This window comes from Chryseobacterium salviniae (assembly GCF_035819015.1).
In the GTDB taxonomy this organism is placed as follows: domain Bacteria; phylum Bacteroidota; class Bacteroidia; order Flavobacteriales; family Weeksellaceae; genus Chryseobacterium; species Chryseobacterium salviniae.
Window position 1 is genome coordinate 1 of sequence record NZ_JAYLAA010000046.1, and the last position, 57,671, is coordinate 57,671.

Here is a 57,671-nt window from a genome sequence, read left to right on the forward strand (position 1 = left end):
GCGGCAAAGACACAGCCGAAACCCCATTACTGGAAAAAGCAAGTAGCGAGAGCCGGAAGAAGCTCCCCCGATAAAATAAAAGCGGAGGGCTGGAGAATGGGAGGAGGTTTGTGAGGGTGTGAGTTCTCAAACAGAAAAGGCTCTACATAATGTAAAGCCTTTCTATTTGTTATAATGATAGATTATTATTCTTCAATTTTTTCTTTCTGTTTTTTGTCAGGGAAGATAACGGATAAAATGACTGAGATTATCAAAACTCCTCCAACAATTCCTAAGGAAACAGGAGACGGAATATGAACCCATGGTGCAATAAGCATCTTCACTCCGATAAAAGACAGAATTACTGCCAATCCGTAAGGTAGTTTGCTGAACATATGGATAAAATTCGCCAACAGGAAATAGAGTGATCTCAAACCTAAAATTGCAAATATATTGGATGTATAAAGGATAAACGGATCATTCGAGATGGCAAATATTGCCGGAATGGAATCTACGGCAAAAAGCACATCGGTAAATTCGATAACGGCAACAACTACCAAAAGCGGAGTTGCCATTTTCACACCGTTCTGGACGGTAAAGAATTTATCGCCTACGTAATTATCAGAAACCTTCCAGAATCTTTTAATTAGTCTAGCTCCTGCTGTATTGCTGTAATCTTCTTCTTCGCCATCGTCTCCGTCGCCCCAGGATTTGATTCCTGCATAAACCAGGAATAATCCGAATAAGGTCATTACGATATTAATTTTCACCGGGTGCCCGAAGATATTCATCTCAGGAAGGTACGTAAGGTTGATTAATCCCACACCGGCAAAAATGAAAATTGCCCTGAAGATGAGCGCCCCGATAATTCCCCAAAAAAGTACTTTATGGTGAAGGTATTTCGGAACTTTGAAAAATCCGAACACCAGGATGAATACAAACAGGTTATCCACCGAAAGTGCCTTTTCAATCCAGTAAGCAGCCTGATACTGCGTGAATTTTTCTATGGCGAGCTCATGGCTTCCGGGACCTAAATCTGAATTGTACACCCAGTACACAACTCCCGAAAACACCATAGACAGCGAGATCCAGACAATTGACCAGATGGTGGCTTCTTTGGAAGAAACTTCATGACTTTTTTTGTTGAAAACTCCCAAGTCCAGGAGTAACATGATAACTACCGTTACCGCAAATCCCCAAACCAGACCGGGATGAAGATCTAAAATGCTAGTATTTTGTCCCACTTTTTAATGTGTGTTGTTAAATGATAAAAAGCAATAGCTGTACGAATACAAATATTGCTGTTTAATTTTATTATATTTTTTCGAATTTATATTCATTAGGTTTTGGCCAAGCCTAGGTTAATAAGCGGGCTTCAGCCCGCTCCCGTTGAATTCAAATTACAGATATTTTTGCTTTACCGTTTCAATGGTTTCCTGCAGTTTTTTGTCTTTTGTAGGATCTCCGATAGCATTGAATTTCCACTCATTGTTTCGTTTATAGAAAACGCCCATCACCATAGCAACATGGCCTTTGAAAGAAATATCATTAGCGATATCGTATTTTGCAAAAACTTCTCTCACATTGGTAGGAGTTCCTTCATAAATCCTGATTGACGCAAAAGGAATTGTCCCGAAGTCCTGACCTTTGTAGCTGTTCAGAACAAGGGCAACATGTTCTACATTTGCATCAAGATTACTGAAATCTATGGTAATCACTTCGTTATCCAGTCCGTCATCACCATTTACGTCTCCTGTAAGGTCGTCTCCGCTATGTCTTACCGCACCGTTTTTAGATTTAAGGTTTCCGAAATAAATTACTTCCGTAGCATTTTTGTTGGAATCGTATAAAATACAGCTCCCATCCAGGTCTACTGCCTCGCGTGAAGTTCCGCCGAAGAAACTTTTTTTCTCAATTGCACCCCAGTTTATCCCTACACATGCTTGTGTAAGTGTGGTTCCGTTTTCCTTGGTAAGGTTTATCCGTTGACCTTTTTGTAAGTTAATAGCCATCTTTTTATGTTTAATTTTGTTTGTATTCTTAAATTGTATTATCAAAAATCATGAATACTTTATAAAATATTCAATATTACGATAATATAATCCTTTGTTTTATGATTTTATTCTAATTATTTAAATTTAAATTCAGCATTGCACGAAGGATGTTGGTCTCTTCGTTGATGTCAAACATTTTGCTCATGACATCCGTATTTTCAAGATTTTTAATATAATCTTTTAAGACTGAAATTACCTGTTCCGGCAATGTCCTTTTTCTTTCTGCCATCGCTTCTTCGAGATCCTCGTTCTTTTTTTTGAGCTGGTTAATAATCACCCCGTGGTTTGACTCGTTGGGAGCCTTGTTTAATTTTTCCATTTTTTTAGGATCTGCTAAATACATTTTTTGTTTTTCAATATCAAAGATGAAAAAATCTTCTGACTGGAAAATTTTAAACAGCTCATATTCATTCCCGGAAACGGCATAACCGCATACGAAACGAACTTTAAAGTTTTGAATATTAAGCCTTCCTAATAATTTTCTTTCAATTTTGTAATCCTGATATTGATAAGCAGGAAACGAGCCGGTTGTAAGCAATTCTTCATCAACTTCCGATCTGTAGAATTCTGCAGCATATTTTTTATAGAAATATAAAACATTGTCCCAACTTACGGTATAGTTATTTTCCGTAAGGTCCTGATATACGTGTTTCAGGTGACGGGAGAAATTTCCGCTGTATATTTTCCGGTCTGTCTCGAAGCCGTCTTCGTGTTTTTCTTCAAACCCTGCGATATATTTTCTGTTGATTTCTATTTCATTGATTACCGCCAGCATATCATTCTCCTTCTGCTTTTTTATTTTCGTCAGAAGTTCAATGAGACTGTCGGTGTACTGAAGGTGAAACAATTCCAGCTTGCTGTAATCCAAACCTTTATTTTCCTGAAAAAGATTATGAATGATATCCGTCTTAATGTAAATGGAAATGATATCAACATTTTCAAAAAAATTAGCAAGAAGCTTAAGTTTCGTTAATCTTCTTTTACTTTGAGATAATATGTTTAAAGCATCATCATTCACCTTTGTATAATGCTACTATCCTCTTACGTTTGCTTTCAGTTCGTGTTCCAGCGTCATCAGATCCTGATCCAGCTTTCTTCTTCCTTCTGCACCCTGTTTCTGAATTTGTTTTACCTCGTTTAATGTATTGATTAATTTCGACGTTGTTTCTCGCAATGTTTCAATAGATACAACAGTTTGTTCGTTGGCTCTGGCAACATTGATTGAGTTCTGGCCGAGACGTTCTGCATTTTTCCTCAAAATTTCTTCTGTTGTGGAAGAAACTTTTTGCTGAATTTCAATATTCTGTTGCTGTCTGTACATGGCAACAGCTAAGGAAAGCTGATTTTTCCAAAGCGGAAGCGTGGTTGTAAGAATAGTCTGTGCTTTTTCGGCAATCGATACGTTATTATTCTGAACAAGCCTGATTTGCGGAAGCGACTGCATCATAATAAGGCGAACCACCTTCAGATCGGCTAATCTTCGGTCTAATCTTGCAATAAAATCTCTTTTATCGGCAATCTGGTAATCCTGATAATTCTGCGGCGCAGCTTCCATTGCAGCAAGTTCTGTCGCTGCTTTTTCCATTCTTAGGTTTCCGGCAATTACCAGTTCTTCAATTTGTTTTATCGCATTGACGTTACTTTCGAAAATCGTCTGCAATACGGCGTTATCCTTTGTTGATGTAATAATTCCTGCATTGACTTTATATGAAATCTGATCGATATTGCTGATGATCTTGTCGTATTTAGCGAACAAATTCTCAATCTGCGTCATTACATTTTTCATGAATGGCAATTTGCTTAAAAAGCTTTTGAATTTATTCTGATTAAGCTCTTCAACATCAACGTAATTCAGCTCAACCAGTAAATTATTGATGAGTTCGCCGACTTCACCTGAATTGGAGCGTCTCACATTTCCTAAGAAGCTGTCACTCTGGTTCGACAAAGTTCTCTGAAGATCTGCCCCGAAATTCACAATGGAACCCGGATTGGTTTCATCAATAGAATTTGCAAGAACTTCGTATTTCTGACGTTCTTCTGATGGCAATTGAGTAAGATTTACATTCCCTTCCCTGTCCACAAGCGGAGCGGGAGGTGTACTTTGTGCCTGAGCCGGCGGAGGATCCATCGGGGTAGGCTCAAATGTTTTTAATGGTTCGATTGATCCCAGCGGATCTATAGGTTGATTAGGTTGGTTATCCATGATACAATTATTGGTACATTTCTACAAATTTTTCAAGGCCTTCTCGCTGTCCGCTCCCAACGGCTTCAAATTTCCATTCGCCGTTTCTGTTGTAGATTCTTCCGAATTCTACTGCTGTTTCGATGGAGAAATCTTCGTCAAGCTCGTATTTTAAAATTTCTTCGTTGGTATCTGTATTGAAAATTCTGATGAAAGAATTTCTCACCTGCCCGAAGTTTTGTCTTCTGGCATCTGCCTCGTGAATCGTTACCACAACAGTGATTTCTTTCACGGCCGGATCAATTTTTGTAAGATCGATTTTAATCTGCTCATCATCTCCTGCACCATCCCCGGTTAAATTATCACCGGAATGAATTACTGCTTTATCAGGAGATTCCAGATTATTGTAAAAAATAAAGTGATTATCAGAAACCAGTTTTTTATCTTCTCCCAACAAAAATAAGGATGCATCGAGGTCAAAAGCCGTTCCCGTAGAGGTATTGTTGATATCCCATCCTAAACCTACGGTGAATTTTGGTGCGTTTATATTTTCTCTTTGTCCTTTCTGTAAGTTAATAGCCATAATAGAGTTCAGTTTGTGTTAAAGTGTTAATATTGTTTTCGTATTCTTTTATTAAATGATAATTGTTGCTGATCGCCAGTTCCAGCAGGTGATCCATCTGTTCTTTTTTTACTTTAGACGAAAGATAGTCAAAATTACCTGAATCCAGGCTTAAAATATATTTTACCACCCTGGTATTGAACTGAAAACTTGGCTTCATCATTACTTCTGCGATATGTTCTGCATTTTTCACTGCATAATAATTAAAATAGTTTTCAATTTTCGGGTCAAGGTCGAAATTCATCAGTTCAGCATAATACATGAACAAAAAATCTGCCTCAACCTGATATTCGTCCAGAATTTTATTGACGGTAAATTCGTGGCTTCCTGTTATTTTGATATCGTCTATAAAAATACAAAGTTTTCCTCTAAGAAAATCCTTATCAAGATAATAAGTATCGTTGGCAATAAGATTTTTACGGTCTTCAAAACTTAAATTCCCGTAATCTGTCGTATAGGTATGGTTCCGGTTGATTTTTGACAGGATGCTTGACCTTTTTCCTTTTTGGAACAGATAAAAATCCAGGTGCTTTTTGAAGTAAAAGCATAAAAAATTGGAAGCGGTGGGAATTGCCATGTACGGACTTGGTAAAACTACAATTTCTTTATCTGTATTTAATATATTCTCATGAGCTGAAATAAATCCATCAAACAGTTCTTTGGCAAATTTTGCAGCGTACGATCTGTCGCCAAACTTGAAATAGCTGTATTCCTCCGGCGAAAAAGTGAATTCTTCCGCAGAATGGATATGGTGTAAGCTGTATCTTTTGTTCATAATTTATATTTTTGGTGAAAGTAAGTGTGCATTGAAACCGAAATCTTTTGCCCCTTTATAATCTGCGATGGGATTGTCTCCGATATGCAGGATCTGGTTTAAATTCAAATCCTGGTTTTTAAGCAGGTTTTTTACTTCCTGAAATATTTTCGGATCGGGTTTCGAGCAGTTGGCTTCGTCAGAATAAATATGGAAATCAATATACTGATCAAGGTTTTTATTCATGAGGAATTTTCTCATGGTTTTTCCTTTGATAAATCCTGTATTGCTCAGGATATTAATTGTTTTTCCCTGATTTTTAATTTCCTCAAAAAACTCATGTAAATTTTCGAAAATGATAATAGGCTGATATTCCAGAAAAAGGGCTTCGCTTTTTTGATAGAACTCATTCAGCTGATCTTTATTGATTTGCTTCAGATCAACTTTCAGCGCATGTAAAATGAGCAGATATATTTCAAAAGTGTCTACATTTCCTCCAATTACCTCATTAATAGAATTGCAAAGGTCATCATAATATTTTATGGCTTTCGCAACTTCATCAATCGGCTTTTTTACTTCAAAAAATGAAGAGAACAGCTCAACTCTTTTTGCTTTAAATTCAGGGTGAGATTTTATTAAGGTAAGCCACAGATCAAAGGAAAAATGTGAATGATTATGGATGTCTATATCTGTTTTCAAAACGGTTTAGTTAAAAGTTTATTTAGCTTGTTTCCTGAAAAAAGATGTCAGTTAAGTTACATTAATTCTTGTCTTCAATTCTTCTTCTGATTTCAATTTAATCCAAAGATAAAATTTTTAAATTAATGGGTAAATATTGTGCGGTGTTTTAAGAAATTTTTATGATTTCTCATAAGGTGGCATAGAAATTATCCTTATGATTTTCAGAATATTTTTATTTCCTACAGATTGTACAGATTTGCGTAAATGTTGGATATTTCTAAACTTCCATCATCACTTCCAACTTCCAGCCTCAAAATCTTCTCAAATACTCAAACTCTACAACCCAAAAACTTTCTATTTTTCCGGCATTACTTTATACGTTGGATCATCCTGAACATTGACTTCAATCACTGCTTCAGCATTTTTCAGCATTTTCCGGCAGTCTTCGCTTAAGTGTTTTAAATGCAACTCTTTATTTCGTTCTGCATATTTTTTAGATAACTTGTCTAAAGCATCGATGGCACTCATGTCCACAATCCTGCTTTCCCTGAAATCAACGATTACCTGATCGGGATCATTGGCAGGATCGAATTTATCTATAAAAGTTGTAACTGAACCAAAGAACAGCGGGCCTGAAATCTGATAGTATTTAATTCCGTTTTCATCCGTATATTTTCTGGCACGGATTCTTCTGGCATTATCCCAGGCAAAAACCAATGCTGAAATAACGACACCTACCAATACGGCAAGCGCAAGATTATGCAATATAATGGTAATTAAAGCAACTGTAATACCCACAAAAATATCAGATTTCGGCATTTTGTTGACAATCCTGATAGAAACCCACTGGAAAGTACTGATAGCAACCATCATCATAACTCCAACCAGTGCAGCCATCGGAATTTTTTCAATAAACGGAGCCCCAACTAAAATAATGATTAAAATAGTAACGGATGCAATAATTCCCGAAAGCCTTGCCCGGGAACCAGCGTTTAGGTTTACCAAAGTCTGGGCAACCATCGCACAGCCTCCCATTCCTCCGAAAAACCCATTGGTTATATTTGCCAGTCCTTGTGCTACGGATTCTTTATTGGCATTTCCTTTTGTATTGGTGATTTCATCCACCATGGATAAGGTGAGAAGAGATTCTATTAGTCCAACTCCTGCCATCACAAGAGCATATGGAAAAATAATCTGTAAAGTTTCGAGTGAAAAAGGAAGATTTGGAATATGAAAGTGCGGAAGATTTCCGCTGATGCTTGCGATATCGGCCACAGTTTTTGTATGAATTCCAAAACCTGCAGCAATTCCGAAGACCACAATAATGGCAACAAGAGAAGCCGGCACCACTTTTGTAATCTTCGGAAAAAGGTAAACGATAGCAATGGTAAGCAAAGTAAGACCCAGCATGATGTATAATGCTGTTCCCTGAAGCCAGCTGCTAATTCCATTTTCATTTACGATCTTAAACTGCTCTACCTGCGCCATAAAAATGATAACGGCAAGACCATTTAAAAACCCATACATTACAGGCTGCGGAATTAGTCTTACAAATTTTCCCCACTTAAAAATTCCAACCAGCATTTGAAATATCCCGGCAAGAACTACGGTGGTCAAAAGATATTCTACGCCATGCGTTTTAATCAAAGCAATGAGAACTACAATGGTAGCGCCCGCTCCACCGGAAACCATTCCGGGACGGCCGCCGAAAACAGCGGTAACCAATCCCATCATAAAGGCTGCATAGAGACCGGTGAGCGGTGAAAGTCCGGCCAGAATTGCAAAAGAAAGTGACTCTGGAATCATGGTCATAGCGACCGTAAAACCGGCAAGCAATTCGTTTTTATAATTTATTTTCTGTGAGAAATCGAATAAAGCAGCGGTATTTTTCATTTGGCAGCAAAGGTAGTTACTACAAAACCTCTATCCAATAGCATGCTATGATTGATTCTGATAAAAATTAAATTTATCTATCGTTGATTTTCTTTTAAGAAATGGTTTAGAATGAAGTTTTGCAAATTTGTTTCATAGTTTTGCTTCATCAAAATTAAAATCATGATTAAAGGATTATATGAAACACATATCCAGGTAAGTGATCTTGAAAATGCCACTAATTTTTACACGAAAGTTTTAGGTTTAAAATTTGCTCACAAGGATGAAAACCGCCGGATCGCTTTTTTATGGGTAGGAAAAGATAAAGAATTCATGTTGGGACTTTGGGAACAGAAAGAAGACCTGCAAACCCGGCATTTTGCTTTTACCGCTGACAAAGAAGATATTCTGAATTATTCTGCTGAATTTCTCAAGAATAAAGATTTAACCCCCTACAACTTTCTGAAAAACGGAAATGAAAAACCCATGGTTTTTGCCTGGATGCCGGCTTTAGCCATTTATTTTAATGATCCCGATGGAAACCAGCTGGAACTGATCTCTATTCTGGAAGGCGACGGAAAACCGGAGCTGGGCGTTCTTTCCTACGAAGAATGGCTGGAAAAGGCTTCATAATAAAAAGCGATCCCGGCTTTGCTTTCGCAAAGCTGGGATCTATAAAGACAGGTATTAGTTTATCGGGCAAAAATCTCTTTCAGCTGGGAAACAATATTGGTGTTTCCGGATACGGTAATATCTCCGATTTTATCGGCAATTTTCTCCATATATTCCATTTCTTTCAGCTTCCAGAGCACTTCATTTTCTTCCATAAGCTTGGCGGTGTTCAGCAAACTTCTTGTGGAAGCCGTTTCTTCACGTCTCATGATGGTATTGGCCTGGGCTTTCTTTTCAGCAATGAGAACCTGGTTCATGATTTCTTTCATTTCACCTGTTAAAATCACATCCCGGATTCCCGCATCAGCGGCTTTTAAACCTAAACCTTCAGCTTTATTCCCAAGATTCTGAAGAATTTCTTTTCCTACCGAATCTTTTTTCACCAGCAGTTCATCGAGGGTTAATGCGCCCACAAATTCTCTTAGCGCCAACTGCATAAGAATATACAATTGCTTATCATATTCTTTATTTTCCATTAAGGCTTTTACAATATTTTCCACCTGGAAACGCACGTAAAAATTAATTCTTAACATCGCTTTGTCCTTCGTAAGCAATTCCTGACCTGCAATTTCCATTTGCTGCATTCTGGTGTCAATGGCTTTTACCTCTACAGAAGTTTCATTATTCCAGAAATAGTATGTTCCTGCTTCTAAAACACGATCCAGCTTTCCATCGATCAGCAAAAGGCCTTTATACTGATTGGTGATAACAAATTTTCTTACAAAGCTCTTGAGCTTTACATTTTCCAGGATTGTTTTAGAAATATTTTCGGTAACTTCCACTTTCATTAAATCAATTTTCTGGAATTCTCTGTTGAAAACACCTTTCCAGAAAGCGTACTGTCCTACGTTCAATACTTCTTTGAAAATCCCGTTTTCATAAACAAGAACAATTTCACCGTCTTTTACCTCAACAACTTCCAGCATGGCTTTTAATCCCTCGTTTTTCAGCAAAAGGTTAAGATCAACATTGGTTTTAAACAAAGTTTTCATATCATAAATCTCTACAGATTTATTCCCGAACATCCAGAAACTTCCTTCTTTCAGGATGTCGATCAGGTTTCTATTTTTGAAAACGAGGCCTCTCTCGTATGCTTTAATGTGTACATTTTTTATCATGATTTTATTTTTAATAGTTATTATTTAATAAAAGGAAATCCGTGATCTCTTCTTCCGAAAAAATGCGGAAGCAAAGCGTTTAACAAAAAAATCCACTGACTTCAAACTCAATTTTCAGATTCATCCTGAAATTCAGATCTTGGGCGTGTCCCTCGCAGCAGCATTTCCCTGCAGCCCGGGTTGCTACGTTCACTTCTATCTTTTTGCAAACAAAAAGGATATCCGTTACCATCGCTCACGCAAAAGACCGTCATTTCAGCATTGGTCTGAAGATAATAAGCTCTTCAATACCGTTTCAATTTTAGAAAACTTCTTTTCTTACAGGCTTTTTCAGAGTGCTGATTCAACAACCGAAAACATCCCGGATTTTCCAGTGCGGATATTTTTGATGAGAATACCCGAAACTCGCGAAAAAATAGATTTTGAGTCTATTTTAACCTACATTAAAAGTGTAGAGCGTATACCAATTCCGCCATACCAATCTCAATTGGCAGTGGGACTCGAACCCACACGTTAAATAATGCTATTACTCTAACCGGACTGAGTTATATTCCCTTGTAGGAAATAGAAGGATTCGAACCTCCGACCCATAGCGCATGGTAGAAGTTTTTGGAAACTCCTGAAACCTTCAGGTCAAGCTGAACAGAAAGAAATCATGTTTCTCAACAAAACCTTCTGCAATAGTGATATACCGAAACACTCAACAAGACCTGCCTGATATTTTGACTAAAATCTGTCTTTCAAAATTTTAGTTTGTTTTATTTGATGATGCAAAGTAAAATTCTTATTACGCAGTGTTTTTGCGTACAAAAAATTATTTTCATTTAATGTACATTATTGCTGTAAGCACCAGTGTAAAATCTTAGCAATATTTTTCGCATCATCTACTCCTCTGTGGTGGGTTCCTTCAAGTTTTAGGTTCAGCTCGCCTAAAGCTCTTGCCATCCCTACGCTTTTTCGCACAGTAGGATGCAGTTCCCCGAATAAGGTCTTTACATTGATATGATCATCACTTAACGGATAATCCACACAAAACCTTCTCGACTGGCTCTGAAGCATATTCAGATCGTAATTCCCGTAACTTGCCCAGGTAAGCTCTTCAGAATCGTATTCTGCTCTGAGAATATCCAACGCATCTTCCAGTAAAACTCCTTCATCCTCCAGCATTTGCTGCGTAATAGAAGTTAGTTCCGTACAGAAAGGACTCACTTTCGAGTATTGAGGTTTCACTAAAATTCCCTCATTTTTGGAAATCTTTCCGGTTTTTGCATTCATAAGGCAAACCCCGATTTCTATGATTTCACTTTCCTGACCTCTTGGCGGCCGGTCTTCCCAACATGTGGCTTCGAGGTCTATAATTAATATATTGTCTGTTGTTTTCATTTGTTTAAAAAATTTAATTGTTAATGGATAGAAGATGGATGTGGAAAAATGGAAGTTTTGCGGTGCGCAATTTACTTCCAGCTTAGATTCACCTCAAAATTTCTCTCAAAACTCTGGCTGCATTGTAAGCATCATCCGCTCCGTTGTGATGGTTGCCTTCAAAATCCATATTCAGGGCTTTCAACGCTCTTTTCAGGCCCATCATTTTATATAATCCGTTGTAGGCTTTGAAACGGTGCATGATGTTGATATAATTTCCGGAAAAAGGATTTTCGATACCGAGATAATCACACTGCTCCATGATCTGTTCTTTATCAAAGTCTCCAAAGCCAGCCCAGGTAAGTTGAGCTGAATGATATTCATCCCTTATTTTTTCGCAGGCTTCTTCAAAATAAATTCCTTTTTCTTCGATCAGTTTAGGCGTTATTCCAGTAAGATCCGTACAAAATTTGTTGATTTTAGATCTTTCCGGAATGACATAGATGCTCTGTTTTTTGGAAATTGCTTTGTTAGTTCTGTCTAATTCACAAATTCCTATTTCTATAATATCGGGTTTCTGTCCGGCAGGAATTCTGTCGTTTTCCCAACAGGTAGCCTCCAGATCAATGATTATGATTTCATTGGTTGTTTTCATAATTTTGATTTTTAGGATGGAAGCAGGCAGGTGGAAGTTTTACAGCATGAAAATGCTTCCAACCTCTTGCTTCTGCATCCCAACTTTCTAATTTCTCGGTGCAAATGGCGGTGTCCACTTTTTCTTCTTCATAAGTTCTATCTTTTGATGAGTCCGCTGTGAAAATATATTGGGTTTCATTATTTTAATTTTTATCTTTTTTCTATTTAAACCTAACAGGTTTTGAAAACCTGTTAGGTTTCTGAAAGCTTTAAAATAAGTGTAGAAAGTTAAAAAATTACAATCTCTATACATCTCGCTTCCTGCTTTATCACACCATCATATCTGCACAATTTGAGCTTGCGAATGCATGAGGTTTTGCTTTAAATACATATCCCATTCCGAGAATATATCCCATCGCATCTTTCAAAGCAACGTTGGATTTGAAATCCGGATCGGTATTAATGTCTGCGTGTACCTCCATTTCCACTCCGTAAGCATCCAGCACTGCACAGATTGTATAAGCAATTTCTACGGATTTGTTCACCTCTTTCAGCATGCGCTCTTTGATACTGATAGTCTGTATCTCTCTTTCTTTTCTGATAAAGGTAAACGCTCCTTTTCCCTCACGAATAAAGACGACTGCCGTAGCATAATTAATAGCATCCCCGTAAACATGGGAGTCTGATCCCACACATACTTTCAGCCGGTGTCCATTTGCCTGTTCGCGGATGATGGCTTCTTCTACCAGCTCTGTGATAGATTTTTGGAAAATTTTTCCGTTCATGTTATGCCATACTTGTTGTTGCGTTTCCATTTTTTCTACATGTTTTTTGTTTTGTTTTTGTTTAAATATTTGTTTTAACGCAAAATGCGCAATTTTTTTTTCCCCTATCTGTTTTTAAGTTCACAAAATAAAGTTTCGCCGATTCTAACGATCAATTATAAATTGAGGCAAAGGCGTTTCACTCAGCTAAGAAAACAGAGTTTTTTCAATACAAATCTTCGTTGATTCATCAGGACTCGAACCTGAACAACAAGAGTCAAAGCCTTGTGTGCTGACCAATTACACCATGAATCAGTTTCATTAGTAATGAGTAATTTTTTTAAGCATAATTCATTACTTATTGAACATTACTTATTACTTATATCCTGCGGAACAGACAGGAATCGAACCTGTACCTTTAGTTTTTCAGACTAACGTGCAGACCTGCTACACCACTCTTCCAAGTTCATGATTAGTAAACATGAAATTCTTTCTTGTGAAGAAGAACAAAGCCTGTCTTAATTTTTTGTTGATAAGAACTTCTGCGCTTTGACAGACTTTATTTCTTCGGAACTCATCTCATTTTAGTTATTTGAGATGGCTATGGGGTTGTTCATAACCATTTTTATTCTTTTTTTATCTGAATTCACGAATGCTTCGCATTTCAAACCCACTCAGCTTACGCAACGGTTTTGCAGACCGCCCCGACTCTTCCACTTCGGCGAACCATCATTTTTATGAATAATCAATATTGGGTAATGAGCGCTTTTCTCCTATTGTGATTATTCTATAAATTTTCTAAAAATAAAGTCTGTCTTAATTTTTGTTTGATGTAAGAACTCCTTCGCTTTGACAAACTTTATTTGATCTAAAATTTATATCATGTTTAAAACTTTCATTATCACGCTTCAAAACGAGTTGAGAAAAAGCCTGTCTATAGGTTATGTGTTTTTTTAGCTTAAAGATCTTCTGCTCTCGACAAGCCTTTTCTTTTCTCTTTTGAAACAATTTTTAATATGAATAGGCAATTGTCAATTCGCATTGCATGTCAATTTTAAATTCAATTACAAACTAAAATTCACCATTGGCCATTCATTATTTTTTTGCGGTCTATGCGAGAATCGAACTCGCAGTACCCGAGAGACAGTCGGGAAGGTTACCATTACCTCAATAGACCTTGTAAGTAAATTAATTGTCATTTGTGTTACTATCAATTAAAACTTCACTTATCATCTTGATACTTCATTTCTGTAATCCCAGAAGGATTTGAACCTTCAACCCCCGGTTTAAAAGACCGGAGCTCTAACCAATTGAGCTATGAGATTGGTTTTAGTGTGAATGTCAGCGGTCAATTCGCTTTGCTTGTCAATCTAATTCACGTACGAAGTAAAATTCACTATTAACCATTCACATTTTTTGGGTATCTCCGGGAATCGAACCCTGTTCTCCGGTGCCACAAACCGGCGCTTTACCAATAAGCCAGAGAAACCATACATAAAAAAAGCACCTCTTTTCGGGAGGCGCTTTATATTTCAGGACGTGTCAGTATATTAGCTGACCCATTTATATAAGCACCTTTTTATTACAAATTCGTTATCAAGCAGATTCATACAAGCATATCCCTGTCCCATCGGTTTTGCCCAGTGTTGTAAACTTGATATGTTATGTAATTGTTTCATTGTATCTTGTTATTTAAATATTTTTTTGAATACTGAAAACCTGCTGCTTTCAATTTTCGGTTGCAAAGTAAATATGATTTTTTTTAACACGCAAATTTATTTTTAAATTAAATATTTGAAAATCAATAAATTACATTCAATATTTAGAATAGAAAATTTCTGTCCGCAATAGCTTGCAGATGTGTATAATACCTAAATGACTGTCTCTCACCGGTTTATTGATCACGCTTTATTTTCTTATTAATGGTTCATTGTTGATTAAAAAATTTTCACTTTTATGGTTAATTTTTTTTCATTCTAAATAATTTCTCTCCTAAAAACACAAAAAACGCCCCGAAAATCGAGGCGTTGCTATACTATTTGATAAAATTTTTACGGGTTTACAGTAAACAATTTTCAAAGAAAGCATATTTCGCCTCATTCAACATTATCCATTCATATCCAAACGATCCCTTTACCATAGGGCGATCGCATAGATTTAAACTGATATGTGCTCTTTGTATTGTCATAATTTTGTTGCAGCAAAGATAAATGTTTTTTTGAAATTTTAATTTCTAAACATTTTATTCCTCCCTGTTTTATACCTCGAAATATCTTTTAAGATCACCTCATCATCCGGATTGAAGTGCTTTAATTCATTCACGATTTCAGAATGGATAATCACTTTTTCTGCAATGATTTCATATGCAATATTTCTTATCGTCCCCTGAAGCAACGGATCTTTTTTAAATTCATATTTCATAGCTTCCAGATAAATGATTTTTTTATCCGAAGGTATTCTTTGATACAATTCCCTGATTTCTTTTTCAAGATTTTTAGCATCAAAGATGTTCGCAAAATAATTATTCAGGCAATTGAATGCATCTTTATTTTCTTCCCATCCTTTCAGCAAAATTTTCTGGGCTTCTTCGGGCAGTTCCATTTTTTTACGGTAGATCAGTGAGCCTTTTACAATCTGATTGTTATTAACATAATCATCTACCACCATTTGATAATAACTGTTTGCATTTTCAGGATCATTTATTTGCCTGTACAGATCTCCAACTTTTTCTTTGTGTTCAAGTTCTTTATAAAGCTCTATTGCTTTTCTGTATTGTTTTGCCTGTTCATAGCAATAAGCTGCCTGAGATTTGTTATTCAGTTTTTTAAGGTAAATAACTGCTGCTTCATTGTAAAGTCTACCCTCTTCCAGTATCTTTGCTCCACGGTAATGATCGCGAAGAAGGTTGATATATACTTTGGCAGCTTTCTGATAATTGTTTTCACGGATATAACTTTTAGCAAGTTCCTCGTATTTATTTCTGATCTTATCAAAAAGAGAGTTTTCTACATAAAAGTTTCCACCGCCTACATTACCTCTCCTTCCGTTTGTATTGTTTTGTTTTTCTTTATCTTCCAGTCGGGTAATAACAATAAAAATGATAAAAGCCACAATAATAAAGATCACAAGGGTTCCTACAACACTCCAGAAACTCTTATGAAAAAGCTGCGCTAATATGGCGATGATTTTAATGATCACCAGAATAAAAAACGCTGCACTGAACTTGTTGATAAATTTCTGGCTATTCATCTTTGTCTGATTTTAAAATGGTTTTATCTTCGCTGAACAAACGGTACAGCAGCACAACAACACAGATAATAACAATCCACACAAACCAGTTGTAGCCGAACATTTCAATCAGCGGATAGAAGATATAGGCTAACATGCCGACAAGTACAATGATGAGAAAGATTTTGATATCTCCCGGAACATTCTGTCCTCCCACATTTAACGATCTTTTTTTGACGATAAAATTATAAAGCCCTACAACGCCGGTCATGAAGATAATGAGCCAGATGATTTCCGAGAAAGAAATATCATTTTTCACATAAGGTTCTTTCTTTTCAGATGTTGCTCCCATTTTCCCTTCATTTTGAATTGCAGGCGGTTGAGGATATTCTTTTGTACCATAAAGCCGTCCCAATGAATCTTCAATAAGAACCTGTTTCTTTTTCCAGATGCTTTTTACAATTCCTTTGTCTGCAGGTTTTCCCGAACTTATTTTTTGTAATGAATCTGCGATTTTGTTTTTATATTTTTCTTCGTTTTGGGCTAAATATTTTACAATCTTTTTAGTATAAATTGTTTTTAATGAATCTTTGGATTTATCAATTTTGGCATTTATATTCATCAGATCATTGCTGATTTCCTTAGGATCGCGCTTTCCTTGTTTTTTATATTCTTCAATTTTATTTTTATCGCGGGAAATATAAGCACCGACTGCATTACTATATTCTTCAGCAATTTCATTTCTTTTCCTTCCATACATCGAATCAATTTTCATATCAACATCGGTAACTCCGGACTGATAGGCTACGGCAGGTTTCATCAAATCTTTATTACCCTCCGAAATTTTCCCTGATGACACCACAGATTGGTTTTCTACAGGTTTCTCTTTGTTGAGGTGTACAAATAATCTTACCAAACCCATTATAATCAGGACTACCCAAAATACCCAACGGTAATTTTGAGAATATGAAGAGTTTCCACCTCCGAATATATTGCCGCCAAACAATTTTCCAAGCCAGGAATTTCCAAACTTGAATTTCGCAAAGCCATCACCTCTGGAAGTTCCCATCACGTCCAGCGGAATACCCAGTTCAACGGCTCTGTCGGGATATTTTTCAATGTATTTTAAATATTTTTCAACTTCCTTTTTATTGCCTTTCATTACTTTCTGAAGATCGAAAGGAAGGTTTTTCATCCATTCTTCTTCGTTTTGCGGCTTTTGCAGAGCTTCGAGGATCTTTTCATCATCCATTTCTACCGTATAGCTCTCAATGTTCTTAGGAATTTTTACTCCGTTTAATGGTTTGCTGATGGTATTTCCGGATGGTTTCGGAGCCTGAATGATCGAAAGCCAATCAATCTCTTCGTTCAATTTTACCAATCCGAATTCAGGATGCATAATTAAAAACTCAGAATCAATATTTTGCCAGTCTTCCGGAGTTATTTTGGGATAAAAGTCTGTATTTTCAGGAATGAAAAGCGTATGATCAACACACTGAAAATAAGAATTTTTTCCAATTTCTCCAGGAGTCGTGTGCTGAAAAATCAAAAAACATCCGTACAGCACATTCGGTTCGGCGGAAGGAATGGGAAAAGACCGGACTTCATGTAAATCTATGGCTAATAGTTCCATTTCATACAGCCATACGAAAGGCGAAGAACCTTTAATCAAAAGTCCTTTTTTAGGATAATTATTCTTCGGAAAAGGTTTTATTTTAAGTTCCATATTCCAGAATATGTTTTATAAATGCTTCCATGTACTGCGTATACATTTCTTCCATTTCCTTTATTTTGAGTTTATTTTCCTTAGGCAGATAATATTCCGAGCCTCCGAAATCTGTTTCTGTTCCCAAAGCCAAATATCCGTATTCTGTAGAAGGCAGATAAAAAACAGGTATATTTTTGTTACTGCTTTTGAAAGTAAGCATTCCGCGGGAATCGGTGATGATTTCACTTCCGTCTTCAAAGCTGAACACATTTTTATTCTGGCTGGCCATGACTTCAATATCCGCAAAGTTTTTTGCAAAGGCATAAAGATTGTCCCCATGTGCTGTCATTGCATATTTTGAAATCACCAATTCTTCATCGCTGTTTATTCCTATTTTACTGAAATTATTAAAAATTTTAATGCCGCTGTTGTATAACTTTTTAATTTCGGATTCTACTTTTCCATGACTTTTATAAATTAACTGATCATTTACAACATATTCTAATGAAATGGCACCTTCTATATTAATGCAGGGAATCATTTTGCTTTCCTCATTAAATAAATAAAAATATTTTCCGAAATAAATAAGCCTGTGTCCGTTTGGAATATTCTTTCCTGATATATTTAATTCAGAATATTCTCTGGTAATCAGATTTAATGTGGAAATCAGTTTTTTATCGGGTTGATACTGGCATAAAATAAATTCCTGTTGCTTATTTCGTGCTAAGGCAAACTGTCCTTTCGGTTTTACAGAAATATCTTCAATGAGAACTTCACATCCATGCTGGATTTTATGATTATTGTAATGCTCCCTGTTGTAATAATTATCAGATAAATAGGTTCTTAACAATTGTTTTTTATTGCTTAAAATATAGAACTCGCCTTCATACAGAAAAGTGGCAATTTTATTGGCCGGCGTTGGAAACAGAATCGGATAATTTAAAGGAACAGCCGCTTTTTTACCGCCAGACGAAGGGTTGTTTTGTCTGCCTCTTTTTCCCTGCGGCGGATTAGCCCATACCTCCTTCAGCGGAAGCATAATTTTCTGGATATGCTTTCGTGTTCCTTTGTGATGTTTGTAAAAATTCAGTTCTCCCTCTGATGATGTGGTCACCAGAAATTTCAGCCGGTCCCTGTTGTCATGAATAACTTTCTGTAATTTCTGATGCTCTAAATTTTCATGATGGGTAATGAAAAAAACTTCAAGGTCTTTTTCTTTATGATCCTTTTCAAAAAACTTTTCCAATCCTTGGGAAACCTCCAATACCGGACTTACCAGATTGAGATTTTCAATAACATGCTCTACTTTATTCAGGGAAATTTCAAGGCCAGCCTCCCCTAATGTCATAACCTTACATTCCGAATGTGCTTTCGGGTGTTTGATAACTGCAATGGCTGATGCAAAAGCTAATACTTTCGGCGTTCCCCAGTTTTTCAGGGAAGTATCGATAAGAATGATTCTTTCAAAAACATTTTCTTCGGGTGGGATTTCACGCTGAATATACAACGCTTCATTGTTGGCAACACGGTTCATAAAAATTTCATCTTCATTGGCAAATTCAGAGAGAAGCATCCTGTTAAAATCACCTTTATTACTCATATCGGAAATCCCTCCGATGGGTTGTTCCCCGGGTGAAAGATGACGCATCGGGATCTTAAGGCCGCTCCAGATTCTTTTGATCAGGCTTCCTACCTGAAAGGTTTTGGGCTCATCAATTAATTCCTGAATGAAATCTTTTCCGGTTTCCACCGTTGTTTCTTCTTCCAATACCTCATCTTCCAGTTCCGGAACTTCCACAATTCCTTTCATTGCCTGAATGATAGACTCTGTGGTACGAAATTTTTCGCTTATATTGATTAAATTCCCAATGTCATCCACTGCAAAAAGCATTGAACGATAAGTTATTTTTTGGGCACATTCCGCAATTTTATATGGTCTTTTGGCGAATCTTTTCAGTATTAAATCTGCACTTCCCGATGAAGTCCGGTTATGAGAACTTTTAAAAAGTGTCTGAAGCAGATTGATTTTATTTTGTCCTGTTTTATAAATTCGTGGTAATCTGTTGATGTTTTCTAAAAGCGTTATAACCTGGTCTGTATTTCTTAACCTTGAGCTTTTTTCTATCTTTTTTAAATAAAATGAAATACCGTCTAAGTTCAGGTAGCCGTCCTGTGAAGCGTAAAGCACCAATAGCAGCGATCCGAAAGGCGGAAAACCGTATGGCTGCAATTCCTTCAGAACTTCAATAATATAAGGCCTGTAAGCGATTGCACCTACATTCGGGATGGTAATAAGATTGTATTCGTTGTAACCAGACGGATCCGGAACGTCTTCATCCGTCGTCCATTCCCAGAAGTAATTTTCGTAGGATTGGAAGTATTCGTTCAGTTCCATTCTTTTGCTTTTTCAGTAAGGCGAAATGAGCTTGCGGACAATTTCCGGAAATCACTCTTATTAATTACTGTAACACTTGCGTCTTCATTCCACAAAAGCCATTGGTCAAGCGCTGCATTGTATTTTCTCTGAAGTAAAGAGCTCATGTTTTTAAATTCAAAATCAAAACCGGCAGGCAGCAGATGCCCGTTGCTTTCCCAAAACGTTTTCCCGGGAAAGCTTAATAATGGGTTTCCTAAGAATAATGCCTTATCATCAATCATTATCCAGCTTATTTTTTCAAGCCTGAAGAATGGCTGGGCGATGATGAAATCTTTCATTTCTCCCACAGAGCTTAATAATGCAAATGCAGGATGTTCTTCTTCACTGGGTTTTAAAGTAACTTTAACTTTTTCATCAATTCCGAAAAAATTATTGTTTGATTGCGGAAGCGTTAATCTCAATGCTTTATCAATTGTTGTCCAAAGTAGGGCTGTTCTTACTTTTTTGCTCGGAACCAGTGCATTTTTACGGAATAATAATCCGTCCCGAAGTTCGTACAATATGAAGTTGGGCAATTGCTGGATTTCCGGTGAAGCTGCCTGTTCTCCGGTAAAGCCTTTCATCCAGATCACATCTTGTTCCGGTGCAACCTGAACATTTTGCCAGTCGCGGATGGAGCCTAAATATTCTTCATCTTTCCGTGGAATTTCCGCCCAGAATTCTTTTATATGCTCTGAAGTATCTTTTGCCATAGACTTTCGATTTCCTGTTGTACATACTGTTTCTGTTCCGGATTCCTGATCCAATCACAACGGCTCTGAAGGTATCTTAGCTTATCTTTAATTACATTCTGCTCTTCAAAGCTCAATGTTCCGCTGTTCCATTTTTCGACTAATATTTTCACATCTTTCATAACTTCTTCCGGATCCGGCGTTTTATTTTTCAGGGCCTGCGGATGAGAGTTCGGATGATCTTCTTTTTCAATAGTGCGGTTGATAATACCTTCCAGAATTTCAATCTGTTCTTCGGTATCCCAAATGTGCTTCAATACCCAAAGATCTGAAAGAATGGCTTCATTTCTTCCGCAAATAAGCGCACTTGCAGCAATAAGATTCTGCATTTTCACGGCTCTTCGGTCGGATATTGCAATTCCCGTATTTCTAAGGCTGATAATGATGTTAAGGTATACTTCGTAGATGGGTTTTAAATCAACCGTTCTGCAGAGGTTCTGCAATTCTTTTATTTCGTGGGAAAGAATTTCCGGTATTTCGGTTTCACTGTTATTTTCAAGTTTTCTTCCGGCTAAAAGCACCTGCTGAAGAAGGTCAGGATGTACATAATCTACATTAACCCTGATGAGGAACCGGTCGAATAATGCGTTCAAAGCTTCATCTTCGGGAAGCATATTGCTTGCCCCTACGAACATGAGCGCAGGAAGATGCTTTGTTTCTTTTCCTCTTTTAAAAATTTTCTCATTCAAAGCCATCAGCAGCGAGTTCAAAATGGCGGAATTGGCATTGAAGATTTCGTCCAGAAAAACCATGGAAGCTTCGGGCATCATGCCTTCGGTGTTGGTTAGTAATTCTCCTTCTTTTAATTTTCTGATATCAAAAGGGCCGAAAATTTCGTTTGGTTCGGTAAAGCGAGTGAGAAGATATTCGAAGTTTTTGCCATCTTTTACCGCCTTTGCTAATGTTCTTACAATGGCAGACTTTGCTGTTCCGGGCGGGCCGTACAAGAAGGCATTTTCTCTTGCCAGCAAACAAATTCCTAATAAATCTATAACGTCATCTTTTCCTACAAAAGTGTCTTTTACATAGCGAAGTACATGATTTAGTTTTTCTATATTTTGATTCATCTATATATTTTTTTATTCTTTAACGCAAATACACTAAGGTTTTTTATATACCGGCTGTTTTTTAAGTTCGCAGGGTTTATTTATTCGGGTATCGTTTTTAGTTCTTTCCAGAATAAATCTTTGTGCAATCCAAATTCAGCGAGCAGCAACTGATTAATGTAAGGGATTTCTGCAAGTTGGTAAGATTTATTTTCAACAACCCTTTCAAGATATAATTTCCGGTATGTTTTGTCTTGTAATTCTTCTTCCCAGTTGATATTCAGCAATTCAATATCATGACCAATTGATGAATAATGAAATTGTTGAAGGATATTTTCCAGCATTTTAATTAAGGGATCTTCCGGATCTGCGTTTTGTAATGCAGAAACAATCTGCGGTAAAAACCGTAGGGATAAATCTGCTGATAATAGGGCAGAAACATCTCTTTTACCCTTATAATCGGGTACCAGATGATGAAGATCTTTGGAAGTATCTTTCCTGACAAGATAAAGCTGCGCACTGTGATACAGCACCTGAGCCGCCCATACCGAAGCTTCTTTATCGAAGCTAATGTCCTGAGATAAAAATTCCAGCCGTTCTTTTTCAAATTCAGATTCTAAGTACTCTGCAGCATCCTGTATTTCTTTTCCGGATATCTCATGAAGATCCGTGAAAATTGTGATGCATTCTTCTTTCCGAAGAAGAAATAGAGTATCTAAAAAGGGAAATTTGGATGGCATCATATCTAATGATTTGCGAAATAAACGAAGGCAAGATTATTTTCTCCTGGAAGATTTCCTGATGTATAGCTGAGGAGCCAGTACCACTTTCTTTTCCGTGGAAATACCGGAGCCGTTTTCTTTTACGCTTTCCAGGAAAACCTGCCCGGCCATTTTCCCCATCATTACGGGAGTCTGGTCGACAGAACTTATCGGCAGCTCCATAAACTGGGTAAAAGGTTCGTTGGAAAAACCAATCACTGCAACTTCCTGTGGAATTTTTATTTTCCTCTTTTTCAGTTCCTGGCAGGCTCCCAATGCAGCAAAATCACTGGCAGAAAAGATGGCATCCGGAACAGATTTTCTGTCCCAAAGCTTTTTAATTGCTTCAATTCCTTCTTCAATGGAACTTCCGGTCATGATGATATTTTCTTCTTTTACCTGAAAATGATGATCCTTTAAAGCCTGCTTATAGCCATTTAATCGATTCTGGTAAATTTCAAGATTAAGATCTCCCGAAAAATGGCAGATATTTTTATACCCTTCTTTGATGAGGTGTTCTGTGGCCATATAGCCACCACGGTAATCATCAATAGTTACGGTACTGATCCCGGAAATATCTTTTTTACGGTCGAAAAAAATGATGGGAGTATTTGTTGTATCCAGTATATTCCTGATATGCGCTGTATCAATGGTTGTTCTTGAAACCGACATGAAGATTCCGTCAACCTGCGCATTCAGTAAGGTGTTGAGATGCCTTTTTTCAATATTGACATCCTCATGGCTCTGGCAGATGATGACGTGGTACCCGAATGGAGAAAGCTCTTCTTCAATTCCGCGGATGACAGAGGAAAAGAAATTGGTATTCACAAACGGAACGATGATGCCAACGTTTTTGGTTTCCCCGCTTTTTAAAGCTTTGGCCAGATTGTTCTGCTTATAATTCATCTCCTTCGCTGTTTTGTTCACCAGGTCTTTTGTGGCCTGGCTTATTCTGGGATGATTGTTCAGCGCTCTCGAAACAGTTGCCACACTTACGTTAAGCTTCTTCGAAATATCATAGATGGTGGCACTTTTTTTATTCATACATGTTTTTAGTTATATCTCTAAACAAATGTGCATTAGTGACGTAAATTTAATCAAATTCTGTCTACCGGAAAGGAAATGTAAGCATTTTATATTACATTTGAACATGAACAACAGAAACCGCGGTAAAAATACTTCCGACGACAGCTTATTCGGGTCAGAGAAGCAGGTTGAAATACTCAAAATGGCGGTTGAGGATATGCATTATTTACTTTCGCGAGCGTATCCCGAAAAAGCGTCTTTCGAACTGGCAGGAAATCGTTACCGACTGAAAATAAGGCAGATTCAGGCAATACGGGGAGCATCCGCATCACAGCAACAGCTGCTGAACAGAAAAGCTAAAGAAATTACCGTTGAAGAACTTCGGGGAAAAACCGCGTATATTGACGGATTTAATGTGCTTATCCTTTTGGAAAGCCTGCTGTCCGGGGCTTATATTTTTGAAGGGCTGGACGGATGCTTCCGTGATCTTTCCGGAGTTCACGGGACATATAAAAGGGTAAACCAGACATTTCCGTCTTTGGAGCTGGTGGCTGATTTCTTTCAGCAATGCAATATCGGTAAACTATGCTGGATTTTTGACAGGCCGGTTTCCAACAGCGGAAGAATCTGCCAGCTGATTTCTGAATTTGCCAACGAACGGGAGCTTGATTGGGAAACCTCACTGGAATTTAATCCCGACCAGTTTTTAGCGGAATGTGGAGAAATTATTATTTCTTCCGATGCATGGATTCTGGATCATTGCAAAAAGTGGTTCAACCTTATCCGCTACCTGATCGATAAAGAAAATCTCAATACCTATATCATTCAATTTTCTTTACCCTAAAAAATGTCATTCTGAATAAATGAAGAATCTCAACAACTTAGTTGGGAAGATTCTTCGTTACTCAGAACGACAAATTCAAATATTTTACCTTTTGAGACCGCTTTCTTGTTGCAAGCCATTGTCTCGAAATATTTCTACTGATTTGTTTTTACAGACTTTTCAATGCAGATTCCAAAGCGAGTTCCATCATCGGTTTCAGTGCTCTTTCTCTTTCGTCAGCGGAGATCTTTTCGTGGGTTGGGATGATGTCTGTCACCGTAAGGATGGTTGCTGCATTTTTTCCTAAATGTTTTGCATTGGCAAATAAACCGAACGCTTCCATTTCCACAGCCGGACAATTATATTTTGTGGCAATTGCCGGTACGGCAGGATCTTTCCTGTAAAAAATATCGCTGCTGTGCACGTTAATGGATTTTGTTTTCAGGGAAAGTTGTTCTGCTGTCTGATTAATGGTATTGTAAATAGCACCCTGATGCGGAAGGATTTCATCTTCTATTTCCCAGGCGTATTTTGCATACGTACTTTCACTGGCGGCATTATCGACATTTAAAATATCGAAAAGCTGAAGATCGGTATTGTATGCGCCACAGGTTCCGATTCGGATGATGGTATCCACTTCATACTCCGTGAATAGCTCGAAAGAATAGATCCCGATGCTCGGAAAGCCCATTCCGCTTGCTCCAACGGTGATCTCCTTTCCTTTATACAAGCCCGTATAATAAAATATGCCTCTCGTTTTGCTTACCAATTCTGCATTTTCAAGATATTTTTCGGCGATAAACTGCGCACGAAGCGGATCTCCCGGCTGCAACACGACTTTGGCTATTTGTCCTTTTTCTGCACTGATGTGAATACTCATAGTTTTATTTTCAATGGACAAAGATAATAAGAAAATATTTTGGGATGATTTATTTTAAGTGTGGCAAGAGTGATTTTGAATGATGATGACAGCGAATATAGATTTAGGCTAAAGCCAATTGTTTCCTTTACTATTAAACGGGCTAAAGCCCGTTCCTATTGATGCTAATAGGAGCCGCATTATCAAAAAACACGATGTTGCGGATTTGTAATCCTTGAATTTTATATGTTGCTTTTAGCATGGATTGCAAATCTGAATCTTTCATGATTTACTCTGTTTTAACCACCCCGTCTTAATTTTCCCTGAAAATTAATCCACCCCTCCGAGGGAGGTGAATTTAAAAACACTAACCATTTACGCATTGATTCCCCTCCTTTGGAGGGGTGGCGAAAATTCGAAGAATTTTTGACGGGATGGTTTATTTTTATAGCTTTATGAAAGTATAGCCTAACTGCTATTGGCATGATGATCATGCTAATGTCAGATACTAAAAAATATAGAAATGGATAACGATACACCAAAGACGATACCTGAACTTGAACACTGGATGAAAGAACATTGTTTTAATTTCAACAGTTATTCCATCAACGGAAATCCTATTTATGAAGGGTTGGGAATTGAACAATCCGGCCACCATTTTACCTGGTATTATATGGAGCGTGGACAAAAGAAGGTTCTGGAAACCTTCAACACAGAAGCAGAAATCGTCGAATATGCTTTTAACCAAATTAAGTCCGACAAATGGGCAAAGACGCATTGTATCGGTTTTTCTGCTGACATTGGTAAAATCACCGACCTGAAAAATACATTAGTCCAAATGAACATCGAATATTTTGAAGACAATATTCCGTATTACGGCAGTGAAAGACCAGTGTATCGGGTATTTGTTTTAGGTTGTGATATCCTGAAAACGGAACATTTAAAAAAGAAATATTGGACGGAGAAATAATGTTTCCTGCAGAGGTTTTGGCTAAAGCCGACCATAACATCTCATCATTAAACGGGCTAAAGCCCGTTCCTACCGATGCTAACTGCAAAATTTCATGATGATTTGTGAAAAAATTCATTTCGCCGATGCGAACATCTTTGACGATACAAGCGTGTGAAAAGATAGATGGCATTTGGATTTAAAACAACAAAAAGAAAATGCTCCCCGCCGAAGCAGAAAGCATTTTCAACCCTAATATCTAATATAACTAACTTATTACAAAGAGACCCCTCGTCTCCATGGAATAAAATCATTCTGATTTAATAAGCCGGCTTTGGTTTTGACTTCACCGCTTGCTACTTTGATGATATATTCCAACAGCTCGTCTGCCGCTTCGGGAATGGTTTTATCCCCACTGATCACAGTCCCTGCATTAAAATCAATGATATCCGGCATTTTCTCTGCCAATGCGGTGTTGGAAGAAATCTTTACGACCGGGGCAATGGGATTTCCCATCGGTGTTCCGAGACCTGTGGTAAAAAGAACCACTGTTGCACCGGAACCTACTAAAGCGGTGGTACATTCGGCGTCGTTTCCGGGGGTACAGAGAAGATTGAGTCCTGGTTTCGTGGCATACTCCGTGAAATCAAGCACTTCCACAATCGGTGCTGCTCCACCTTTTTTGGCTGCTCCAGCCGATTTCATAGCATCGGTAATCAGTCCGTCTTTGATATTTCCCGGCGAAGGATTCATATCAAAACCGGAACCTGCCGCAACAACAGATTGTTCAAAATCTTTCATCAGCTGAAGGAATTTCACACCGTCTTCATCGTTGATACAACGATTCACTAACTCCTGCTCTACTCCACACAGCTCAGGGAATTCGGCTAACATTGTGGTTCCGCCAACGGCTGCCATGATATCGGATACTTCTCCTAAAACAGGGTTTGCGGAAATTCCTGAAAAACCATCTGATCCGCCACATTCCAAACCGATATTCAGTTTGGTAATGGGTGCCGGTTTTCTTTCTATATTATTAGCTTGTTTAATGCCTTCGTAAGAATCTTTGATGACGCCGGTCAGCATTTCATCAATCGTTCCTGATTTTTGCTGTTCGTACACGACAATCGGTTTTTTGTTATTGGGAGCCAATGTGTGAAGGGCGTCCATAAAGATCTGCACCTGAAGATTCTGGCATCCTAAGCTGAGAACGGTAGCTCCTGCCACATTCGGGTTGTTGACATATCCTGCAAACAGTCTTCCCAAGGCTTCGGCATCCTGACGGATTCCGCCGCAGCCGCCTTGGTGCGTGATGAACCGTACATTTATATTTTTAAATATTCTTGTATCTTCTTTCTCTTCTACTGCAATATCAGAAGTTTCGCCGCCATTTAGCAAAGACCTTAATAACAGCTGATGTTTGCTTGCTTTTTCATGCAACAGTTCTTTTTCAAAAATGTCTTTCAGCGTTTCGATATTTTTGTTCTCGCAAAATACCAGAGGAAAGAAGAGCCATACGTTTTCCGTCCCCACCTGCCCGTCTTCCCGGTGATAGCCCATGAAAGTACGGTCTTTCCATTTGTCGACATTCGGTGGATTCCAGCCTAATGTTTCTGTTTTGCCTTCAACTTTGGCGCTTTGGTGCTTTACGTTTTCTGTTGTGATTACCTCGCCTTTTCTGATGAACTGATTCGCTTTTCCGACGATTACCCCGTACATGATGATATGATCGCCATCCTCAAAATCTTGCGCTGCAAATTTATGTTTGGCTTTAATATCTTTTATTACTGTATAGTCTGTTCCGTCAAGATGTACCGATTCTCCGGCAGGCAAATCCAACAGCGCTACAATAACGTTGTCTTTCGGATTTACTTTCAGTACTTTCTTTTGCATGATTTTTACGAATTAAATGCTACAAAATTGTTATATGCCGTTTCCATATCATTATGATCGATCTCGTATAATGCTTTGGCAACTGCTGTTTTCAATCCTTCAACCTGAGTAAGATCGGTGTCCCAAAATGAAGTTTCGGAAAGTGCCAGTTCAGCCACTTTTTCGTAATCTTCGTTTCTCCAGATTTCTTTAAATTTAGCAATAATTCCGGCTTCATCATTCAACGGAAGGTTTTTTTCGCCATAACTTCCCTTGTAGAATCTGATTAAAGATGCCAAAGAAAAAGTAATATTTATTGGTAATTTTCCGGTAGTTTCAACGTGCGTTAATAAGCTGGGCAATACTCTCACTTTAAATTTAGAAACGAAATACAAAGCAATGCTCGCCAGATAATGCTTGATGAATGGATTCCTGAAACGGTCAAACACTTCTTCCGCAAAATCTTTCAGTTCAGTTTCCTCTAAGCCCAATGTAGGATTAACTTCATTAAAAACGGCATCACTTAAAAACTTTCCGATAAACGGATTATCAATGGATTCTTTCACTGTTTCCTGTCCTGATAAAATTGCAGGAGCCAGCATCAGAGTATGCCCTCCATTCAAAATTCTGACTTTTCTTAAACGGTACGGCTGGATATCATTCACCACCAGAATCTGCTCGTTGATCTTGTTGAATGGGATTTTTTCATTTAAATTTCCGGCATCCTGAATAACAAAAAGCAGGAAGCATTCCGAAACCACCATCATCTGGTCTTCATAATCAAGCTGATCTTCATAGGTTTCTACGTCATCTTTAGGATAACCGGGAACGATTCTGTCTACCAATGTATTATGGAAATAATTATGTTGGTTAATCCATTGCACAAAATTATCTTCTAAATTCCAAAGCTGTGCATATTTCAGGATAATCTCTCTTAATGCAAATGCATTGTTTTCAATTAATTCGCATGGGATAATTCTCAACCCTTTATCTGCCGCCCCGTTGAAATGCTTAAATCTTTCGTGGAGTAAAACCGTAACTTTCGCAGGAAAATTCCTGTGCGGGCCTTCATAAGAGGTTTCAGTTTCGTCATAAGCAATTCCGGTTTCCGTTGTGTTTGAAAATACAAATTCCAGTTCTTCTTCTTTTGCCAGCGCTAAGAATTCATCGTAATTAGCATAAGGATTAATAGACTTCTGTATGGCAGAAATCACCTGCTTTTCATCATGAATTTCTCCTTTTTTAATTCCTCTTGTAAATAAGGTATACAAATTATCCTGCTCTTCCATTTTCTGAATGGAGCCATTGGGTGTTGCCTGTAAATTGACAATTCCACCTTTCCAGTTTGTTTCTTTATTTAATTTATCAATGATATAATCGGTGAATCCTCTCATGAAATTCCCGCCACCAAACTGTATGATTTTTATGGGAAGCTTTTCCTGAAGATTGTTTAATTCACGATTTAATTTTTGTTTTATCTGATTTTCCATTTTTTCTGATATTGTTGCGATTTTTTTAAACGCAATGAGCGCAAAGGTTTCTTTTAAAACTCAATGTATATTTTTTAAGTTCGCAAAGGCGTTTCACTTAAAATAAAATAACAGAGAGTTTATTTTTTACTTTCTATATTATTTTTAACCGTTAAGATGTATTAAGATTTATGATGAGTTAAGAGAAATAAATTTCTTAAGCATGCTCTTATATTTGCTTGCAAAGTCTTAATGATTTTAACTTCTTACATATTCTTAACGGTTTATTTTTAATCAAACCTTCAAGGTTTTTGAAACCTTGAAGGTTTAAGCTTGTTGTAAGTTTATTTTATCACTTTATATTTCGGAACTAATGTCTTCATTACTGTCCAGGCGATTAAGTAAGCAACCGCGCAGATTGAGAAAATGATCATATAGCCTTTATCAATTCCGTCTACCACTACAGCTCCTGACTTTTCCAGTTTCTCGAAGAAGCCGTCGGGTAATCTTTCATTAATATACTGCGGATATTTTTCCATTAAAGGAACACCGTCTACGGTTGACCATGCTTTATGCGCATGATCGAATAAAAGCCCGGATGATTTATTGATTAAAAAAGAACCGATTCCTCCTGCCATTCCACCAATTCCGGTGATGGTGGCGATGGCTTTTTTCGGGAACATATCGCCAACAGTTGAGAAGATATTCGCAGACCAAGCCTGATGCGCTGCGCCAGCTACGCCGATAATTAAAACCGGAATCCAATAGGTTACAGAACCTAATGGCTGAGCCAGTAAAGCCAGCAAAGGGAAAAATGCGAAGATCAGCATGGCTTTCATTCTTCCATTGTAGGCATTCATTCCTTTTTTTTCTACAAAATATTTCGGGAGCCATCCCCCGATGATGGAAAACAAAGTAATCATATATAATACAAATAACGGGAACGCGCTTTGTGTGGAATCCATTTGATATACAGAACTTAAGTAAGCCGGAGTCCAGAATAAAAAGAACCACCAAACACCGTCGGTCATGAATTTTCCAAATGCAAAAGCCCAGGTTTGCCTGTAGCTGAAGCATTCTTTGAAGGTGAATTTTCTTTCTTCAGTCTGAGGTTCAGCTTTATCAGTAACAATTTCTTCCTGATCCTGATTGATATAGGTTAGCTCATGTTCGTTTACTTTATGATGCTCGTGAGGTTTTTTATAATAAAACACCCAGAGTCCCATCCATACAAAACCTAAAGCTCCAATAATGATGAATGCCCACTCCCAGCCCATTGATTTCGCAATGAAAGGAATAGTAATGGGTGCAGCCAAAGCTCCGACTGTTGCCCCTGCATTCCAGATACTGGTGGATAAAGCTCTGTCTTTTTTGGGGAAATATTCTGCCGTGGTTTTAATAGCTGCCGGAAAATTCCCAGCTTCACCGATAGCCAGTACGAAACGGGCAAAGATGAACAGCGAAACACTGGTACTGATAATTGCGGATGTATTGGAAACCGTAGCAATCAATTCTTTTGATCCGTGGAAACCTGCCGTCCAGTTTCCGGTAAGAATTCCTGATGTGGCAATACCGCAGAATGCATGTAAGACAGCCCCTACAGACCATATTCCAATAGCCCAGAGAAATCCTTTTTTGGTATCCATCCAATCGACGAATTTACCGGCGAAAAGCATTCCAACTGCATAAAATATAGAAAATAAAGCGGTTATATTTCCATAATCGTTATTGTTCCAGTGAAATTCCGGAGCAATGAAATCTTTCCACGTTAAAGATAAAACCTGACGATCCAGATAGTTGATTGTTGTGGCAATGAACAGCAGGACACAGATAGTCCACCTGAAATTTGTAGGTTTAAGTAGTTTAACTGAACTCATATTGATGTTTGAATTAGTTTAGTTTTAATTTTTATAATGCTTTTTAATGCAAAGTCGGCAAAGCTTTTTTTAAATCTGATGCATACTTTTAATTTCTCAACGGCGTTTCACTTAGCCTAAGATCAGAAGATGTTTACTTTCGTTAGTCATTATTATTTTAAAATTCTGATAATTTCCAGAACTTTTTTTGTTTCATTTTCAATGGTTGCATAATCTTTAGCCGCCATACGTTCTTTGCTTATCAGCTTGCTTCCCATTCCCACTGCGGAAACTCCGGCTTTGAACCAGCTTTGGATGTTTTCATGCGTTGTATCTACTCCACCCGTTGGCATAAATTTCAAATTTGGGAAAACATCTTTTATGGCACTCATAAATCCTGTTCCCAACGCATTACCGGGGAATAGTTTAATGAAAGTTACCCCTGCATTCTCCGCTTCAATGATTTCCGTGGGCGTCATACAGCCCGGACTATACAAAATATCTTTCGGAATTAAAAATGCCGCAACTTCCGATACAAACCCCGGACTGATAAAGAAATCTGCTCCGATGTTATAATATTCCTCAGCCTGCTGCAGATTTTTTACCGTTCCGATTCCCAACAGCATATCCGGCATTTCCGCATCGCGGATTTCTACCATTTTCCTGAAATTATTTAATGCCGCTTCACCACGGCTTGTATATTCCACCGCACGGATTCCGGCTTTGTACAATGATCTCAGTATTTCTAAGGTTACCGTTTCATCATCATTATAATACAGCGGTAAAATCCCCTGATTGATGATGGTATTGGTAATGGTTTGAATTTTTGTCATTTTGTTTTTGTTTTTGGAGCCGTGTTAGAGCTTAAAGCTCTAACACGGCTGGCTCTTATCTTTTTATTCTTCCTCCTGAATTTCCACCCATCACTTCGAGGATATCTTCTGCACTGCTGTAGTTGATATCACCTAAAATGGTATGTTTGATCGCACATGCTGCGTTGGCAAAATTCAAGGCTTTTTCATCATCGAAATTGATTAAACCGTAGATCAAACCTGCTGCAAAAGCGTCACCTGTTCCGATTCTGTCTACTACAGGATTTACTTCAAGCAATTCTGTTTCAAAATAATTTCCATTAACCATCGCCCTTCCCTGTGTTTGCTGAGAACTTGCAGTAACACCAATTCTTATTTTATCGAAAATTTTATGGATGGAGGGGCACTGTTTTTTTAATTCTTCACAAGCTTGGATAAAGCCATTTTTGTCTGGTAAAAACTGAGTCTCTAAAATTTCGTTGATTTCGTTAGTTCCTCCGATGAAAATTGTTGACAGGGAAACGAGTTCTTTCAACACTGCATTGCCTTTTTTGCCATATTTCCAAAGGTTAGAGCGGTAAGCCGGATCCGTTGTAATCTCAACACCCATTTCACGGGCAGTCTGCAGACCTTTCTTCAGTGCTTCATAGGCTGCTTCTGAAATTCCCGGGCTGATGCCTGTCCAGTGAAAATAATCACAACCCTCCAAAGCTTTTTTCCAGTTTATCTCTTCAGGTTGAATATTGGCAAAAGAACCGTTTAACCTGTTGTATGCAATCCTGCTTGCCCGAACTGCTGAACCTGTTTCTAAAAAGTACAACCCTAAAGGATGTTCGTTTTTAGAAATAAAACGCGTATCAATTCCAAAGCTTTTCACAAAAGAAAGCGCTGATTCCCCGACAAAATCATCGGAAATGCTGCTGACGTGTCTTACCTCGCATCCCATCGTCGCCAATGATGAAGCGACATTAAGTTCCGTTCCGCCGAAAAAAAATTCCATCTCGTGGCTTTGCTTCATGGTTCTGTTTCCGGGTGGCGAAAGCCGCATGATGATTTCACCGAAAGTAAGTATTTTACCCATAACTTTTACAAACGTTAATTTTTTTGAATATCTGCTGCTGTTTTAAACGCAAAGTCTGCAAAGATTTTCTCTTAAAACTCGATTATATTTTTAAGTTCACAATGGCGTTCTACTTAAATAAGACCACAAAAAGTTATAGATATTCAAATTGTTTTTTATTTAACCATTAAGATTTTATTAAGGAGTTTAGAATCATTAAGTTGAACCTTGCTTTAAGTGTTTTTGCTGAATTAAAATGTTTGATTTTGCCTTAATCAAAACTTAGCTTCTTAATTCTTCTTAATGGTTTAAAATGTATTTGAGTCTCTCGCAGATTAAGCAGATTTGAAATAATCTGTTAATCCGCCAATTCTACGATAGACATTATTAAATTTAAAAATCAAAATAATTTTTAGCGTTATAATAACAAATATCAGAAATTATTTTTCCGACATGCTCTATATCGTCTGGTAATTCTCCGTTTTTCATTTCTTCTCCGAAAAGGTTACACAATACTCTTCTGAAATATTCATGTCTCGGATAGGAAAGGAAGCTTCTGGAATCCGTAAGCATTCCTACGAAGCAGCTGATCAGTCCCATATTGGAAAGCGCATTCATCTGTTTAATCATGCCGTCTTTCTGATCGAGAAACCACCATCCTGAGCCGAACTGCACTTTTCCTTTGATACTTCCATCATTGAAATTTCCGATCATGGTTGCAAAAATTTCGTTATCGGAAGGGTTTAAATTATATAAGATGGTTTTCGTTAATTTATCTTTCCCGTCCAGCGCATTTAAAAATTTAGATAAATTTTCTGCCTGAACAAAGTCTCCGATAGAATCCCAACCCGTATCCGGTCCTAAAATTCTATGCATTCTTTCGTTATTGTTTCTGAGTGCTCCTAAGTGGAACTGCTGAACCCAACCGTATGTATGGTAAGCTTCACCTAAGAATAGTAAAATGGCTGTCTTGAATTGGTTGACCTGCTTTTCAGCGATAACTTTTCCATTCAGTTTATCATTGAAGATTGCGCATACTTCAGCTTCTGTAACCATTTCAAAAGAAATATTGTTCAATCCGTGATCGCAGAGCCTGCATCCGTTTTCATGGAAATATTCAATTCTTTTTAATAAAGCGTCGCACAATGTCTGGTATGAATTGATTTCAATACCGGCAGCTTCGCCTAATTTTGAAAGGTAATCTGCAAAGTTGTGGTTTTCAATTAAAATCGCTTTATCCGGGCGGAAGGCAGTACTTACTTTGATAGAGAAGTCACTTTTTGCCAGATCCTGATGGTAATTGAGCGTATCTGTAGGATCTTCTGTAGTACATAGAGATTCTACATTCATCATTTTCAATAATCCTCTGGTGGATTTTTCAGGAGTCTGAAGCTGTGCGGTGATGTTATCGTAAATTTCCGAGGCATTGTGTTCATTCAGCAATTCATCAATTCCGAAATATCTTTTTAATTCCAGATGTGTCCAGTGGTATAAGGGATTTCTCAACGTGTAAGGAACCGTTTTTCCCCATGCCTGAAATTTTTCTTTGTCTGAAGAATCTCCGGTAATGAATTTTTCGTTTACGCCTAAGGTACGCATGGCTCTCCACTTATAATGGTCGCCGGCAATCCAGACTTTGGAAATATTTTCGAAAACAGTATCTTCGGCAATATCTTTAGGAATCAGGTGATTATGATAATCAATGATCGGTTGTTTTTCTGCAAATCTGAAATATAGTTCTTCCGCGTATTTACTTTGTAATAAAAATTGATCTGTTATAAAAGGTTTCATTCTTTGTAATTCTGTTGTTATTCATTAGCAGGCTTCCCGATGGTTGCGAGAATTCCTCCATCAACGTAAATGATCTGTCCGTTAATGAACTTACTTGCGTCAGAAGCCAGAAAAATAGCTGTTCCTGCAAGATCTTCAGGATTTCCCCATCTTCCTTCCGGAGTTCTGCTGATGATAAAATCGTTGAACGGATTTCCATCTACTCTGATGGGTTCTGTTTGTGATGTTGCAAAATATCCGGGACCGATACCATTCACCTGAATATTATGTTTTGCCCATTCTGTTGCTAAATTTTTGGTAAGCATTTTCAGGCCTCCTTTTGCCGAAGCATACGCTACCACATTATCGCGGCCAAGCTCGCTCATCATTGAACAGATATTGATGATTTTTCCGGATTTTCTTTTGATCATGTATTTTCCAATTAATTTGGACATGATAAAAGGTCCCGTAAGATCTACATCGATTACTTTTCTAAAGTCTTCTACTTCCATATCCACAGCCGGAATACGTTTGATAATTCCTGCGTTGTTGACAAGGATGTCGATTTTTCCGTGGGTAGCTTCCATCAGGGCTACTTTCTGGGCGGCTTCCAATTCGTCCGTTACATCGAAGATATAACCGGTTGCTTGGTATCCTTTTGAATGATAATAGTCTAATGCGTCTTCCAATTTTGACGGCGTTGTGCTTGTGATGGCCAGTTCTGCTCCAGCCGCCGCCAATCCTTCAGCCATTGCCATTCCCAATCCGTGGGTTCCGCCGGTAACGACTGCAACTTTACCGGATAAATCAAATAAATTCATTAGAAAATTACTTTAGTTCGTTAGTTTTAATGCCATCCATATCTCCATAATCCATGTTTTCACCGGCCATTCCCCAGATAAACGTATAATGGGAAGTTCCCACTCCTGAATGGATTGACCATTCCGGTGACAATACCGCCTGTCTGTTGGTCATAAAAATGTGACGGGTTTCATGAGGCTGTCCCATAAAGTGGCTTACGGTTTGCCCTTCTTCAAGATCAAAATAAAAGTACGCTTCCATTCTTCTGGTATGAGTATGTGCAGGCATTGTATTCCACACGCTACCAGAATGAAGTTCCGTCATTCCCATCTGAAGCTGGCAGGTTTCCAAAACAGAATTTACAATAAGTTTGTTAATGGTACGTTTGTTGGCATATTTTTCTTCGCCTAATTCTACGATTTCGGCTTCATTTTTTGTAATCTTTTTATTCGGATAACTGTAATGCGCCGGCGCAGAATTGATGTAAAAGTATGGCTGTTCATCACCTGCTTTTTCAAAAATCACATCTTTAGCACCTTTTCCGATGTATAAAGCTTCCTTGTTGTTCAGCTCGTACACTTCACCGTCTACCGTTACTGTTCCTGCTCCGCCAACATTGATGATTCCCAATTCTCTCCTGTCAAGAAAATTTTGGGCTTTCAGATTATCGGTTGGCTCCAGTTTTAAAGGTTTTGTTGAAGGCATAACACCTCCGACAATCAGTCTGTCATACATCGAATAGACTAATTTTATCTGGTCTTCATTAAACAAATCATTGATTAGAAACTCCCTCCTGAGCTCTTCTGTAGTATATTTTTTTACATCTTCAGGGTGATGGGCGTAACGAAATTCTGATTTTTCCATACTTCTTACTTTTCTTTTTTTGCGGTTCTGTCAAAACCTGTTAAACATTGCGTAATCGATTGCATAAATTACACTAAAATTACTAGAAATACTTACGGCATAAATATATAACTATTCTTCAAAATCTTAACAAAAATTTAATTTAATTTCATAATATATTGATTTTCAATTTAATAAAAGATTATTATTTTATTAAATTTTTAGTATTAAAACGATTTTAAAAATAAAATATCACCGAAATAAATAACAGAATTGAACTATAATTTAAAAATACTTCTGAAAAATTAGTTAAAAATGACTTTAATAATCTTAATAAAAAAATTGAAATCGATATCATATCTATACCGATAATAATTTTAAGTTAAAACATAAATAATTTTGCTAATGAAGAAATGTGAAAAGATGATAAAAATCAGTAAAGCGCAATAAATTTTAATTCTTACTATCAATTTTGGTAAATATTTTACTGTTTAAAAGCTGCAATTTTAATTAAATTTTAAGCTAAAAATTATTCATCAATAATCTTTTTCACCATTTTTTTTATTGCTTAAATGTTTAAAACAAAAACTATCAATATACTGATTTACAATATTATATTTAAATAATTTCTTTTAACATTTCTTTAAGATGAATAACTTTTGAACCTTAATTAATAAAAAAATAATATTTTTTTCTTTGCATATTGGAAAATAATATTAGTTTAGAAGCCAAGATATTTATCACGAAAAATTACGCAATCGATTGCACAATGATAAGCGTTAATTTTTTGAAAATATTTTCCACTAAAAATAGAATACTTAAAAATCCACCATAAGAACAAAAATTGAAAAAAACTTTCAACCAAAATTAAAACTATAAGGATACAAAATGGATAAAAAAGTACAATCAGTAAAGTGGTTATACCTAACTGCCTTTCTACTTCCTGTCCTTGCTATGGCTCAAGAGAGAGAAACCAACAAGGATAAAGAAACAAAGATTGATGAAGTAGTTCTGGTAGGATATACCAAGGTTTCTAAAAAAGATGTCACTAATGCCGTTTCTTCAGTAAAGGCAGAAGCCATAAAGGATATGCCTTCCACCAATGCTGCGGAAGCCATTCAGGGAAGACTTGCCGGTGTACAGGTTTCCCTGAGTGAGGGATCTCCGGGAGCGGACGTAGATATCGTGATCAGAGGGGGAAACTCCATTACCGGAAGTAATGCGCCTTTATACATTGTAGACGGCGTTCAGATGGATAATGCGCTTACCATATTATCTCCGAAAGAAATTGAATCTATCGAAGTTCTGAAAGACGCATCTTCTACCAGTATTTATGGGGCGAGAGGAGCCAACGGGGTCGTAATGATCACAACGAAAGGCGGCCGAAAAAGAGCAAAAACTTCTATCAATTATAATGGATTTTTAGGCGTAAGAAAAATTCAGAATACAATTGATGTGCTGGATCCGTATCAGTATGTTCTTTATCAATATGAAATCTATAACAAGGGCGGTGTACAGACGGACATCGATGCTTTTAATACGAGATACGGAAGTTTCCAGGACATCGGAAAAAACTATGGCAATATTAAAAAAATTGACTGGCAGGACGAAGTTTTCGGAAGAGAAGCTTTCAATTTCACCCATAACATTGCCGTTTCAGGCGGATCAGAAAATTCTTCTTTCTCATTAACTTTAAATAATGTTCAGGAAGACGGAATCATGATTGGTTCAGGGTTTAAGAGAAATATGGCCAATTTTAAGTATGATTATGATCTTACGAAAAAGCTGAGCATGACCCTCAATGCAAGGTACAGCAGACAGACCATCTTCGGTGCAGGGACTTCCGCAACAGGTTCACAAAGTACCAACCGATTGAGAAATGCTGTGCGATACCAGCCTTTTGAAGGAGGGCCAGCCGAGAACATTGATGAGTTCGACCCTTTATTTGCGAATGAAACCAACCTTGTAAATCCTCTTATCCTTGCTGATAATGAGGTGAAAGAAAGCGGCAGAAATGACCTCTTGCTGAATGGCGTTATTGAATACAAAATCAATAAAGATTTTACCTTCCGAAGTGTTATAGGATACGTTCAGCGAGACGAATCCGTCAATCAGTTTTCGGGCGTGGTTACCAGTCTTGCAAGACAGAACAATGACCAGCCTGTTGTTTTTTTAAGCAAAGCCCAATCAAGAAGGATTACCAATACCAATACTTTAAATTTCAGGAAAACATACGGCAGTCATAAAGTAGATTTCCTATTAGGTCAGGAAACGGTAAAAACCGATGCCGAATCATTAACCATGAATATTAAATGGCTTCCGAAATCAATCAGTCCTCAGGAAGCATTTGCGAATATTCAGTCGGCCACCCCGCCTTCAGGATTGGTTCAGGACAATCCCAGAACAGAAGTGCTGCCGGATAGAATTGTATCGTTTTTCGGAAGAGCAAATTATATTTTTAAAAATAAATATATTGTAACAGCCTCCATGAGAGCAGACGGATCCAGTGTATTCGGTCCCGGAAACAGATGGGGCTATTTCCCGGCAGCTTCCGTTGCATGGAAGATTAATGAAGAGAATTTCCTGAAAGAAAGCAGCGTTGTAAGCGAACTGAAGCTGAGAGCAGGATATGGGCTTTCCGGAAACAACAGAATTAAAGCTTTTCTGTATGATACCTTCTTTACCACTTCATCAGATTACGGGTATGCTTTCGGGTCTAATGTAACACCGGGCGCAACCACCGGTAATATCATGGCTAATAAAAATGTTAAATGGGAATCGGCCACTTCAAAAAATGCAGGATTGGATTTTGGTTTGTTTAAAGGCAGAGTGTACGGTTCCGTTGATGTGTACCAGACCGATACAAAAGACCTTCTTTTGCTGGCGAAAATCCCACAGACAACAGGTTACGAATACCAATACCAGAATTCCGGGAGCACAACCAATAAGGGAATTGAGGTTTCAGTAGGAAGCACAATCATCAGCAATGACAACTTCACCTGGAAAATTGATGCTAATATTTCATCCAACAGAAACACCATTAAAAGTTTAGGAAGTAGTGCTTCTGCAAGTTCCAACTTTTACCTGTTTCCTTCCGGATGGCAGAATAACCTGAATGATTTCTTAGTGCAGGTAGGCAAACCTGTTGGTACTTATTGGGGATATGTAACCGCCGGAAGATATGAAATCAATGATTTTGATTATAACCCGACAACACAGGTTTACACTCTGAAAGCAGGCATCGCAAGCTCTGCCGCAGCCGCCAATGGCGCAAGACCGGTACAGCCGGGAGACCTGAAACTTGAAGACAGAAACGGAGACGGCGTTATCGACAATAATGATATGACGGACCTGGGAAATGCCCAGCCAAAATTCTATGGCGGATTTAACCAGACTTTCCGTTATAAAAACTGGGACTTGAGCGTGATGTTCAATTTCTCGGTGGGAAATAAAGTCTATAATGCTAATAAAATCGAATATTCTACACAATATCTTTACAGAGACAACAATATGCTGGCGGAAGTCGCAGACCGTTGGAGATGGTTTGATGATAATGGCGTAAAAGTAAATGATCCTGCCGCTTTGGCAGCACTGAATGCCAATACCACGCTGTGGACTCCGCCGGCAGGTGCTTATTTCCTTCATTCGTATGCTATCGAAGACGGGTCTTTCCTTCGTCTGAATAACCTTACCATCGGCTATTCTCTTGGAAAAGACTTTACCAAACAACTCGGACTTTCCAATTTCAGATTATATTTCACAATGAATAATGTATTTACTATTACAGGATATTCGGGATATGATCCGGAGGCAAATACAAGAAGAAATCCTTTAACACCTGGTGTAGATTATGCCGCTTATCCGAGAAGCAGATTCATTTTATCAGGAGTTGATATCACTTTTTAATCTTACTATCATGAAAAAAAATACATTTTTAGTAATCGTTTTTTCCATTGCAGGGCTTTTATCTTTTAATTCCTGCGAAGAATATCTGGATGTAGAAAGCTTATCCAATACCGCTGAAGAACAACAGTTTGATTCCGTTTCTGATACATTTTCCGCATTAGTGGGAGTGTACAACAGCACAATGGGTGACAATACTTACGGACAGAGAATGAACCTTATCCTCTCACAATCGGGAGACGACCTGAGAACTTCGGGAGATTATAATGCCAACGACAGAAGAGGTGTCAGCTGCTTCGGGGCCATTCCTACCAATACTGAACTTCTTAGACCTTTCCTTGATACCTATGCCGGTATTGAAAGAGCGAATCTTGTAATTAAAAACATTCCGCTTTCCCCGGTTTTCCAAAACGGTTCTGAAGAAGACAAAAAAATGATGAACAGGTATCTGGGTGAAGCCCTGACCCTAAGAGCTCACTTTTATCACGATCTTATCAAAAACTGGGGCGACGTTCCTTTCCAGGATGTTCCTTCTGCAGATCTTCCGGATCTTTATCTGGCTAAAACAGACAGAGACATTATTTATGATAAAATTCTGGACGATTTATTAAAAGCTGAAAGCCTGGTTCCGTGGAGATCAGAAGGCGGTACTACTGCTCAAAGAATTTCTAAGGCAGCCGTAAAGGGATTGAGAGCAAGAATCGCTTTGGCAAGAGGAGGATATTCGCTAAGAAGAAATCCTCAGATGATGATGCAGGGATCCAATCCTCAAAAATATTATCAGATTGCTTACGATGAATGTAAAGACATCATCAATTCCGGCCAGCATCAGCTTAACCCGAGCTATGAAGGATTATTCAGATCACTGCATACCAATACTCCGGATGCGACCAATGAAATTATTTACGCGATCGGGGCATTTGGAGGAAACTCAAGAACAGACAGTAAAATAGGATATTATAATGGGTTGAGACATGATGACACAGACTGGAAATCTTCAGGTGGTATTAATGCGATTCCGGTTTACTTTTATGAATTTACAAAGTATGACCTGAGAAGAGATGTAAATATTGCCATTTTCAGGGTAAGTACCTCAAAACAGGAAGAACTTCAGACGTCAATCAACTGGAACGACGGTAAATTCAGAAAATCGTGGACTTCCATTACAGGAACTTCTCAAAATCTTGGGATTGACTGGCCGCTGTTGAGATATTCCGATATCCTCCTCATGTTTGCCGAAGCTGATAATGAGCTGCACAACGGTCCGTCTCAGGAAGCAATCAATGCCGTGATGGCCGTAAGACAGAGAGCTTATGCGGGGAATTTAGGTCAGGTTGGAACTATTCCTACTGATAAACCCGGATTTTTTAATTATATCGTAAAAGAAAGAATGCTGGAATTCGGTGGTGAAGGATTGAGAAAATACGACCTCATCCGTTGGAATCTTCTGGAAACAAAGATCAATGAGACCAGACAGAAACTTACCCAGTTTATGAACGGAACAGGATCTTACGCCAGTGTACCGGAATATATTTTCTATAAAAAACCAGCTTCCGGTGTTGCCAATTATGCCCCTGCAAAAACAGCACAGCAAAATGTTCTGGATATTGATTTCTATCTCAACGGAATTACAAAAGCAGATATATTCTACAGTCCAAACCAAAGTATTGCAACCCCTTCGGGATATACCAAGGTAAACTGGAGACTGGCCATGACACAGGCCTACATCAGCGGAGATCCCGTGAAAAGCTATGCCTATTATTTCCAGCCCAACAGGAAAGAACTTCTGCCTATTGCAGCAGATGTAATTAATTCCAATTATAATCTTACACAGGATTACGGATACTAGAAAAAGTTTCACATTCATATCAGAAATACAGGCTTCTGCCAAATGGGGAAGTCTGTATTTTAACTCAAAAATGATGTAATGAAAAGCCTCATATTTTTAAAAAATTTAAAAGCATTTTTAATTATTATCACAGCAGCGTTCAATTTTCTTTCTTTTAAAACCGGCGACACCTTAATCGTGGTTTCAAAAGATGGGAAAGGTAATTTCAATACCATTCAGCAAGCTGTGGACATCGTTGAAAATGGTTCTTCCCAAAGAACGAAAATTTTCATTAAAGCTGGAACATACAAAGAAAAAATCATTATTCCCGAGACAAAAGGCCCTATTATTTTTGAAGGTGAAGATCCTGAAAAAACAATAATTACCTTTGATGATTTTGCTTCTAAAAAAAATCAGGAAGGAAAAGATATCGGAACTACAGGATCTGCAACCGTATTTATTTATGCTAATGATTTCACAGCTAAAAATATCTCCTTTGAAAACAGTGCCGGAAGAGTCGGCCAGGCTGTAGCAGTTTTAACGGCAGGCGACAGAATTGCTTTTGAAAACTGCAGGTTTCTGGGAAATCAGGACACTTTATATTTAAAAGGAACCCAGGATCTTGAAGATAAAACAAAACCTTCCAGAAATTATTTTAAAAATTGCTACATCGAAGGCACAACCGACTATATTTTCGGAGCCGGAACCGCTGTTTTTGAAAACTGTACGCTCTACTCCAAAGAAACGGCAAGCTACATAACGGCAGCGTCTACTCCAAAGGAAAACAATTTCGGGTTTGTTTTCATTAACTGTAATATTGCAGGCAATGCAAAAGAACATTCCGTATACTTGGGAAGACCCTGGAGGTCTTTCGCCAAAACGGTTTATATCAATTGTATGCTTAATTCAACGATAAAACCTGAAGGATGGCACAACTGGAATAAACCGGATGCCGAAAAGACGACTTTTTACGCAGAATATCATTCAAAAGGTTCAGGAGCGAATGATGCCTCAAGAGTCAGCTGGTCACATCAGCTGAGCAAGGCCGAAGCAAAAGAATATATCCCAGGTAATATCCTAAAAGGAAAAGATAACTGGAATTTTAAAAAAAATGTAAAATAATTCAGCCGCTCATCAGCAAATATGCTCAGTTATGAAAAAAAACTTCCGCATACTTTTACTAACAGCTATTTTTTTTAGCATTTCAAATGTTGCAGAAGCCCAGAATGCCATTAGCTTTCCGGGTGCTGAAGGGTTCGGAAGATACACCACCGGAGGACGCAGCGGTAAAGTGTATTTCGTAAGAAAATTGACGGACGACGGCTCGGAAGGAACTTTAAGATATGCTCTGGATCAAAAAGGACCGAGATATATCATTTTCAAAACAGGAGGAACCATTTATCTGGAATCTCCGTTAAAAATACGTGAAGGAAACGTAACCATTTCAGGGCAAACCGCTCCTGGAGACGGCATTACAGTGGCCAACTACGAAACTTTTGTAGCAGCAGACAACGTCATTATCCGGTATATGCGTTTCAGAATGGGTGATCTGAAAAATTATGAAGGTGACGCTTTAGGAGCAAGATTTATTAAAAACTTAATCGTTGACCACTGTTCCATGAGCTGGTCTACCGACGAAACAGTTTCCATATATGCCAATGAAAATACAACGCTTCAGTGGTGCATTATTTCAGAAAGCCTTAGAAATTCGGTTCATCAGAAAGGTGCTCACGGATATGGTGGTATTGCAGGCGGGAAATTCGCGTCTTTTCATCATAATGTTTATGCCCATCACGACAGCAGAAATCCCAGATTGGGAGAATATGCAGGAAGCAAATTTGCTTTAACAGACCTTATTGATTTCAGAAATAACGTCATTTACAACTGGGGACACAACAGCATATACGGCGGTGAAGCGATGAATGTAAATATCGTCAATAACTATTATAAGCCAGGCCCGGCCACGATAACGAGAAAAAGAATTGCCGCTATCGATAAAAATGAAAAGCCGGAAGTCGAAGTATATAATATCTGGGGAAAATTCTATATAAATGGAAATGTGATGGAAGGCAGCCCGGAAGTTACCAAAAACAACTGGACAGAAGGTGTTTTTAGCCAGATGAAACGTTACAGCTTAACAGATGAAGAAAAAAACAGGATCAGAATAAACACTCCGCATCATATCTACAACAATATAAAAACCCATTCTGCTGAAGAAGCCTATAAGTTAGTTCTGAATACTGCCGGAGCAAGTTTTAGAAGGGATATCGTCGATCAGCAAATTTTAAAAGATCTCAAAAACGGAAGCTTTACCCATAATGGATCCAAAGGAAGCAAAAACGGAATTATTGATTCCCAGAAAGATGCAGGCGGATTTCCGGATCTGAAAAACGGACAGCCTCTCCCCGATTCAGATATGGACGGAATGCCTGACGAATGGGAAATCAAAAACAATTTAGATCCAAAAAAATACAATGCCAACGGAAAAGATTTAGATAAAAGCTACGATAATATTGAAATGTATTTTAATGATATTGTACAAAGCATAACCGAAGCTCAAAATTAATATCTATGACACTTACGGTTTATCAAATTAAAAGTATGATGAAATTGAATTTGTTTAAAATGATAATGAAAAATGCCAAAAAAAACGATCAACTTTAAAGTTTAAAAATGAATAAAATTCAAAACCATATTAAGATTTTCACCATCACGGCTTTATGTTCAGGAACCTTTTTCTCCTGCGCTCAAAAGCCCTTACACCATTCCGGTGAAGCGAAAACAGTAACCACAACAGAAAAAATCCCGGTTAATCTTCCATGGTCGCAGCGAATGCTTCTTTCCGAAATGAAAAGATTTCCCGAAGCCTGGATGCTGGATTATAACAAAACTCCGAAATGGAGCTATCCTACCGCCATTGTTCTGGAAGGTGCCGAAAGACTATTTGAACAGACTGGCAATCAAGAATATTACCAATACATCTCTACATTTGGAGAAACCATGGTAAAAGAAGACGGAACTATTCTTTCCTACGATCTCTCAAAATACAATATCGACATGCTGAACTGCGGCAACGTTCTTTTGTATTTATTCCAGAAAGAAAAAAAAGAAAAATACCTGAAAGCATTGCAGACGCTCCGCTCACAGATTGATGGACAGCCGAGAACTTCAGAAGGAGGCTTCTGGCACAAGCAAATTTACCCTAATCAGATGTGGCTGGATGGATTATACATGGGAGAGCCTTTTTATGCTCATTATACCAGTATATTCAGCAAAGGTGCAGATGCAGAAAAAGCGTATAATGACATCGTGAATCAGTTTGATCTTATCCAGAAGCATCTGCTCGACAAAAAAACAGGACTACTCTATCATGCATGGGATGAAAGCAGAGAACAGCAGTGGGCCGATAAGAAAACCGGACTATCCCCGAACTTTTGGTCAAGAGCTATGGGTTGGTACGGAATGGCGATGGTAGACGTACTGGATTATCTTCCGCAGAATCATCCCGGGAGAACAAGAATCCTTGCTTACCTCAAATCATATTGTGACGCAGTGATCAAAGTTCAGGATCAGGAAACCGGACTTTGGTATCAGGTTTTGGATAAAGGCGGCGAAAAAGGAAATTATCTGGAAGCTACCGGCTCATCCATGTTCGTTTACACGATGAAAAAAGCTGTCAATAAAAAATATCTCCCGAAATCTTATGACGCTTATGCTAAAAAAGGGTACAACGGAATTATTAAGCACTTAATCACCGTTGATGAAAACGGAATGGTCAATCTAAACAGATGCTGCGCCGTGGCCGGTCTCGGAGGAAATCCGTATCGAAGCGGAACTTATGAATACTACATCAACGAAGAAATCCGTTCCAACGATCCGAAAGGAACAGGACCATTTATTCTGGCAAGTCTGGAATTTGAAAAATAATTTATTGCCGTTTGCGAATATCTTGTTAAAAATTGAATACAGATTAAAGATCTGATTATGAGAACAAAAAAAATTTTAAATATACTTTCAGTCACCGTTTTTTCAATAGCATCAAATTATCTGAATGCACAGGAAAAAAACTATGTTTCAGAAGTATGGGCGGCTGATCTGGGAAAAAATTATAAAAACCCGATTCTTTACGCAGACTATTCAGATCCGGATGTGATCCGTGTCGGTAATGATTATTACATGACCGCTTCAAGTTTCAACGAAGCTCCGGGATTACCCATTCTTCATTCCAAGGATATGGTCAACTGGAATCTGGTCAATTATGCCGTTGAAGATGTTCTTCCCGCCGAATATTTTTCCGTTCCGAGAAGAGGTGATGGAATCTGGGCGCCGAGTATGCGCTATCATAAAGGTGAATACTATATTTACTGGGGCGATCCGGATTTCGGAATCTATATGGTGAAAACCAAAGATCCTCTGATGAAATGGGAAAAACCTGTTTTGGTGATGGAAGGAAAAGGGCTGATTGATGCCTGTCCGTTCTGGGATGAAGACGGCAACGCCTACTTGGTTCACGGCTGGGCGGGAAGCCGCGCCGGAGTAAAAAGCATATTAACTCTCAACAAAATGAATCCGGAGGGAACAAAAATATTGGATAAAGGCATTCATATCTTCGACGGCCACGACAATCACCCAACCGTAGAAGGCCCGAAAATGTATAAAAGAAATGGTTATTATTACGTTTTTGCCCCGGCAGGCGGAGTTGCTACCGGATGGCAATTGGTATTACGTTCCAAAAATATTTACGGCCCTTACGAAGAAAAAATTGTTCTTGAACAGGGTTCCACAAAAATCAACGGGCCTCATCAGGGCGCGTGGGTAGATACGCCTTCCGGAGAAGACTGGTTTTATCATTTTCAGGATGTTGACACGTATGGAAGAATTGTTCATCTTCAACCGATGAGATGGGAAAAAGACTGGCCTGAAATAGGAATCGACACCAATAGAAACGGAATCGGGGAACCGGTTCTAACCTATAAAAAACCAAACATAGGACAATCCTACCCTGCTGTTGCCCCACCGGAAACCGATGAGTTTGATGGTGAAAAATTAGGCTTGCAATGGCAGTGGAGCGCCAATGAAAACATTGTGTGGTCATCCAAACTTCCGGGACAGAAATTTTTAAGATTATTCTCTATAAAAGTTCCCGAAGGCGAAAAAAACCTTTGGAAAATGCCTAATTTATTAACTCAGAAATTCCCGGCTCCAAATTTTACAGCATCAACGAAAGTGAAATTGATTCCCGAAGATGCTAAAGAAGGGAAAACCGCAGGCTTATTGGTAATGGGTGCAGATCATGCCTCTCTTGCTATCACCAACAAACCGGACGGATTTTACATCCAGCTGAGAAAAGCTGAAAAAGCAGAGAAAGGCGGTGAGGAAAAGATTGTAGCGGAAACAAAATTAAAAGGGAACGAAGTGTATTTAAAGGTAAATGTGAGCAAACCGAACGGTTTATGCCAGTTCAGCTATAGTGAAAACGGAAAAAGCTTTATGAAAATAGGAGAAGCTTTTCAGGCAAAACCCGGAAAATGGATCGGGGCTAAAGTAGGTCTGTACAGTGTAAGCACAACCAAAGCACCTCGTGGCGGATATGCCGATTTCGACTGGTTCAGAATAACTAAAAATTAACACCGGCCGATCGCAAAATAAATATTTTTAAAATATCAATGAGCAACAATTTTTTTTATATAGTTTCATTTTTATTGGCCGTTTTGCTGTTGTCAGGATGCGGTTCACAGAGCAACGTTCAGAAAACAACGGCAAAACGCGATAAAAAAGTTACGCATATTTACCTCATCGGAGATTCTACTATGGCAGATTATACGGGAGACTATGAACCCGGAAAAGACTATATGAAAGTACGCTATCCCATTACCGGTTGGGGACAGGCTTTTCAGCCGTTTTTTGCAAAAGACAGCCTAGCATCTTTAAAGCCTGCCATTAGAACAGATTCTGTAACAGTAATCGACAGAGCGCATGGCGGAAGAAGCACAAGAACTTTTTTCCAGGAAGGAAGATGGAGGTACGTTTATGAGCATTTGAAGCCCGGAGATTATGTCCTAATGCAGTTTGGCCACAATGACGGCTCAGAAAAGCATCCTGAACGATATGTTGATATTCAGGGATATAAAGAATTTTTAAGATTATTTGTTGACCAGACAAAACAAAAAGGGGCCAATCCCATTATTTTGACACCGGTCGCCCGAAATTATCCGTGGAAAGACGGAAAGCTGCAGAATGTTCACGGTGAATATGCAAAAGCTCCGATTGATGTAGCACTGGAAATGAACGTTCCGTACATTGATTTAAATAAATTGTCCATGGAATACTTTACAAGCAAAGGACAAGATTTCACCACGAATCATTACTTTATGAATTTACCTGAAAACACCTATGAAGCCTACCCTAAAGGACAGAAAGACAATACCCATTTTCAGCCGGAAGGTGCAAAAGCGGTTGCTTCAATGGTTTACCAGGAATTTAAAAAAATAATTACAACTCAAAAAAAATAAAATGAAGAAGTCTCTAAAAATGATCGGTTTGGCGGCAGCCTTACTATTTTCAGGCCAGATATATGCCCAAAACCAGGATATTTATAAAAACATTGAGTTTAAAATGCCTCAGGTAACGGAAACCTCATTTCCTGCCAATACGGTTTCTATTACGCAGTTCGGAGGAATTTCCGGAGGCACTGTAAAAAATACGGAGGCTTTCAGAAAAGCTATTGATGAATTAAGCAAAAAAGGCGGCGGAAAATTGGTTGTACCGAGAGGAATGTGGCTTACCGGTCCGATTGTACTTAAAAGCAATATTAACCTTCATGTGGAAGAAGGTGCATTTATCGTTTTCAGTAAAGATAAAGACGATTATCCTTTGTTAGACGTAAGTTTCGAAGGACTCAACACCATTCGCTGCCAGTCTCCTATTTCAGCAAAAAATGCGACGAACATCGCCATTACAGGAAAAGGGGTGATTGACGGAAGCGGCGATGCGTGGAGAGCTATTAAAAAAAGCAAAGTTTCCGAATCCCAATGGAAAGACATTGTAAAATCCGGTGGAATTGTATCTTCCGACGGCAAAAACTGGTACCCTTCAGAAAGCTATAAAAAAGGACTGGAAAGCAGCTCCAATTTTAATGTTCCGGATAAAATTTCCAAAGATGAATTAATTACCGTAAAAGATTTTCTCAGACCGGTAATGGTAAGCTTAGTCGGCTGCGACAAAGTTCTGCTGGACGGGCCGACTTTCCAGAATTCTCCTGCCTGGAACCTCCATCCTTTGATGTGCTCCAATGTTATTTTAAGAAACCTTACGGTAAGAAATCCGTGGTTTTCCCAAAATGGAGACGGTGTGGATTTAGAATCCTGTAAAAATGTTTTAATTTACGATAACACATTCGATGTTGGTGATGATGCGATCTGCATCAAATCCGGGAAGGATGAGGACGGAAGAAAAAGAGGAATGCCTACCGAAAATGTCATTATCAAAAATAATGTGGTGTACCATGGCCACGGAGGGTTTGTGATCGGAAGCGAGATGTCCGGTGGCGCAAGAAATATTCATGTTTCCGACTGTACTTTCATCGGTACCGATATCGGGCTGCGTTTTAAAACAACCCGTGGAAGAGGCGGAATTGTGGAGAATATTTACATCAAAAATATCGACATGATTAACATTCCGACACAGACGATCGGTTTTAATATGTTCTACGAAGGCGCATCTCCCGTGCTGGAAGACGGACAGAAAAAAGAAGGAAACAAAACCCCTGAAAAAGTGTTTCCGGTAACGGAAAAAACACCGGTATTCAGGAATATTTTCTTTAAAAACATCAATGCCGTCAATTCTGATGAAGCCATAACTTTATTCGGGCTTGCAGAAATGAACCTCAAAAATATTGTGATTGAAGATTCGCAGTTTGAAACAAAAAAAGCTTTAACCATTGCAGACGCAGACGGAATCCAACTTAAAAATGTAAAGCTGAAATACACTGAAGGAACGGGGGCAACGATTTATAACAGTAAAAACATCAACCTTTCAACGGTAAAATTTGAGTCTTCAAACAAACCTTACGTAAAAGTTTTAGGAGATAAAACGGAAGCAGTTTTGTTACCGAAAGAAATTGTGTCTGACAGGAATTTACTTTTCATTGGTGAAGATGTATCGAAAAATGCAGTTAAATAATGTATCAATAATTTAAACCATTGAGATTAATTAAGCTGTTAAGAATATGTAAGACAGCTTTATATTAAGATAAAAAATCATCATGATTTTCTTAATAAAACTTAACCTCTTTAATCTTCTTAATGGTTTAAAATTTAAAACTTGACAACATGATTTTTAACAGAAAACATACTTATATTTCTATTTTTTTAATGGGGACAATGGCATTCGGACAGGTAAAAAGGCCGAATGCCACTCCTTATACCAACGAAATTACGTTTGAAAAACTAAAAAAGAAATATTCTTTTTTAACCCCGATTGAAAGACCGGTTCCTCAAAATATCAACATTGATAAAGACGTAGAATACAAGAATATCAACGGAATTTCTTTAAAAGCAGATATTTATTATCCCAAAGACCAATCTAAAAAACATCCCGGAATAGCAATGGTGCATGGTGGTGGATGGATTTCCGGAAGCAGGGAAAATGAAAAATATATGGCCATGGAGCTGGCTTCAAAAGGATTTGTTGTGATCGCGATTGGCTACCGTTTGGCAGATGTCGCAAAATTTCCTGCCGGTGTGGAAGATATCGAAAACGGAATCCAATGGCTGAAAAAAAATCATAAAAAATATGCTTTAGATAAAAGGAAAATAGCCGTGTACGGAGAATCTGCGGGAGCACAAATGGCCACTTTGGTGGGTGTAAAACCACAGAATAAAATCCAGGCCATCGTGAATATAGACGGAATTGTTTCATTTATTCATCCTGAAGCCGAAGAAAGCACCTATGCAGCGTACTGGCTGGATGGCGACCGAGATGTCAATTTGAAAAACTGGACAGCCGCTTCACCTTTGGAATATGTTGATAAAAATACACCGCCAACTCTTTTCATTAACAGCTCGCAACCGAGATTTCATGCAGGAAGAGATGATATGATGAAAAGGCTAAAGCAATACAATATTCCAACAGAATTTCATGAGATTAAAGATTCACCGCACTCTTTCTGGTCGGCAGAACCTTGGTTTACGGAAACCCTGAATCTGACTGTTAATTTTTTAAATAAAGTTTTGAAATGATAAAGATTATGAGTCGGCTTACATTTGAAAAGTATTTTTAACATTAAGAAAATTAAGACAATGCAATCTTAAAAAATTTTAACCTAAATCAATCTATTGATTTCTCAATTTCATTTACCTATTTAACTAAATTTCTTAATGTTAAACAAAAAACAAGCTTTATAAAAATAATCAACCCAATGAAAAAATTATTTTTAATTCTCTTTATTTCCACAGCAAATTTTCTTTTTGCCGAAAATGATCCGTATGTAAAAATTACCGTTGCCAAAGACGGAAGCGGCGATTTTACCTCGGTTCAAAAAGCGATCAATTCTATAAGGGATCTTGGTCCGGCGGAAGCACTGATTTATATAAAACCAGGAACATACCATGAGAAAATTGTGATCCCTTCATCAAAACATAAAATCACATTAGAAGGTGAAAATAAAGACAATACGATGATCACCAACAATGATTTCTCAGGAAAACAGGATTCGTCCAATGAAAAAATGACAACCTTCAATTCTTATACGTTGCTGGTAATGGGTGATGATATACAAATAAGCAATCTAACGATTCAGAATTCTTCATGCAATGAAGGACAGGCAGTTGCATTGCATGTGGAAGGCGACCGATTTATCATCAGAAATTCAAATATTCTGGGGTGTCAGGATACGGTATATTGTGCAACAAACCACAGCAGGCAGTATTTTGAAAACTGTTTTATAGAAGGTACGACCGATTTTATTTTCGGGCAGGCCACAGCGGTTTTTAAAAACTGCACCATTAAAAGTTTAGCCGACTCTTACATCACGGCTGCTGCAACGGAACCAGACAGGAAATATGGTTTTGTTTTTTTGGATTGCAGGCTGATCGCCAAAGAAGGTATTACCAAAGTTTTTTTGGGAAGGCCCTGGAGACCTTACGCCAAAACGGTTTTTATCAGTACCGAAATGGGAAATCATATTGTTCCCGAAGGCTGGAATCCGTGGAAGGGAGACAAGATGTTTCCTGATAAAGAAAGAACAGCTTATTACGCAGAGTTCGGAAGCAAAGGAAACGGTGGCAACACTTCAAAGCGGGTAAGATGGTCTCATCAGTTGACTAAAAAAGATCTGAAAAATTACACACTGGAGAAGATTTTCGCTGGCTGGAATCCTAATCATGAGTAATGGAATATATTGCTTATCGCCTTAAAAATTAAATTTATTTAAAATGAAAAAAATACTTTTACTATTCAGCATCATAATTTCAACATTCATGATGGCACAGAAAAAGCCGACTTTATTCCTGATAGGCGATTCCACAATGGCTAATAAGGAAAATCCTGACAAAAACCCGGAGCATGGATGGGGACAGGTTTTAAACCAATTTTTTACGACAGGGATTGAAATTCAGAATCATGCAATGAATGGAAGAAGTTCCAAAAGCTTCAGAACCGAGGGTAGATGGAATACCATCGAAAAGCAGCTGAAAAAGGGAGATTTCGTTATTATACAGTTTGGGCATAATGATCAGAAGGTGAAAGACTCCACAAAATTTACCAATCCGTACACGCAATACAGAGCCAATCTTGAAAGATATGTGAAGGAAACAAGAGCAAAAGGAGCAATCCCTATTTTAATGACTTCCATTGTAAGAAGAAATTTTAACGAAAACGGCGTATTGATAGATACCCACAAAGAATATCCTCTGGTGGTAAGAATGGTTGCCGATGATCTGAATGTTCCTTTCGTAGACATGCAGCTGCTTACCGAACAGCTGGAAATTTATTATGGTCCTGAAAATTCGAAAAAGCTGCACCTCCATTTCAAAGAAGGTGAAGAGCCGTATTATCCTAAAGGCAAAGCAGATGATACGCATTTATCTAAATTGGGAGCAGACCTGGAAGCGAAAATTGCTGCTGATTCTTTGAAAAATATGAAAACCGGACTGGAAAAGTTTATCAAATAAGAAATTAACTAAAAAAATCTGAAATGAATTTTAAAAAAGAAGCCTTTTTCGACGGAAATTCTGATTGGGAAGATCTGGGAGCCGGTGTTTCAAGACAATTTGTGGGCTACAATTCACAGATCATGATGGTGATTGTAAAATTTGAAAAAGATGCAGTAGGGGCTTTACATCATCATTTTCATTCACAGACCACCTATGTTGCTTCGGGAAGCTTTGAAGTAACGGTTGATGGTGAGACCAAAATACTGAAGGCAGGTGACGGATTCTTTGCACAACCTAATGTTTTTCATGGCGTTAAATGTCTTGAAGAAGGAAAGCTGATTGATGCTTTTGCGCCTTTCCGGGAAGATTTTATCAAATAAAATCACTCTGTTAATTTAAATAATAATTCAATGCATATTTTATTCAATTTAACAAATACATTTATTTTTAAATAAATAATATGCAACCGATTGAACATAAAAAATAATCAACATTATAATTATATAAATATTGATAGTTTAAAATATAAAACAAATAAATAGTAAAGTGGTAATTTTGAATTGAAATTAACAACAAATATTACTACTATGAAAACAAAAACAAAAGCTGCTTTTCTCATGGCAGCCCTGAGTTCAATTTTTGCTTTAACAAGCTGCGGACAGGAAGACCTGAAATCTGATCTTGCAGAGAACCCAACTGAAATCAGCAATGAAATGGCGGTAGATGCTATTGTTCCTTTAGCCAATTGTGTTGCACCGGGATGGGCTTCCCAAAACGGCGGAACTACCGGTGGCGGAACCGCTGCAGAAACAACGGTGTCAACCTATGCTCAGCTAAAATCGGCGATTGAAAATACGGCGGTAAAAGTTATTAAAGTTACCGGAACCATAACGATTACTGCCAGATTATCTTTTCAGGATCAAACAGGAAAAACCATCTACGGAGCCAGCGGCGCCAAACTGGTTTCCACCAACCAGACCAAAGATGGATCAGGAATCATCAACATTAAAAGATGCAACAATATCATCATCCGAAACCTTATTTTTGAAGGTCCGGGAGCGTATGATACCGACGGGTGGGACAACGCCATTCTCGACGACTGCCGCAATGTATGGATCGACCACTGTGAATTCCGGGACGGTGTAGACGGAAATTTCGATATTAAAAACAAATCGGATTTCGTGACTGTTTCGTATACCAAATTCCATTATCTGAAAGCTCCCAAACCCGGAGGATCAGGAGGAACAGATGATCACAGGTTTTCTAATCTGATCGGTTCCAGTGACGGCGCCACCGCAGATGCAGGAAAGTTAAATGTAACTTTCGTAAGATGCTGGTGGGCACCGGGATGCAAAGAACGTATGCCGAGGGTGAGATACGGAAAGATCCATATTCTTAACAGCTACTTCAACAGTTCGGTAAGCAATAAATGTATTGCTGCAGGCGTTCAGGCGAATATTCTGGTGGAAAGAAATGCTTTCGAAAATGTAAAAGAACCGATCAATCTCATGAGCGGATATACTGCAGTGACTCAAACCGGAAACAGCTTTGTAAACGTAACCGGAAACACGTCCGGAAGCGGGACTGCATTTACGCCGCCTTATTCTATCAACAAGCTTAATGCTTCTGATGTAAAGGCTGATGTTACGGCAAAAGCCGGTGCCACATTAGGCGGAAATATCTGCGATACTTTTTAGGAATTTAAACGCTGATTATAAAAACCGCGCGGGCTGATTCTCAGCCCGCGCGGTTATTTTTAGCAATACAAAAAGATTCTTTACCGGGAAAGTTTATTTTTATCCAGCCATTTCGGATATTCTTTATCAATCAGCTTTTTTGCAAAATCACCAAACCAGCTATAGCCATTTCTTCTTTCTTCGGAAACTTCATTGTAATTGTATTTTACACTTCCGTCGCGGTCACCAAACAGAGGACGGTTATCATGTATATCATAAAACCTTGCCCAGATAACAGAATTTTTGTCTTCCGCAAGAACCCGCACCGTTTTTCCGTTTTGTTTAACGACATTGTAACTGTAGCCTTCAATATCATTTTCGGTAAACCACTGTACGGCGGATTTCACAGACTTTTCAATTTCAGGCGTTACCGGCTGCAGCATCAGAAATCTTACGATTCCTACCGATTCTGCGGTGGCCAGGGAAATGGGTTCAAAAGCTCTTGCTTTATCCGGCTGCAGGGTAATTTCATTGTACTGGTCTGCCCAGATCGTCGGTTTCCCGTTCTGAAGAACCTGTGCTTTTAAAATGCATTCAATTCCTTTTTTTACGGCCTTTTTAGATTGTTCTTTCAGTTTTTCATCTACGGCGATAAAATCATTTTTCCCTTCTGCTGTGTTGTAAAGGACCGTTAACGCATTAATCATGGCATTGTCATTAAAGGTAATCTGCTTTCTGTACAAACCTTTATTCGGAAAATATTGAGGGAAACCTCCGTTTTCATACTGCATGGTAAGCAGATAACGAATTCCTTTTTCTGCGGATTTCAGGTAATCCGGATTTTTTGTTTCGGAATAGGCTTTTATCAAAGTATTGATTTCCTTTGATGTTGCGTTGTTATCTATGGTGGCGTGATCATCACCTGTTGCTTTTATCTTTTTTAAAAGATTTTTATCGACCGGCAAATTGTAATTCACCACCGATTTATCTTCCAGCTGTTTTCCCCATCCGCCTACAGGAAGCTGATACAGCAGCATTTTTTCGGCCAGTGTATCTTTTTTTACCTGAGCGGAAATAGGTAAGGTAAATAATCCAAGAGCAAGTGTACAAATATTCAGTTTCATCATTTATTTAACGTTTATAATTAAAGGATTTTTAATAATTTGGGATTGTTTTATCAGCATCTTTTCCCAGTCCTGCTGCGTTTGGATATCACCGCTTTTCTGCCATGCAAACCCGGCATAATAAACCAGCTTGTTTTGTGGCTTCGTGATGACATAGAGATTGCTTTCATCCGGAATATCCGACCGGAAAGCTATTGATTTTTCAACAATACTCGGATCCACAACAATACCTTCCCCTACAAAAGCGTCATCAATTTTTTCCCAGTGAAGATAATAGCCTGCTTTATCATTCAATTTTGCTCCACCTCCGTTTTTATGTAAAGTTATTCCGATGGTATAGTTGGGAACCGTTTTTTTAACAGTAAAATGTGATTCAAATCTTGAAAAATTTGAGCCGAGATTCAGTGAAATTATCTTGGTTTCCCGCACTCCAAATTCGCTCCACGGTTCATAGGTTAGTTCAAAAACCGTACGAAGCGGGCCTTCCGCAATCATTCTGGAGGAAACAAAATTCTGTGAAACCTGCAGCTTTTCATTAACCCAGATTCCGATTCCGCCGGTTCCACGGCTGTTTCCGACGTGGTAAGGATCGTAGCCCTCACCTCTTGTATCTTTATGATAATATAGGGGATCGGTAAGATATCCTTTATACCATTTGTTAATTACCGGAAACTTCGTTCTTTTCAGCCAAATATCCACGCCGCTGGAGAGTGTGCTGCTTTTTATTCCCTGCAATGCTTCCTGCTGCCCTTTCGGCCCATACATCCTGAACGCTATTTTATCATTTTCCCAGGCATAATCATCTACCCGCTCCGGAACCAGCCTGGAGTAGGTTGAGATTTCACTTTCAGGGAATGGTATTCCCGGCTCAGCTGATACTGTATAAACTGCTTTCTGGTTTCCTTCAATTTTCGCCTGAAAAAGCAACTCATCATTGTTTCCGTCTCCGTTGTTGTCAATCCATTGTATCAGAACCGGATTATTGTCTGAGTCCTTGATTCTGAGATCGGATCCCTTGTTTTTCTTTAAAAATGGCTTTAACCGGGAGACAGGAACGGCAACCACTTCTTTTCTGGGAAAACTAAGGGTATTGCTTACCTGAATTGTTTTTTGGGCAATAACAAAATCAAAATTAATGCAACCGATTGCGCACATTAATCCTGTAAGATAACTTTTAGCGGTAACCATAATTATATCAGTTGAGTGAATTTCAAAAATAATAAAAATAAAACAATTAAGC

At 38.2% G+C, this 57,671-nt stretch carries 46 protein-coding genes and 6 tRNA genes; 16 read left to right on the forward strand and 36 right to left on the reverse strand.

What is annotated here, in order from left to right; translation table 11 throughout:
- Positions 1–185 precede the first annotated feature (185 nt).
- The 8 genes from SOP96_RS14385 to SOP96_RS14420 form a co-directional block, all read right to left on the reverse strand.
- Positions 186–1,223, reverse strand: coding sequence for a TerC/Alx family metal homeostasis membrane protein (locus tag SOP96_RS14385; protein WP_326321627.1), 1,038 nt, complete (start codon positions 1,221–1,223; stop codon positions 186–188).
- Between the two features lie 156 nt (positions 1,224–1,379).
- A complete protein-coding gene (locus SOP96_RS14390) occupies positions 1,380–1,991 on the reverse strand; it encodes a TerD family protein (protein WP_326321628.1) in 612 nt (203 codons plus the stop codon).
- Between the two features lie 112 nt (positions 1,992–2,103).
- Positions 2,104–3,051 (reverse strand): hypothetical protein, encoded by a 948-nt coding sequence (locus SOP96_RS14395; protein ID WP_326321629.1) that lies wholly within the window; start codon positions 3,049–3,051, stop codon positions 2,104–2,106.
- Between the two features lie 15 nt (positions 3,052–3,066).
- Complete coding sequence (locus SOP96_RS14400) at positions 3,067–4,236, reverse strand: toxic anion resistance protein (protein WP_326321630.1); 1,170 nt, start codon at positions 4,234–4,236, stop codon at positions 3,067–3,069.
- Between the two features lie 7 nt (positions 4,237–4,243).
- Complete coding sequence (locus SOP96_RS14405) at positions 4,244–4,798, reverse strand: TerD family protein (RefSeq protein WP_326321631.1); 555 nt, start codon at positions 4,796–4,798, stop codon at positions 4,244–4,246.
- Entirely contained in the window at positions 4,788–5,612 is an 825-nt protein-coding gene (locus SOP96_RS14410; protein ID WP_326321632.1) for a phosphoribosyltransferase family protein, read from the reverse strand. Before SOP96_RS14410 ends, SOP96_RS14405 begins: the two co-directional genes overlap by 11 nt.
- Positions 5,613–5,615: 3 nt before the next feature.
- Positions 5,616–6,290 carry an HAD family hydrolase gene (locus SOP96_RS14415; protein ID WP_326321633.1) on the reverse strand — a complete coding sequence of 225 codons (675 nt, stop codon included), beginning with the start codon at positions 6,288–6,290 and terminating at the stop codon, positions 5,616–5,618.
- 336 nt (positions 6,291–6,626) lie between these two features.
- Positions 6,627–8,165, reverse strand: a complete 1,539-nt coding sequence (locus tag SOP96_RS14420; RefSeq protein ID WP_326321634.1) for a SulP family inorganic anion transporter — start codon at positions 8,163–8,165, stop codon at positions 6,627–6,629.
- Between the two features lie 162 nt (positions 8,166–8,327).
- Between SOP96_RS14420 and SOP96_RS14425 the strand changes: the two genes are divergently transcribed.
- Positions 8,328–8,777 (forward strand): VOC family protein, encoded by a 450-nt coding sequence (locus SOP96_RS14425; RefSeq protein WP_326321635.1) that lies wholly within the window; start codon positions 8,328–8,330, stop codon positions 8,775–8,777.
- A 59-nt stretch (positions 8,778–8,836) separates the two neighbouring features.
- On the opposite strand, the gene SOP96_RS14430 is transcribed toward SOP96_RS14425, so the two are convergent.
- The 17 genes from SOP96_RS14430 to SOP96_RS14510 all read right to left on the reverse strand — a co-directional run bounded on the left by SOP96_RS14430 (position 8,837) and on the right by SOP96_RS14510 (position 23,651).
- Entirely contained in the window at positions 8,837–9,934 is a 1,098-nt protein-coding gene (locus tag SOP96_RS14430; protein ID WP_326321636.1) for a slipin family protein, read from the reverse strand.
- 488 nt (positions 9,935–10,422) lie between these two features.
- Positions 10,423–10,489: transfer RNA gene (locus SOP96_RS14435), tRNA-OTHER, on the reverse strand.
- A 279-nt stretch (positions 10,490–10,768) separates the two neighbouring features.
- Entirely contained in the window at positions 10,769–11,317 is a 549-nt protein-coding gene (locus tag SOP96_RS14440) for a 3'-5' exonuclease (RefSeq protein WP_326321637.1), read from the reverse strand.
- An 88-nt stretch (positions 11,318–11,405) separates the two neighbouring features.
- On the reverse strand, positions 11,406–11,951 hold the full coding sequence (locus SOP96_RS14445; RefSeq protein ID WP_326321638.1) for a 3'-5' exonuclease: 546 nt from the start codon (positions 11,949–11,951) through the stop codon (positions 11,406–11,408).
- Between the two features lie 310 nt (positions 11,952–12,261).
- Positions 12,262–12,747 (reverse strand): ribonuclease H-like YkuK family protein, encoded by a 486-nt coding sequence (locus SOP96_RS14450; RefSeq protein ID WP_326321639.1) that lies wholly within the window; start codon positions 12,745–12,747, stop codon positions 12,262–12,264.
- Positions 12,748–12,938: 191 nt separating this feature from the next.
- Positions 12,939–13,011, reverse strand: a tRNA-Gln gene (locus SOP96_RS14455).
- A gap of 74 nt (positions 13,012–13,085) precedes the next feature.
- A tRNA-Phe gene (locus tag SOP96_RS14460) sits at positions 13,086–13,158 on the reverse strand.
- Between the two features lie 644 nt (positions 13,159–13,802).
- Positions 13,803–13,873: transfer RNA gene (locus tag SOP96_RS14465), tRNA-Asp, on the reverse strand.
- Positions 13,874–13,947: 74 nt separating this feature from the next.
- Positions 13,948–14,021: transfer RNA gene (locus tag SOP96_RS14470), tRNA-Lys, on the reverse strand.
- Positions 14,022–14,113: 92 nt separating this feature from the next.
- Positions 14,114–14,186, reverse strand: a tRNA-His gene (locus SOP96_RS14475).
- Positions 14,187–14,922: 736 nt separating this feature from the next.
- On the reverse strand, positions 14,923–15,945 hold the full coding sequence (locus SOP96_RS14480) for a tetratricopeptide repeat protein (protein ID WP_326321640.1): 1,023 nt from the start codon (positions 15,943–15,945) through the stop codon (positions 14,923–14,925).
- Positions 15,938–17,650 (reverse strand): APC family permease, encoded by a 1,713-nt coding sequence (locus SOP96_RS14485; RefSeq protein ID WP_326321641.1) that lies wholly within the window; start codon positions 17,648–17,650, stop codon positions 15,938–15,940. Before SOP96_RS14485 ends, SOP96_RS14480 begins: the two co-directional genes overlap by 8 nt.
- Positions 17,640–20,027: a hypothetical protein gene (locus SOP96_RS14490; protein ID WP_326321642.1), complete on the reverse strand. Its 2,388-nt coding sequence runs from the start codon at positions 20,025–20,027 to the stop codon at positions 17,640–17,642. Before SOP96_RS14490 ends, SOP96_RS14485 begins: the two co-directional genes overlap by 11 nt.
- A complete protein-coding gene (locus SOP96_RS14495; protein WP_326321643.1) occupies positions 20,018–20,761 on the reverse strand; it encodes a hypothetical protein in 744 nt (247 codons plus the stop codon). The genes SOP96_RS14490 and SOP96_RS14495 overlap by 10 nt, the downstream gene beginning before the upstream one ends.
- The gene (locus SOP96_RS14500) at positions 20,734–21,867 is read right to left on the reverse strand and encodes an AAA family ATPase (RefSeq protein ID WP_326321644.1); all 1,134 of its coding nucleotides are present in this window, start codon (positions 21,865–21,867) and stop codon (positions 20,734–20,736) included. The genes SOP96_RS14495 and SOP96_RS14500 overlap by 28 nt, the downstream gene beginning before the upstream one ends.
- An 80-nt stretch (positions 21,868–21,947) precedes the next feature.
- Entirely contained in the window at positions 21,948–22,589 is a 642-nt protein-coding gene (locus SOP96_RS14505) for a hypothetical protein (RefSeq protein WP_326321645.1), read from the reverse strand.
- 33 nt (positions 22,590–22,622) lie between these two features.
- Positions 22,623–23,651, reverse strand: a complete 1,029-nt coding sequence (locus SOP96_RS14510; RefSeq protein WP_326321646.1) for a LacI family DNA-binding transcriptional regulator — start codon at positions 23,649–23,651, stop codon at positions 22,623–22,625.
- 106 nt (positions 23,652–23,757) lie between these two features.
- Between SOP96_RS14510 and SOP96_RS14515 the strand changes: the two genes are divergently transcribed.
- A complete protein-coding gene (locus SOP96_RS14515) occupies positions 23,758–24,477 on the forward strand; it encodes a DUF434 domain-containing protein (RefSeq protein ID WP_326321647.1) in 720 nt (239 codons plus the stop codon).
- Positions 24,478–24,625: 148 nt separating this feature from the next.
- Here SOP96_RS14515 and deoD read toward each other — a convergent pair whose 3' ends face one another.
- Positions 24,626–25,336, reverse strand: a complete 711-nt coding sequence (deoD, locus tag SOP96_RS14520; RefSeq protein ID WP_326321648.1) for a purine-nucleoside phosphorylase — start codon at positions 25,334–25,336, stop codon at positions 24,626–24,628.
- A 502-nt stretch (positions 25,337–25,838) separates the two neighbouring features.
- Between deoD and SOP96_RS14525 the strand changes: the two genes are divergently transcribed.
- Positions 25,839–26,285 (forward strand): hypothetical protein, encoded by a 447-nt coding sequence (locus SOP96_RS14525; protein WP_326321649.1) that lies wholly within the window; start codon positions 25,839–25,841, stop codon positions 26,283–26,285.
- 255 nt (positions 26,286–26,540) lie between these two features.
- Here SOP96_RS14525 and SOP96_RS14530 read toward each other — a convergent pair whose 3' ends face one another.
- From SOP96_RS14530 to kduI, 8 genes are all read right to left on the reverse strand, one after another.
- Positions 26,541–28,157 carry a UxaA family hydrolase gene (locus tag SOP96_RS14530; protein WP_326321650.1) on the reverse strand — a complete coding sequence of 539 codons (1,617 nt, stop codon included), beginning with the start codon at positions 28,155–28,157 and terminating at the stop codon, positions 26,541–26,543.
- Positions 28,158–28,162: 5 nt separating this feature from the next.
- Entirely contained in the window at positions 28,163–29,626 is a 1,464-nt protein-coding gene (locus SOP96_RS14535; RefSeq protein ID WP_326321651.1) for a tagaturonate reductase, read from the reverse strand.
- A 323-nt stretch (positions 29,627–29,949) separates the two neighbouring features.
- Positions 29,950–31,482: an MFS transporter gene (locus SOP96_RS14540; RefSeq protein WP_326321652.1), complete on the reverse strand. Its 1,533-nt coding sequence runs from the start codon at positions 31,480–31,482 to the stop codon at positions 29,950–29,952.
- A gap of 152 nt (positions 31,483–31,634) precedes the next feature.
- Positions 31,635–32,294, reverse strand: a complete 660-nt coding sequence (locus SOP96_RS14545; protein ID WP_326321653.1) for a bifunctional 4-hydroxy-2-oxoglutarate aldolase/2-dehydro-3-deoxy-phosphogluconate aldolase — start codon at positions 32,292–32,294, stop codon at positions 31,635–31,637.
- 55 nt (positions 32,295–32,349) lie between these two features.
- Positions 32,350–33,354 (reverse strand): sugar kinase, encoded by a 1,005-nt coding sequence (locus tag SOP96_RS14550; RefSeq protein ID WP_326321654.1) that lies wholly within the window; start codon positions 33,352–33,354, stop codon positions 32,350–32,352.
- Between the two features lie 372 nt (positions 33,355–33,726).
- Positions 33,727–35,124, reverse strand: coding sequence for a glucuronate isomerase (gene uxaC / locus SOP96_RS14555; RefSeq protein ID WP_326321655.1), 1,398 nt, complete (start codon positions 35,122–35,124; stop codon positions 33,727–33,729).
- 17 nt (positions 35,125–35,141) lie between these two features.
- Entirely contained in the window at positions 35,142–35,924 is a 783-nt protein-coding gene (locus SOP96_RS14560; RefSeq protein ID WP_326321656.1) for a gluconate 5-dehydrogenase, read from the reverse strand.
- Positions 35,925–35,931: 7 nt separating this feature from the next.
- A complete protein-coding gene (kduI, locus tag SOP96_RS14565) occupies positions 35,932–36,768 on the reverse strand; it encodes a 5-dehydro-4-deoxy-D-glucuronate isomerase (RefSeq protein ID WP_326321657.1) in 837 nt (278 codons plus the stop codon).
- A gap of 867 nt (positions 36,769–37,635) precedes the next feature.
- Between kduI and SOP96_RS14570 the strand changes: the two genes are divergently transcribed.
- The 13 genes from SOP96_RS14570 to SOP96_RS14630 all read left to right on the forward strand — a co-directional run bounded on the left by SOP96_RS14570 (position 37,636) and on the right by SOP96_RS14630 (position 55,328).
- Positions 37,636–40,653: a SusC/RagA family TonB-linked outer membrane protein gene (locus tag SOP96_RS14570; protein WP_326321658.1), complete on the forward strand. Its 3,018-nt coding sequence runs from the start codon at positions 37,636–37,638 to the stop codon at positions 40,651–40,653.
- Between the two features lie 10 nt (positions 40,654–40,663).
- Positions 40,664–42,499 (forward strand): RagB/SusD family nutrient uptake outer membrane protein, encoded by a 1,836-nt coding sequence (locus SOP96_RS14575; protein WP_326321659.1) that lies wholly within the window; start codon positions 40,664–40,666, stop codon positions 42,497–42,499.
- A gap of 78 nt (positions 42,500–42,577) precedes the next feature.
- Complete coding sequence (locus SOP96_RS14580; protein WP_326321660.1) at positions 42,578–43,600, forward strand: pectinesterase family protein; 1,023 nt, start codon at positions 42,578–42,580, stop codon at positions 43,598–43,600.
- A gap of 31 nt (positions 43,601–43,631) precedes the next feature.
- Complete coding sequence (locus tag SOP96_RS14585) at positions 43,632–45,044, forward strand: pectate lyase family protein (protein WP_326321661.1); 1,413 nt, start codon at positions 43,632–43,634, stop codon at positions 45,042–45,044.
- A 107-nt stretch (positions 45,045–45,151) separates the two neighbouring features.
- Positions 45,152–46,405, forward strand: coding sequence for a glycoside hydrolase family 88/105 protein (locus SOP96_RS14590; RefSeq protein ID WP_326321662.1), 1,254 nt, complete (start codon positions 45,152–45,154; stop codon positions 46,403–46,405).
- A gap of 57 nt (positions 46,406–46,462) precedes the next feature.
- The gene (locus tag SOP96_RS14595; RefSeq protein ID WP_326321663.1) at positions 46,463–48,106 is read left to right on the forward strand and encodes a glycoside hydrolase family 43 protein; all 1,644 of its coding nucleotides are present in this window, start codon (positions 46,463–46,465) and stop codon (positions 48,104–48,106) included.
- Between the two features lie 38 nt (positions 48,107–48,144).
- On the forward strand, positions 48,145–48,990 hold the full coding sequence (locus tag SOP96_RS14600; protein WP_326321664.1) for a rhamnogalacturonan acetylesterase: 846 nt from the start codon (positions 48,145–48,147) through the stop codon (positions 48,988–48,990).
- A 1-nt stretch (position 48,991) separates the two neighbouring features.
- A complete protein-coding gene (locus tag SOP96_RS14605; RefSeq protein ID WP_326321665.1) occupies positions 48,992–50,659 on the forward strand; it encodes a glycoside hydrolase family 28 protein in 1,668 nt (555 codons plus the stop codon).
- Between the two features lie 149 nt (positions 50,660–50,808).
- Entirely contained in the window at positions 50,809–51,717 is a 909-nt protein-coding gene (locus SOP96_RS14610; protein WP_326321666.1) for an alpha/beta hydrolase, read from the forward strand.
- A 179-nt stretch (positions 51,718–51,896) separates the two neighbouring features.
- On the forward strand, positions 51,897–52,868 hold the full coding sequence (locus SOP96_RS14615) for a pectinesterase family protein (protein WP_326321667.1): 972 nt from the start codon (positions 51,897–51,899) through the stop codon (positions 52,866–52,868).
- A gap of 43 nt (positions 52,869–52,911) precedes the next feature.
- Entirely contained in the window at positions 52,912–53,649 is a 738-nt protein-coding gene (locus tag SOP96_RS14620; protein WP_326321668.1) for a rhamnogalacturonan acetylesterase, read from the forward strand.
- Between the two features lie 23 nt (positions 53,650–53,672).
- A complete protein-coding gene (locus SOP96_RS14625) occupies positions 53,673–54,011 on the forward strand; it encodes a cupin domain-containing protein (protein WP_326321669.1) in 339 nt (112 codons plus the stop codon).
- Between the two features lie 207 nt (positions 54,012–54,218).
- Positions 54,219–55,328 (forward strand): pectate lyase family protein, encoded by a 1,110-nt coding sequence (locus tag SOP96_RS14630; protein WP_326321670.1) that lies wholly within the window; start codon positions 54,219–54,221, stop codon positions 55,326–55,328.
- An 80-nt stretch (positions 55,329–55,408) separates the two neighbouring features.
- Here SOP96_RS14630 and pelA read toward each other — a convergent pair whose 3' ends face one another.
- Together pelA and SOP96_RS14640 are read right to left on the reverse strand one after the other, a co-directional pair.
- Positions 55,409–56,434 carry a pectate lyase gene (gene pelA, locus SOP96_RS14635; protein ID WP_326321671.1) on the reverse strand — a complete coding sequence of 342 codons (1,026 nt, stop codon included), beginning with the start codon at positions 56,432–56,434 and terminating at the stop codon, positions 55,409–55,411.
- Positions 56,435–57,619: a DUF4861 family protein gene (locus SOP96_RS14640; protein WP_326321672.1), complete on the reverse strand. Its 1,185-nt coding sequence runs from the start codon at positions 57,617–57,619 to the stop codon at positions 56,435–56,437.
- Between the last annotated feature and the right edge of the window lie 52 nt (positions 57,620–57,671).

Coding starts and splice junctions, on each gene's coding strand:
- SOP96_RS14390 (WP_326321628.1), bottom strand. CDS start 1,991: ATGGCTATTAACTTACAAAAAGGTCAACGGATAAACCTTACCAAGGAA.
- SOP96_RS14400 (WP_326321630.1), bottom strand. CDS start 4,236: ATGGATAACCAACCTAATCAACCTATAGATCCGCTGGGATCAATCGAA.
- SOP96_RS14405 (WP_326321631.1), bottom strand. CDS start 4,798: ATGGCTATTAACTTACAGAAAGGACAAAGAGAAAATATAAACGCACCA.
- SOP96_RS14410 (WP_326321632.1), bottom strand. CDS start 5,612: ATGAACAAAAGATACAGCTTACACCATATCCATTCTGCGGAAGAATTC.
- SOP96_RS14420 (WP_326321634.1), bottom strand. CDS start 8,165: ATGAAAAATACCGCTGCTTTATTCGATTTCTCACAGAAAATAAATTAT.
- SOP96_RS14425 (WP_326321635.1), top strand. CDS start 8,328: ATGATTAAAGGATTATATGAAACACATATCCAGGTAAGTGATCTTGAA.
- SOP96_RS14430 (WP_326321636.1), bottom strand. CDS start 9,934: ATGATAAAAAATGTACACATTAAAGCATACGAGAGAGGCCTCGTTTTC.
- SOP96_RS14440 (WP_326321637.1), bottom strand. CDS start 11,317: ATGAAAACAACAGACAATATATTAATTATAGACCTCGAAGCCACATGT.
- SOP96_RS14445 (WP_326321638.1), bottom strand. CDS start 11,951: ATGAAAACAACCAATGAAATCATAATCATTGATCTGGAGGCTACCTGT.
- SOP96_RS14450 (WP_326321639.1), bottom strand. CDS start 12,747: ATGGAAACGCAACAACAAGTATGGCATAACATGAACGGAAAAATTTTC.
- SOP96_RS14480 (WP_326321640.1), bottom strand. CDS start 15,945: ATGAATAGCCAGAAATTTATCAACAAGTTCAGTGCAGCGTTTTTTATT.
- SOP96_RS14485 (WP_326321641.1), bottom strand. CDS start 17,650: ATGGAACTTAAAATAAAACCTTTTCCGAAGAATAATTATCCTAAAAAA.
- SOP96_RS14490 (WP_326321642.1), bottom strand. CDS start 20,027: ATGGAACTGAACGAATACTTCCAATCCTACGAAAATTACTTCTGGGAA.
- SOP96_RS14495 (WP_326321643.1), bottom strand. CDS start 20,761: ATGGCAAAAGATACTTCAGAGCATATAAAAGAATTCTGGGCGGAAATT.
- SOP96_RS14500 (WP_326321644.1), bottom strand. CDS start 21,867: ATGAATCAAAATATAGAAAAACTAAATCATGTACTTCGCTATGTAAAA.
- SOP96_RS14505 (WP_326321645.1), bottom strand. CDS start 22,589: ATGATGCCATCCAAATTTCCCTTTTTAGATACTCTATTTCTTCTTCGG.
- SOP96_RS14510 (WP_326321646.1), bottom strand. CDS start 23,651: ATGAATAAAAAAAGTGCCACCATCTATGATATTTCGAAGAAGCTTAAC.
- SOP96_RS14515 (WP_326321647.1), top strand. CDS start 23,758: ATGAACAACAGAAACCGCGGTAAAAATACTTCCGACGACAGCTTATTC.
- deoD (WP_326321648.1), bottom strand. CDS start 25,336: ATGAGTATTCACATCAGTGCAGAAAAAGGACAAATAGCCAAAGTCGTG.
- SOP96_RS14525 (WP_326321649.1), top strand. CDS start 25,839: ATGGATAACGATACACCAAAGACGATACCTGAACTTGAACACTGGATG.
- SOP96_RS14530 (WP_326321650.1), bottom strand. CDS start 28,157: ATGCAAAAGAAAGTACTGAAAGTAAATCCGAAAGACAACGTTATTGTA.
- SOP96_RS14535 (WP_326321651.1), bottom strand. CDS start 29,626: ATGGAAAATCAGATAAAACAAAAATTAAATCGTGAATTAAACAATCTT.
- SOP96_RS14540 (WP_326321652.1), bottom strand. CDS start 31,482: ATGAGTTCAGTTAAACTACTTAAACCTACAAATTTCAGGTGGACTATC.
- SOP96_RS14545 (WP_326321653.1), bottom strand. CDS start 32,294: ATGACAAAAATTCAAACCATTACCAATACCATCATCAATCAGGGGATT.
- SOP96_RS14550 (WP_326321654.1), bottom strand. CDS start 33,354: ATGGGTAAAATACTTACTTTCGGTGAAATCATCATGCGGCTTTCGCCA.
- uxaC (WP_326321655.1), bottom strand. CDS start 35,124: ATGAAACCTTTTATAACAGATCAATTTTTATTACAAAGTAAATACGCG.
- SOP96_RS14560 (WP_326321656.1), bottom strand. CDS start 35,924: ATGAATTTATTTGATTTATCCGGTAAAGTTGCAGTCGTTACCGGCGGA.
- kduI (WP_326321657.1), bottom strand. CDS start 36,768: ATGGAAAAATCAGAATTTCGTTACGCCCATCACCCTGAAGATGTAAAA.
- SOP96_RS14570 (WP_326321658.1), top strand. CDS start 37,636: ATGGATAAAAAAGTACAATCAGTAAAGTGGTTATACCTAACTGCCTTT.
- SOP96_RS14575 (WP_326321659.1), top strand. CDS start 40,664: ATGAAAAAAAATACATTTTTAGTAATCGTTTTTTCCATTGCAGGGCTT.
- SOP96_RS14580 (WP_326321660.1), top strand. CDS start 42,578: ATGAAAAGCCTCATATTTTTAAAAAATTTAAAAGCATTTTTAATTATT.
- SOP96_RS14585 (WP_326321661.1), top strand. CDS start 43,632: ATGAAAAAAAACTTCCGCATACTTTTACTAACAGCTATTTTTTTTAGC.
- SOP96_RS14590 (WP_326321662.1), top strand. CDS start 45,152: ATGAATAAAATTCAAAACCATATTAAGATTTTCACCATCACGGCTTTA.
- SOP96_RS14595 (WP_326321663.1), top strand. CDS start 46,463: ATGAGAACAAAAAAAATTTTAAATATACTTTCAGTCACCGTTTTTTCA.
- SOP96_RS14600 (WP_326321664.1), top strand. CDS start 48,145: ATGAGCAACAATTTTTTTTATATAGTTTCATTTTTATTGGCCGTTTTG.
- SOP96_RS14605 (WP_326321665.1), top strand. CDS start 48,992: ATGAAGAAGTCTCTAAAAATGATCGGTTTGGCGGCAGCCTTACTATTT.
- SOP96_RS14610 (WP_326321666.1), top strand. CDS start 50,809: ATGATTTTTAACAGAAAACATACTTATATTTCTATTTTTTTAATGGGG.
- SOP96_RS14615 (WP_326321667.1), top strand. CDS start 51,897: ATGAAAAAATTATTTTTAATTCTCTTTATTTCCACAGCAAATTTTCTT.
- SOP96_RS14620 (WP_326321668.1), top strand. CDS start 52,912: ATGAAAAAAATACTTTTACTATTCAGCATCATAATTTCAACATTCATG.
- SOP96_RS14625 (WP_326321669.1), top strand. CDS start 53,673: ATGAATTTTAAAAAAGAAGCCTTTTTCGACGGAAATTCTGATTGGGAA.
- SOP96_RS14630 (WP_326321670.1), top strand. CDS start 54,219: ATGAAAACAAAAACAAAAGCTGCTTTTCTCATGGCAGCCCTGAGTTCA.
- pelA (WP_326321671.1), bottom strand. CDS start 56,434: ATGATGAAACTGAATATTTGTACACTTGCTCTTGGATTATTTACCTTA.
- SOP96_RS14640 (WP_326321672.1), bottom strand. CDS start 57,619: ATGGTTACCGCTAAAAGTTATCTTACAGGATTAATGTGCGCAATCGGT.